Source organism: Pseudomonadota bacterium (assembly GCA_018823285.1).
In the GTDB taxonomy this organism is placed as follows: domain Bacteria; phylum Desulfobacterota; class Desulfobulbia; order Desulfobulbales; family JAGXFP01; genus JAHJIQ01.
This window is the reverse complement of record JAHJIQ010000057.1, coordinates 1-57,671: the sequence shown is the minus strand read 5'-3', so window position 1 is coordinate 57,671 and position 57,671 is coordinate 1. Positions and strand designations below refer to the sequence as shown.

At 52.3% G+C, this 57,671-nt stretch carries 45 protein-coding genes and 1 tRNA gene (1 of these 46 running past the window's edge); 31 read left to right on the top strand and 15 right to left on the bottom strand.

From position 1 onward, the window contains the following. From KKG35_13340 to KKG35_13315, 6 genes are all read left to right on the top strand, one after another. Positions 1-853, top strand: the 3' portion of a protein-coding gene (locus KKG35_13340) for a MotA/TolQ/ExbB proton channel family protein (protein MBU1739110.1). It extends 2 nt beyond the left edge of the window; the window shows 853 of its 855 coding nt (coding positions 3-855); the start codon is cut by the window's left edge — 1 of its three bases falls inside, at position 1; its stop codon occupies positions 851-853. A gap of 614 nt (positions 854-1,467) precedes the next feature. Continuing rightward, on the top strand, positions 1,468-1,875 hold the full coding sequence (locus tag KKG35_13335) for a rhodanese-like domain-containing protein (protein MBU1739109.1): 408 nt from the start codon (positions 1,468-1,470) through the stop codon (positions 1,873-1,875). 13 nt (positions 1,876-1,888) lie between these two features. Continuing rightward, entirely contained in the window at positions 1,889-3,022 is a 1,134-nt protein-coding gene (locus KKG35_13330; protein MBU1739108.1) for a sensor histidine kinase, read from the top strand. A 17-nt stretch (positions 3,023-3,039) separates the two neighbouring features. Next, positions 3,040-4,392, top strand: a complete 1,353-nt coding sequence (locus KKG35_13325) for a sigma-54 dependent transcriptional regulator (protein ID MBU1739107.1) — start codon at positions 3,040-3,042, stop codon at positions 4,390-4,392. Between the two features lie 26 nt (positions 4,393-4,418). After that, the gene (locus KKG35_13320; GenBank protein MBU1739106.1) at positions 4,419-4,856 is read left to right on the top strand and encodes a hypothetical protein; all 438 of its coding nucleotides are present in this window, start codon (positions 4,419-4,421) and stop codon (positions 4,854-4,856) included. A 75-nt stretch (positions 4,857-4,931) separates the two neighbouring features. Next, positions 4,932-5,159 carry a hypothetical protein gene (locus KKG35_13315; GenBank protein ID MBU1739105.1) on the top strand — a complete coding sequence of 76 codons (228 nt, stop codon included), beginning with the start codon at positions 4,932-4,934 and terminating at the stop codon, positions 5,157-5,159. A 58-nt stretch (positions 5,160-5,217) separates the two neighbouring features. Here KKG35_13315 and KKG35_13310 read toward each other — a convergent pair whose 3' ends face one another. The 4 genes from KKG35_13310 to KKG35_13295 form a co-directional block, all read right to left on the bottom strand. Next, the gene (locus KKG35_13310; protein ID MBU1739104.1) at positions 5,218-7,446 is read right to left on the bottom strand and encodes a PAS domain S-box protein; all 2,229 of its coding nucleotides are present in this window, start codon (positions 7,444-7,446) and stop codon (positions 5,218-5,220) included. Further along, positions 7,443-8,558: a hypothetical protein gene (locus KKG35_13305; GenBank protein MBU1739103.1), complete on the bottom strand. Its 1,116-nt coding sequence runs from the start codon at positions 8,556-8,558 to the stop codon at positions 7,443-7,445. Before KKG35_13305 ends, KKG35_13310 begins: the two co-directional genes overlap by 4 nt. A 14-nt stretch (positions 8,559-8,572) precedes the next feature. Next, positions 8,573-9,682 (bottom strand): hypothetical protein, encoded by a 1,110-nt coding sequence (locus KKG35_13300; protein ID MBU1739102.1) that lies wholly within the window; start codon positions 9,680-9,682, stop codon positions 8,573-8,575. Positions 9,683-9,878: 196 nt separating this feature from the next. After that, on the bottom strand, positions 9,879-10,862 hold the full coding sequence (locus tag KKG35_13295; GenBank protein ID MBU1739101.1) for a bifunctional riboflavin kinase/FAD synthetase: 984 nt from the start codon (positions 10,860-10,862) through the stop codon (positions 9,879-9,881). A gap of 215 nt (positions 10,863-11,077) precedes the next feature. Between KKG35_13295 and KKG35_13290 the strand changes: the two genes are divergently transcribed. The 4 genes from KKG35_13290 to hflC all read left to right on the top strand — a co-directional run bounded on the left by KKG35_13290 (position 11,078) and on the right by hflC (position 14,436). Beyond that, a tRNA-Leu gene (locus KKG35_13290) sits at positions 11,078-11,164 on the top strand. A 125-nt stretch (positions 11,165-11,289) separates the two neighbouring features. Then, positions 11,290-12,216 (top strand): rhomboid family intramembrane serine protease, encoded by a 927-nt coding sequence (locus KKG35_13285; GenBank protein MBU1739100.1) that lies wholly within the window; start codon positions 11,290-11,292, stop codon positions 12,214-12,216. 164 nt (positions 12,217-12,380) lie between these two features. Beyond that, on the top strand, positions 12,381-13,472 hold the full coding sequence (hflK, locus tag KKG35_13280) for an FtsH protease activity modulator HflK (GenBank protein MBU1739099.1): 1,092 nt from the start codon (positions 12,381-12,383) through the stop codon (positions 13,470-13,472). Continuing rightward, entirely contained in the window at positions 13,402-14,436 is a 1,035-nt protein-coding gene (gene hflC, locus KKG35_13275) for a protease modulator HflC (protein MBU1739098.1), read from the top strand. Before hflK ends, hflC begins: the two co-directional genes overlap by 71 nt. A 79-nt stretch (positions 14,437-14,515) precedes the next feature. Here the strand turns inward: hflC and KKG35_13270 are convergent, their stop codons facing one another. Then, positions 14,516-15,193 (bottom strand): hypothetical protein, encoded by a 678-nt coding sequence (locus KKG35_13270; GenBank protein MBU1739097.1) that lies wholly within the window; start codon positions 15,191-15,193, stop codon positions 14,516-14,518. Beyond that, the gene (thiE, locus tag KKG35_13265) at positions 15,190-15,882 is read right to left on the bottom strand and encodes a thiamine phosphate synthase (GenBank protein MBU1739096.1); all 693 of its coding nucleotides are present in this window, start codon (positions 15,880-15,882) and stop codon (positions 15,190-15,192) included. The genes KKG35_13270 and thiE overlap by 4 nt, the downstream gene beginning before the upstream one ends. Before the next feature lie 229 nt (positions 15,883-16,111). Here thiE and KKG35_13260 point away from each other — a divergent pair, with 229 nt between their 5' ends. The 3 genes from KKG35_13260 (at position 16,112) to KKG35_13250 (ending at position 20,380) form a co-directional block, all read left to right on the top strand. Then, the gene (locus tag KKG35_13260; protein MBU1739095.1) at positions 16,112-17,428 is read left to right on the top strand and encodes a citrate synthase; all 1,317 of its coding nucleotides are present in this window, start codon (positions 16,112-16,114) and stop codon (positions 17,426-17,428) included. 251 nt (positions 17,429-17,679) lie between these two features. Further along, the gene (locus tag KKG35_13255) at positions 17,680-18,486 is read left to right on the top strand and encodes a hypothetical protein (protein ID MBU1739094.1); all 807 of its coding nucleotides are present in this window, start codon (positions 17,680-17,682) and stop codon (positions 18,484-18,486) included. Positions 18,487-19,072: 586 nt separating this feature from the next. Continuing rightward, positions 19,073-20,380 carry a pyridoxal phosphate-dependent aminotransferase gene (locus KKG35_13250; GenBank protein ID MBU1739093.1) on the top strand — a complete coding sequence of 436 codons (1,308 nt, stop codon included), beginning with the start codon at positions 19,073-19,075 and terminating at the stop codon, positions 20,378-20,380. Positions 20,381-20,442: 62 nt separating this feature from the next. Here the strand turns inward: KKG35_13250 and KKG35_13245 are convergent, their stop codons facing one another. Continuing rightward, positions 20,443-21,126: a hypothetical protein gene (locus tag KKG35_13245; GenBank protein MBU1739092.1), complete on the bottom strand. Its 684-nt coding sequence runs from the start codon at positions 21,124-21,126 to the stop codon at positions 20,443-20,445. A 300-nt stretch (positions 21,127-21,426) separates the two neighbouring features. On the opposite strand from KKG35_13245, the gene grpE reads away from it, so the two are divergent. The 4 genes from grpE (at position 21,427) to KKG35_13225 (ending at position 25,684) form a co-directional block, all read left to right on the top strand. Next, the gene (gene grpE, locus KKG35_13240) at positions 21,427-21,999 is read left to right on the top strand and encodes a nucleotide exchange factor GrpE (GenBank protein ID MBU1739091.1); all 573 of its coding nucleotides are present in this window, start codon (positions 21,427-21,429) and stop codon (positions 21,997-21,999) included. 74 nt (positions 22,000-22,073) lie between these two features. Next, complete coding sequence (gene dnaK / locus KKG35_13235) at positions 22,074-23,987, top strand: molecular chaperone DnaK (GenBank protein MBU1739090.1); 1,914 nt, start codon at positions 22,074-22,076, stop codon at positions 23,985-23,987. A gap of 233 nt (positions 23,988-24,220) precedes the next feature. Next, complete coding sequence (trpS, locus tag KKG35_13230; GenBank protein ID MBU1739089.1) at positions 24,221-25,192, top strand: tryptophan--tRNA ligase; 972 nt, start codon at positions 24,221-24,223, stop codon at positions 25,190-25,192. Positions 25,193-25,351: 159 nt separating this feature from the next. Beyond that, complete coding sequence (locus KKG35_13225; GenBank protein MBU1739088.1) at positions 25,352-25,684, top strand: hypothetical protein; 333 nt, start codon at positions 25,352-25,354, stop codon at positions 25,682-25,684. Between the two features lie 443 nt (positions 25,685-26,127). On the opposite strand, the gene KKG35_13220 is transcribed toward KKG35_13225, so the two are convergent. Together KKG35_13220 and dinB are read right to left on the bottom strand one after the other, a co-directional pair. After that, complete coding sequence (locus tag KKG35_13220; protein MBU1739087.1) at positions 26,128-27,498, bottom strand: IS110 family transposase; 1,371 nt, start codon at positions 27,496-27,498, stop codon at positions 26,128-26,130. 376 nt (positions 27,499-27,874) lie between these two features. Then, entirely contained in the window at positions 27,875-29,125 is a 1,251-nt protein-coding gene (gene dinB / locus KKG35_13215) for a DNA polymerase IV (GenBank protein MBU1739086.1), read from the bottom strand. A 250-nt stretch (positions 29,126-29,375) separates the two neighbouring features. On the opposite strand from dinB, the gene KKG35_13210 reads away from it, so the two are divergent. Continuing rightward, positions 29,376-29,684 carry a hypothetical protein gene (locus tag KKG35_13210; protein MBU1739085.1) on the top strand — a complete coding sequence of 103 codons (309 nt, stop codon included), beginning with the start codon at positions 29,376-29,378 and terminating at the stop codon, positions 29,682-29,684. A gap of 150 nt (positions 29,685-29,834) precedes the next feature. On the opposite strand, the gene KKG35_13205 is transcribed toward KKG35_13210, so the two are convergent. The 3 genes from KKG35_13205 to KKG35_13195 are packed head-to-tail and all read right to left on the bottom strand — an operon-like array spanning position 29,835 to position 37,203. Then, on the bottom strand, positions 29,835-31,889 hold the full coding sequence (locus KKG35_13205; GenBank protein ID MBU1739084.1) for a hypothetical protein: 2,055 nt from the start codon (positions 31,887-31,889) through the stop codon (positions 29,835-29,837). Beyond that, the gene (locus KKG35_13200) at positions 31,858-36,291 is read right to left on the bottom strand and encodes a hypothetical protein (protein ID MBU1739083.1); all 4,434 of its coding nucleotides are present in this window, start codon (positions 36,289-36,291) and stop codon (positions 31,858-31,860) included. The genes KKG35_13205 and KKG35_13200 overlap by 32 nt, the downstream gene beginning before the upstream one ends. Before the next feature lie 15 nt (positions 36,292-36,306). After that, positions 36,307-37,203: an Abi family protein gene (locus tag KKG35_13195; GenBank protein MBU1739082.1), complete on the bottom strand. Its 897-nt coding sequence runs from the start codon at positions 37,201-37,203 to the stop codon at positions 36,307-36,309. Between the two features lie 474 nt (positions 37,204-37,677). On the opposite strand from KKG35_13195, the gene KKG35_13190 reads away from it, so the two are divergent. The 4 genes from KKG35_13190 to KKG35_13175 all read left to right on the top strand — a co-directional run bounded on the left by KKG35_13190 (position 37,678) and on the right by KKG35_13175 (position 41,033). Beyond that, positions 37,678-38,628 carry a lytic murein transglycosylase gene (locus KKG35_13190; protein ID MBU1739081.1) on the top strand — a complete coding sequence of 317 codons (951 nt, stop codon included), beginning with the start codon at positions 37,678-37,680 and terminating at the stop codon, positions 38,626-38,628. 1 nt (position 38,629) lies between these two features. Next, complete coding sequence (locus KKG35_13185; protein MBU1739080.1) at positions 38,630-39,403, top strand: hypothetical protein; 774 nt, start codon at positions 38,630-38,632, stop codon at positions 39,401-39,403. A 445-nt stretch (positions 39,404-39,848) separates the two neighbouring features. Beyond that, positions 39,849-40,469 carry a hypothetical protein gene (locus tag KKG35_13180; protein ID MBU1739079.1) on the top strand — a complete coding sequence of 207 codons (621 nt, stop codon included), beginning with the start codon at positions 39,849-39,851 and terminating at the stop codon, positions 40,467-40,469. Further along, positions 40,470-41,033 carry a Slp family lipoprotein gene (locus KKG35_13175; protein ID MBU1739078.1) on the top strand — a complete coding sequence of 188 codons (564 nt, stop codon included), beginning with the start codon at positions 40,470-40,472 and terminating at the stop codon, positions 41,031-41,033. A 33-nt stretch (positions 41,034-41,066) separates the two neighbouring features. Here the strand turns inward: KKG35_13175 and yedF are convergent, their stop codons facing one another. Then, positions 41,067-41,426, bottom strand: coding sequence for a sulfurtransferase-like selenium metabolism protein YedF (gene yedF / locus KKG35_13170; protein ID MBU1739077.1), 360 nt, complete (start codon positions 41,424-41,426; stop codon positions 41,067-41,069). 293 nt (positions 41,427-41,719) lie between these two features. Between yedF and sbtA the strand changes: the two genes are divergently transcribed. Both sbtA and sbtM read left to right on the top strand, forming a co-directional pair. Beyond that, positions 41,720-41,839 (top strand): selenobiotic family radical SAM modification target peptide, encoded by a 120-nt coding sequence (sbtA, locus tag KKG35_13165; GenBank protein ID MBU1739076.1) that lies wholly within the window; start codon positions 41,720-41,722, stop codon positions 41,837-41,839. A 396-nt stretch (positions 41,840-42,235) separates the two neighbouring features. Continuing rightward, positions 42,236-43,828, top strand: coding sequence for a selenobiotic family peptide radical SAM maturase (sbtM, locus tag KKG35_13160; GenBank protein MBU1739075.1), 1,593 nt, complete (start codon positions 42,236-42,238; stop codon positions 43,826-43,828). Positions 43,829-43,846: 18 nt separating this feature from the next. On the opposite strand, the gene KKG35_13155 is transcribed toward sbtM, so the two are convergent. Beyond that, positions 43,847-44,980, bottom strand: coding sequence for a HAMP domain-containing histidine kinase (locus KKG35_13155; GenBank protein MBU1739074.1), 1,134 nt, complete (start codon positions 44,978-44,980; stop codon positions 43,847-43,849). Between the two features lie 420 nt (positions 44,981-45,400). On the opposite strand from KKG35_13155, the gene KKG35_13150 reads away from it, so the two are divergent. The 7 genes from KKG35_13150 (at position 45,401) to KKG35_13120 (ending at position 57,376) form a co-directional block, all read left to right on the top strand. Beyond that, a complete protein-coding gene (locus KKG35_13150; protein ID MBU1739073.1) occupies positions 45,401-50,995 on the top strand; it encodes a hypothetical protein in 5,595 nt (1,864 codons plus the stop codon). A 183-nt stretch (positions 50,996-51,178) separates the two neighbouring features. After that, complete coding sequence (locus KKG35_13145; protein MBU1739072.1) at positions 51,179-52,360, top strand: 3-phosphoglycerate dehydrogenase; 1,182 nt, start codon at positions 51,179-51,181, stop codon at positions 52,358-52,360. A 42-nt stretch (positions 52,361-52,402) separates the two neighbouring features. Further along, positions 52,403-52,876 (top strand): hypothetical protein, encoded by a 474-nt coding sequence (locus tag KKG35_13140; GenBank protein MBU1739071.1) that lies wholly within the window; start codon positions 52,403-52,405, stop codon positions 52,874-52,876. A gap of 344 nt (positions 52,877-53,220) precedes the next feature. Then, on the top strand, positions 53,221-53,916 hold the full coding sequence (creB, locus tag KKG35_13135; protein ID MBU1739070.1) for a two-component system response regulator CreB: 696 nt from the start codon (positions 53,221-53,223) through the stop codon (positions 53,914-53,916). Then, positions 53,913-55,349 carry a two-component system sensor histidine kinase CreC gene (gene creC / locus KKG35_13130; GenBank protein MBU1739069.1) on the top strand — a complete coding sequence of 479 codons (1,437 nt, stop codon included), beginning with the start codon at positions 53,913-53,915 and terminating at the stop codon, positions 55,347-55,349. Before creB ends, creC begins: the two co-directional genes overlap by 4 nt. Before the next feature lie 174 nt (positions 55,350-55,523). Next, on the top strand, positions 55,524-56,894 hold the full coding sequence (creD, locus tag KKG35_13125) for a cell envelope integrity protein CreD (GenBank protein ID MBU1739068.1): 1,371 nt from the start codon (positions 55,524-55,526) through the stop codon (positions 56,892-56,894). Between the two features lie 92 nt (positions 56,895-56,986). Beyond that, complete coding sequence (locus KKG35_13120; protein ID MBU1739067.1) at positions 56,987-57,376, top strand: VanZ family protein; 390 nt, start codon at positions 56,987-56,989, stop codon at positions 57,374-57,376. A gap of 150 nt (positions 57,377-57,526) precedes the next feature. Here the strand turns inward: KKG35_13120 and KKG35_13115 are convergent. Then, positions 57,527-57,671 (bottom strand): sigma-54-dependent Fis family transcriptional regulator (locus KKG35_13115; GenBank protein ID MBU1739066.1); only part of this gene is annotated, 145 nt, incomplete at its 5' end.

Here is a 57,671-nt window from a genome sequence, read left to right as displayed (position 1 = left end):
GGACTTCAGGACCATCTTCGGATTGATATTCAGTGTCGCCTTGTTTGCCTCGGGTTTTGTTTTGCATGGCAATATCGGCCTGTTTTTCAATCTATCCGGGCTTCTGATCGTAGTCGGCGGCACGCTCGGCGCCACCCTGATCTGTTATCCGGCCAGCAGGCTGCAGATTGTCTACCGAGTGCTCCGCTACTCCTTCCGGCAGCCCGGCAAGCGGGCCTCGGATATTGTCGGGATCATGGTCGATCTTTCGGTGAAATCCAGATTCAAGGGGCTCCTTTCCCTGCAGGAGGATGAGGAGGAGACCTCGCTGATGGCATTGCGGACAGCCCTCGGGTACCTGGTTGATGGATACAGTGAGCAGCAGATTCGTGATCTTCTGAATACCGAAATGTATTTTTTCAGGATGCGGCGGGACGACAGCGAGCGGGTGCTGCGGACCATGGCGGATCTTTTTCCGTCATTCGGGATCATCGGCAGCGTGGTGGGATTGATCGGGATGATCGCCGGGGTCGGCGATACTGCGGTGATTCTGAAAACCGTTCCCATCGCGCTTACCTCAACCTTGTATGGAATAGTCTTTTCAAATTTTTTCTTTGTGCCCTTTGCCGCAAGACTGCATGAGCGGACCAACCAGGAACTTCTTCTGCAGAAAATTGTGATGGAAGGAGTTGCGGCGATCAGCAGTGAGGTCAACCCGAGATTGCTGGAAGTGAAGCTCAAGTCCTTCCTGACCCCGGCCTCCCGTGCCGGTAAACTTGTGTCGTTGCGGCGGATCCAGAAGCGGTTTCATATCAAAAAGGAAAACGAGTCCGCACAGGACGCGGCGGTTGAGCAGGCTCCGGTTGCGACCTGAGTGAACATGCATAGCGAAACGCATTCCCTGCAGCTTGTCGCGGGGTTAGTGAGCGAATCTGATGTAAGTAACCTTCCATACGGAGATTCCCCGTGGCTTGCCGCGGGGAGCTTCAATTGTCTCCGGAGCCCACCTGTTTTCAGCCGTTGAAACTTTTACAAGCCAACTCTTTGACAGGCTTGCCCTTCGGCAGACTCACCCTTCGACAAGCTCAGGATGAGCGGATTCGCGGTTACCCAACGCATTCCAACCCTGTCCAACCCGCTCACCCGGAGCCTGTCGAGGGGTCATCCCAACCCTGTTCAATCCGCCCATCCCGAGCCTGTCGAGGGGGAATCCCGACCCTGTTCAATCCGCTCATCCCGAGCCGGTCGAGGGATCATCCCAACCTTGTTCAACCCGCTCATCCCGAGCTTGTCGAGGGATCATCCTGAGCCTGTCGAAGGATGGGTCGCGCCATTTCCGCACCACGCATATGCAATTAAATATAAATATATCAGCTGGTTATCGTCTAATCAGGAAAGCGGAAGGAGGGCCAGCGGGAATCGGGACATCTGATGTTCAGGTCAAGATTGTTGTCCCCGGACTGTTTCTTTGCCCCGGGAGTTACTATAATGGCCTCTATGATCCATAATCTGTCGATGATAAACAGATGTTTTCTGTTGCTTGGATTGTTGCTGCTCCATGGGTGTGCTGTACAGGTGAGCAGGGAGGCTTTCTCCGCCAGTCGTGGGGGTAGATCTGATCCTGTCATTATTGATGTGCGGACTAGAGGTGAATATGACAGGGGGCATATACCCGGTGCCGTGCATATCCCGGTTCTGTCCCTGCCGTTTCATCTGGACCGGGTGCCTGTTTCGAGCAGGAACCAGGAAGTAGTGGTATACTGTGCCCATGGTCCCAGGGCTGTTCTGGCCGCTTTTTTTCTGAAAGTGGCTGGGTTCAGCAATCTGCGCCATCTGCAGGGTAATTTCGTGGGCTGGGAAAAAGCCGGTTATCCGGTTGAAAAGAGTGAGTATTGATCACATGATACAGTTGTCGCGTAAAATAATGTTCGGCAGTCTGCTGCTTGTCGTCATTGCGATCGGACTGCTCCATTTCTTCACCCCGGGAGAACTCGGGGTCTACCACGGGACCTACAGAAGGCTCAGCTATTTTCCGATCGTCATGGGGGGGATCTGGTTCGGGATCCGGGGCGGGCTTTTTTTCTCGGTTCTTTCGTCGGTCGCCTTCATTCCCCACCTTCTCCTCTATATCGGTGATGACCCGAGAATTTATCTGAACGAACTGCTTGAGGTTGTTCTCTATATTGCGGCCGGTACAGTAACGGGTTTTATCGCCAGTCGGGAGGCGAGGCTCAGGGTGAAGTATCAGAATCTCTCTGAAAAGCTTGAAGAATCGTACAAAAAACTGCATCGGGAAAGCGCCATGTTGCTTGAAGTTGAAGAGCAGCTCGGTGAAAGCCAGAAGTTCTCGGCCCTTGGCAAGCTGTCGGCTTCCCTTGCCCATGAGATCAAGAACCCGCTCAGTTCGATCAGGGGGACTGCCGAGATCATTCTCGATGAGTTCCCGGCGGATCATCCGAAAAGGGAATTTGGAGAGATTCTCCTGAAGGAGGTCGACCGTCTCAATGTGACGCTCAGTGAAATCCTGCAATATTCTTCGGGCAAGGCACGCCATGACCGTGAAGCGCAGGGAGAACCCCTCCACGATGTGTTGCATCGGGTGTCCAGGCTTCTGGAGACCCATCTGAAGAAAAAGAAGGTGAGTTTTGTCATCTCCTCCTGTGAGAATTGCGACACCTTTCTGGTGGACGGCAACAAAATGTCACAGGTTTTTCTGAATATTATCCTGAACGCCATAGATGTTCTGCCGGAAAAAGGTGAGATCCGGCTGGATGTCCGTTCAGAGGAGGACTGCATTGAAATTTCCATCTGCGATAACGGGCCGGGAGTTCCGCGGGAATTCAGAGAGGAGATCTTCAAGCCGTTTGTGTCCGGCAAGGATCATGGCTCCGGCCTTGGCCTGTCGATCAGCGCGAAAATAGTTGAAAGTTACGGCGGCAGGATAGTTCTGACCGAAAGCGTCAGCGGCGGGGCCTGCTTTACGGTGGTTCTGCCCTGGCCGGAAGACGATGAGCCGGGGGGCAATGCTCTGGATGATCAATAAACGAACAGGGGATATCAATGTCCGGTCGAATTTTACTGATAGATGACGATGACAGCCTGCGGCGGGTTACCGATTATAATCTGACCGCCGCAGGTTTTGAGGTCCATGCCGCAGCATCGGGGAAGGAAGGGCTGCAGCTTTTTTCCGGTATCGACCCCGATCTGGTGGTGACCGATGTGGAACTGGGCGATATGAACGGCCTGGAGATTCTGGCCAGGATCAAGAAGGATTCGCCGGACACCCCGGTGATCGTCATCACCGCTTACGGCACCATCGACATGGCGGTCAAGGCCATGGGGCAGGGCGCCTTCAATTTCATCACCAAGCCCTTTGATCGGGAAACCCTGCGGATGTCGTGCCGGAAAGCCCTGGAGATGAAAACCCTCCGTTCACAAAACCGGGTGCTTTCCGAAGAGGTTGACCGATTGACCGGCGTGGAAGGAATGGTGACCGCAAACTCCGCCATGGCTGAACTACTTGACGTTGCCCTGCGGGTGGCGGAAAGCGAGGCCACCGTCCTGATCTCCGGGGAATCCGGAACCGGCAAGGAGGTTCTGGCCCGTTTGATCCACAGCAGGAGCGCGCGGAGTCAGGGGGTGATGGTGGCGGTCAATTGCGCGGCCATCCCCGACACGTTGATTGAAAGCGAGTTGTTCGGCCATGTCAAAGGCGCATTTACCGGCGCGGTTGCCAATCGCAAAGGCCGGTTCCAGGTTGCCCGGGGAGGGACTCTGTTTCTTGATGAAATAGGGGAGATCAAGCCCGATATGCAGGCCAAACTGCTTCGCGCCATTCAGGAGCGGGAAGTTGAACCGGTGGGTTCCGACCGGGTTGAGAATATCGATGTCCGGATCATCGCCGCCACCAATCGTGATCTGAAAGCGCTCACCGCGACCGGTGAATTCCGCGAAGATCTCTATTATCGGCTGGGCGTCATCCTTCTCGATATTCCGGCATTACGGGAGCGGCCCGAGGATATCGGTCCTCTCGCGAAGCATTTCCTGAAGAAACTCAATGCCCCGGCGACTGTCGGTTTTAATCGCCAGACCCTTGATGTGATGCGTCATTACAGCTGGCCTGGCAATATCAGGGAACTGCAGAACGCGGTGGAGCGGGGATTTATCTTAAGACGCGGAGATGAGATCACGGCAGAGGTGATGGGGCTTGGCGGCGGGACACCCGGCCCTGAAAAATCCGGTGGGGTCCTGAATCTTGAAATACCTGATTCAGGGATCTCCCTTGAAGAGGTTGAAAAGGAACTGATCAGCAAGGCGCTGCAGAAAAGCGGCGGCAACCGTTCCGAGGCGGCCCGGCTACTTAAAATCCCGAGGCATGTTCTGATCTACCGGCTTGAAAAATTTGAGATGTGAAATTCCCGTTTCCGGAGGTGATTGAAATGTTGATCCTCAAGGTTCACCCGATGGTTGAGTTTGCGGCAATACTCCTGGCTTTTTATGCCGCCTGGCTTGGATTTCAGAGAACTCGAACCCTCCATTTCGGCAAAACCGTCCCTTTCAGGCGTGATCTGCACGTCATCATTGGCGCTGCCTCACTCGTCTCGATGCTGAGTGGCATCGCAGCGGCCGAGATCATTGTCTCCCGGTTTGAGGATAAAGGCATTCAGATACTCGTCGGCATGCATGGGAACATGGCAATGGCCTTGATCCCTTTCCTTCTTTTTGCGCTTTTCAGCGGGTTTTATCTGTACCTGAATCCGGCAAAGAGAATAGTTCTTCCGGCCCTTCATGCCATCAACAATCTCATAGTCCTCCTGCTCTGCCTGTACCAGATCTTTTCCGGGGTGGGAATTGTAAGATCGCTGCCGGGCGGATGATATCATGAGGAAAAGGTTCTAAATATGGGCTGCTGCCGAGGGTTGCTCGAAAAGTTGAACCCCAGGAGTCGCGGGGTGATCTGCCTGAATCTGGTTCTGCCGGTGCGGATCATCGCCTTTACGCTGATTGCCGGTAACTGGGTCTATATCATGCTCAATCTTGATTCGATTGATGTGATCACGATCTTCATTACCATGCTCAACCTTGTTCTCGCCTGCACCATGCTGAAAGAATGCGGGAGAAGTGTTTCTTATCACCGCGAGATTGACAGGTTGGAAGGAAAGAGCAACTGGAGGAAATGAGCAGCTGATGCCTCTTCCCTGAATCCGTGCCGCTCTCGAACGCTCACGAATTCAGGTTTTATTTAAGGGTGGTCTGCTTGACCGGCAGGGAGATGATAAAGGTGGCGCCCTCTCCGGGGACACCTTTTGCCTTGATCGTTCCGTTGTGGCGTTCGACGATTTTCTGGCAGACTGAAAGACCGATGCCGGTCCCGGCATATTCGTTTTTACCGTGCAGTCGCTGAAAAATGCCGAAAATCCGTTCGCTGTACTGGTTCTCAAAGCCTATCCCGTTGTCCTTGATCGTGATCTGATATATTCCATTGTTGTACTTTCCGGAGGAATTGGCGTCTTTTTCCACTGTTTGCAGGTAAGAGCCGGAGATACTTATTCTGGGAGGCACGCCTTTCCTGTTAAATTTCAGGGCGTTGGCAATCAGGTTCTGAAAGATTTGCTTAATCTGAAAGGTGTCGGCATCTATCGTTGCAAGTTCTTCTGATTCTACCCTGCCGCCACTTTCTTCGAGCCTGACCTCAAGAATTGAAAGCACTTCGGCGATGACCTGATTGAGATCTGTTTTCTGGAAGGGTTTGGCCTTGGTCGTGACCCTTGAGAAAGAAAGAAGGTCTTCGATAAACTGCTGCATTCGATAGCTTGCAATCCGCATCCGCTCCAGGTAGTCACGTCCTTTTTCATCCAGCCGTTCACCATATAGATCGTTGAGCCGTTCACCAAAACTCAATACCTTTCTGAGCGGTTCCTGCAGGTCGTGGGAGGCGATATTGGCAAACTGCTGGAGTTCGGCATTTGATCTTCCGAGTTCGCGGGTTTTCTCGGCAAGGACCTCCTCGGCAATTTTCCGCTCGGTGATGTCCTGGGCGACTAGAACCCAGCCCTGCAATTGACCATCACCGTCACGAAGGGTAGCGGAGGACAGCAGCACGGTGACTTCCGCTCCTGATTTTTTTATAAAATTGGATTCTACGCTGCTGATGGACTCGTGATCAAAGATAGTTCCCGGGGAAGTGTCGTCAACGGGCGGTTTGTATATGCGTTGAATCGATTGACCGACAAGTTCTTCCGGCGTGAACCCGAGTTGGCTGCAGGCGGTGTCATTTGCCCGGGTGATAAGTTTTCCGGGCGAAAGTACGATCAGCATATCCATCATCGATTTGATGATGTTGTCGACATAGTCTTTCGAAACCGTGGTTTTATCGAGATCGGAAGCCAGCTGGTTGAAACTGTCGACCAGAAGCTGGATTTCACCGGAGCTTCTGATATCCACCCGGGTCGTGATGTCTCCGGTGGCAAGCCGTGCAGCTGCCTTTGCCAGGAGGATGATTGGTTGTGACAGGTATCGTGACACAGCATAGATAATGAGAGTGGTGGATACAACTGATACCAATGAGACGATCAGGAGAAATTTCACAATCTTCATGATGTCTTTCATCAACAGGGCTTTCGGGATGCTGATTGCTACCCTCAACAGCGGCTGACCGGGGATGATGGCCAGGTCCTTGCAGAAAATCATGCCCTTGTCATCAAGGTTTGATTTTACCTGGCATGGTTCACTGCTTTCAAAGTAGGGGTGTGGGTCAAGTCGCGATTCGGTCCTGCTCGGTTCTACCAGGGGCTGACCGGATGGCGCAAAGCCCCAGACCGGATTGGTGCCCCGGAATTTGATACTTTGCAGTTGGCTGAAAAATTCCTCAAGGCTGTAATCAATGATGATGGCGCCGCCGAATTGACCAATATCCGGATCCGGCTTGCCGATACCTGCGGAGATATAATGTTCACCATCCATTGACCTGAAAGGACCATGGACAATTATCTCGCCCGGTGAAGCTGCTTCCAGTTCGGTGAAAATTTTTGTGCGACTTATATTGCCATATTCCCGAATCCTGCCCTTGCGGTTGACCTTGATCACTTCCGTCCCGGAGTATTCGACAAAGGTGATGCTCCGGTGGTTATTCGAATATTCAATTGACTGGAGAAATAATCTTTCAACCGCTCGGGCTTCAATCTCTTTCTCCAGCTGGGTCGCCATGAAATATGAGTCGAGGATCGGGTTGGTGCTCAGGATCTTCAGGTCCCTGGTTATTTCATCTTTGATGACCTCCTGAAACTGGTGGGTCAGGTTGGCAAAATCCTGATTGATGTTCTCCCTGGTCTGCTCGGTAATAGTGTTTTTGCTGTATCCGTAAAAGACCACAATCAGCGATACGCTGACGGAGATTACGATTGCCAGAAAGGCAAGCAGAAAACGATAGAAGATGGACAACCCCTGGATGGCCTTATCCGACATCATCGATCCTTTCGGGTGTCGGTTTTCTGAATATATTCTTCAATACCCATGCTTTCGGAAAGAGTGATGCCGAGGGTTTCCGCTCTCATCAGGTTGACGGTCAAAGGACCGCGGGTGGGGGTAACCGGAGAATAGGTTGCCGGTTTGGCGCCGTTGGCCAGAATATCATTACCGATTGCCGCAGCTCTGTATCCCTGGTTGAAACCGGAGTCGACGGCGCCGCAGAGCATACCGCCCTTGATATATTCTTCGAGGATGGATGTCTCGGGGATTTGGATATTGGAGACGTACCAGTGAAGTACATCCTCAAGCGGCACATAATTGCCGTTTTTGTCCCTGAATCCGGTCAGGTGGGTAATAAAAAAGGCATCAACCTTCGCCTGCAGTTCGAGGACCCTGTTTTTCCATACCTCAAAATCAGTGGTGGAAACGGTTTCCACCAGTTCTTCCGGGATGATGCCTTTGCGGGCCAGAACCTCAACCGCTTTATGGTGTGACCGGCCGGTAGGATTGTGAACCGACAGGATGGCAAATTTCCTGATCCCCGGGACAATTGCTTTCAATAATTGCATGCTTTCCAGATAATAACCCGATTGATAAACACCGGTCACATTGTGGCCCGGTTTGGCAATGCTATCTAGCAATCTGTATTTCAGCGGCGAATTGTTGACCCCCCAGAAGACGATCGGGATTTCCGAATCCAGAAACTGGTTGCCGATATAGTTGGCGGCATTGTCATCACCCAGAAATATCAAATCGGGTGCAAAATCATTGGCCGTTTTATAGATCCGGAGAGATATTTCGTTGATGTCGGCCGGGCTGTTTTTTCTCTTTGAATCCATCCACACTTTTTTGAAGAGAGCCTTTGAGGTGGTTACGGAATCTCCCTGGATAAAATCTGCGACCTGGTCCGCGTTATCAAAATAACCGAACTCAAGCATGGCGGCGCAGAAGCCCTTATTGGTTTCCTGTGACCAGAAATATTGGGGATGGTAGCTGTCAACAACAAGGATTTTTTTCAGCCCGGCGCTGTTCTCTGAAGCGGCTGAAGCTCCTGAAATGAGGGAGAAGGTTATGAATAAAAAATATATGAAGAATTTTCCGATGGTTTTCATTCAGATCCCCTTATTCATTGACTTGTTTTGACCGGATCAGGACCTTCAATGTATTCCTCTATACCCATCTTGTCTGTCAGGGGGATACCGAGCTTTTTCGCCCTTGTTTTATTGACCATCTGCGGACCGCGTGGCGGAACCCGGGGCGGGAAAGTGGAAGGATCGACATGGTGCGCAAGAATCTCATGACCCATAAGCCCTGCCTCATATCCCTGATTATAGCCGGAATCATCAACTGCGCAGAGCCAGCCGTGTTCCACCCGGTATCTGAAGCCTGAAGCGGCCGGGCGATTGATGTTTGCGGTATACCAGGCGGCGACATCCTCATTTGTGACAAAACTGCCGTCGTCATTCTTCAGATTTGATGAAGCGATAAAGAAAGCATCAACCTTTTCCTGCAGTTCGGTGGTGTTTTTTTTCCATACCTCATAATTGTTGGTCGCAACGGTATCGACAAGCTGGAGGGGAAGCTCCCCTTTCCGGTCCAGAAACTGGATGGCCTTGTTGTGGATCCGGCCGGTGGTGGTGTCATCGGAGAGGATGGCGAAAGTCCTGGCGGTGGGGACAATCGTCTTCAACAGTTCAAGACTCTCCTTGTAGTAGGTCGTCTGGTAGACACCCGTCACGTTGTGCCCCGGTTTTTCATAGCTGTCAACCAGCCCGTATTTTACCGGGGTATTGTTCACTCCCCAGAAAACAATGGGAATTCTGGAGTCGAGAAACTGGTTGCCGATATAGTTGGCGGCATTGTCATCACCCAGAAAAATGAGGTCCGGTCTGAATTCTTTGGTGATGGTGGTAAATTTCGCGGTAACTTCAGCAATATCCATTTTCTCTTTCTTGCGCTTGGTATCCATCCACAGTCTTTTGATGATCGCCCCGGACGATTCCGCGAAATCATCCTTGTTCAGCTGTTTCTCCTGCTTTTTGTCATCCAGATAGCCGAATTTGAGCAAAGAGGCCGACAATCCTTCGTTGCATTGTTGTGACCAGAGGTATTCCTGATGATAGCTGTCGATAATGATAATCCGCTTCTTTTCGGCGGCGAGGCATTCACCGCCCATCAAGATCGAATAAATAGCAAGTCCGATGCCTGCTGCCAGGATGAAGCTGTCTCTTTTCATGATTCCGCCCTATTTGATATTTTTAACAATGGATTCAATAATGATATGTAAAACAGGGACTTGAAAGCAAGTTAAAATACTGCAAAAATACGGTGGGAAATATTTCCGGGGCTTTCAGGGGGAACCCAGCCCTGCTGTCAACCGCTTTCAGTGGTGAACAGGGTTTTTCCCTGAGGAGGGGTGCACGGATAAAGAATTAGTAGTTGAATCGGTCCTCGCAGGACAAAAGGACTTCTTTCCGGGCATCGTCGAGAACCCGCTTCGCCTCTTCGATATCGGTGGCGATCTGTCTCGACAGCTCTGCCGGGCCGGAGAATTTCTTTTCATCTCTCAGGAATCTCAGCAGGTTGACCTTGATCGGCTGGCCGTAGATATCCTGATTGAAATCAAAGATGTGGGTTTCGGCGGAAACGGCCGGGTTATGGTCATGGTCGGCAAAGGTCGGATTGCGACCGATGTTCAGTACCCCGCCGTAGCATTTTCCGCCGTAGATGACCTGGGTTACATAGACGCCGTGCCTCGGGCAGAGGTCTTCGGGGGCGATCTGCAAGTTTGCGGTGGGAAAGCCGATCAGGCTGCCGCCGCGCTGTTTGCCGACTTTCACTTCGCCCCGGATCTGGTAGTAGCGACCCAGCAGTTTCTTTACATCCCGCATCCGCCCTTCGGTCACCAGAGCCCTGATCTTGGTGCTGCTGGCCAGCATCTCATCCACGTAATAAGCTTCGACCACCGAAACAGCAAAACCTTCCTTTTCGCCATGGGCTTTCAGAAAAGGGATGTCTCCCTGCCGACCTTTGCCGAAAGCGTAATCATACCCGACAATGAGTTCGGTGATGCCGATGGTGCTCTGCAATCGGTCGATGAACTCCGCGGCCGGTGTTGCGGCGAGTTCGCTGGTAAAGGGCAGAACAATCAGGATGTCGATATCGGCAAGCTGAATCAGTTCAACTTTCTGTTCAAAGGTGGAGATCAGCTTGATGCCGATTTCAGGACGCACAACCTGGAGAGGGTGGGGATCGAAGGTGATGGCGATGCTGGTCCCCTGGTTGCGGTATGCCTTGTTCACCACCTCGCTGAAGAGCATCTGATGACCGAGGTGTACTCCGTCAAAGTTGCCGATGGTGACATAGGGGTTTTCCGGTTTTTTTGATATTGCTTCCAGATTATGATAGACCAGCATTGCCTGTTTCCCGTGTTGGTTAAATAATAGCGTGGAGACTGGTCAAAGAGAATAAATGAAACGGCCCGGCAGGTAAATAAAAATCCTTGACAAAAGGACGGGGAAATATTTAAAGTCGGCTTCTTTAAAGCTGAGTTAAGCAGCTTGCCTGCTTGTATGAAACTTATACCCCTCAAGGGGGTACTGAAGTGAGTACCAGCAGGGTGCAAAGTGATGCCGAAGTGGCGGAATTGGTAGACGCGCTAGGTTCAGGGTCTAGTGGGGGTTCCCTCGTGAAGGTTCAAGTCCTTTCTTCGGCACCAGAAAATTCAGGGCCGTGACTGTAATGATCAGTCACGGCCCTTTTTTTTTGCTATCTCGATAGTTTTTTCAAGTTCATTTTCTTTTGCCGGTTGCCTGAATCCGCCCGAGGTCTTATTCTCTTGCCATGTCTGTTGCTGAAAACGAGAATACGGGTGCTTCCGCCGGGCAGCTTCTCTTGCTGGAAACAGGGAGCCGTTATCGGTCCGATGTCTGGTCACTGGTTCTGCTGTCGGCGGGAATCCCTCATCTGCACAGAATGAATGATGACCGTTTCCAGCTCGAGGTCGCTGAAAAAGATTATCCCCGCGCGAAGAGTGAAATAGCCCGCTTTGAAGAGGAAAATCTCAACTGGCCTCCTCCCCCTGCTTATCTGGAGGCGACCGGTTCGGTTGCCGGTCACCGAAACCCTCCCACTGCCCTGATCATGGGGGCGCTCCTGGTGTTTTATACGATCACGGGACCGTCATCCCATGGCAGCGAATGGTTCAAAATCGGTGCGGTGGATTCCCGGGCCATGATCTATGGCGGCGAATGGTGGCGGGCTTTGACCGCCCTGACCCTTCACTCCGACTCCGTGCATCTTGCCGGAAACCTTCTGATCGGCGGCCTGGTTATTCATTATCTCTGCCGAAATTTCGGGACCGGGTTCGGCTGGTTCCTGGTTATCATGTCCGGCGCGGCTGGGAACATCCTCAACGTTCTGGCCAGGGGCGCGGGCCATTTTTCGGTAGGATTTTCCACCGCTGTTTTCGGGGCGGTGGGGATCCTGTGTGGCAGCCGGGCCAGTCGTTCACGATACGGGTGGCTGAAAGGTTTTCTGCTGCCGATCGGCGCCGGTTGTGCCTTGCTCGCAATGCTCGGGTCCACCGGTCGGAGAACGGACCTCGGCGCTCATCTCTGGGGGTTGGTTTCCGGTCTGCTGCTGGGAGCGGCGGCGGGGCTGGTCCCGGTATCTTTTACCGGGGGGCAGCGGATCTACAGGCAGTCGCTTTTTTTTATTGCTGCGGTATCGTTATTGTATTTTGCCTGGCAGCAGGCAGTGATAAACTGAAGAGGTGGGATTCAGTCGTGACATCCCGCTCCTGCCGGTCATGGGTTGTCGGCAGAAAAGGTCCAAGAAATCACTTGTAATGATCCGGTAAATTTGCGATGGTTGGTGCAAACGGGAAGTTATCAATTATGATCGTCAAAAAATAAATACAAAAAGGTCTGAAAATGGGTTGGGAAGATGAACAGTCCCCTTGGGGAAAGAAAAAAGGTCCGCCGACACCGGAAGAGATAATTGCCGGTCTGATTGCCAAGATTAAGGATATGTTTGACGGAGGCGGCACCGGGAAAAGCGCAGGTGGCGACCGGGGAGATGGCACATCCTCCGGAGGCGGTCCGGGAATTGGTAAACTTGCGACGATCATTATCGTGATTCTCCTGATCAGTGTTGCCAACTCTGCATATTTCACCATCAAACCAGGCGAGCAGGGGGTGGTGTTAAGATTCGGCAAATACCTGAAGACCGCCGATCCGGGACTGAATTTCAAGATTCCGATGGTCGATCAGAATATCAAGGTCGATGTCAAGAACGTCAACAAGGAAGAGTTCGGTTTCAGGACCCTGCTGGCGGCACAGCGTACCCAGTATGACAAGCGGGGATTCGATGAGGAGTCTTTGATGCTGACCGGTGACAAGAATGTCATCGAGGTTGAGTGGATTGTCCAGTACCGGATCAAGGACCCCGTCGCGTATCTTTTCAAAGTTGGAGATGTCAAACAGGCGGTGCGGGACGTCTCGGAAACCAGTATCAGAAGAATCGTCGGCAACATGGATTTTGACTACGTTCTGGGGAACCGGGATATCCTGGCCGACTCTTCAGCCCGGGAAATGCAGAAGGAGCTTGACCGTTACGAAAGCGGGGTTGATATCGTCAAGGTTCAGCTTCAGGATGTCAACCCGCCGGAACCGGTCAGGCCGGCCTTTAACGAGGTCAACGAAGCCGACCAGGACATGAAGCGACTGGTCAACGAGGCCGAAGAAAATTACAACCGGGAGATCCCCAAGGCCCGGGGACAGGCCAAGCAGGTTTATGAAGAATCTTACGGCTACGCGGTGCAGCGGGTCAACAAGGCCAAGGGCGAAACAGCACGCTTTGTGGCAATTCTGAAAGAGTACACAAGGGCCCGGGAAGTCACCAGAAAACGGATGTATCTGGAAACCATGCAGGAGATTTTGCCCAAAGTGGAAGATGTCTACGTGGTGGACAAGGATCAGAAGTCAATCCTGCCGTTACTCGACCTTAAAAAGAAGAAAAATTAAGATCATTAACCACGAAAAAAACAGGTGTGAAACCGTGAATATTATAGTGAGAGCAATATTGATAGCAGTGGTTGTGAGTCTTGCCGCCGTGGTCTGGAGTGGCTTCTATGTGCTGCCCGAAGGGTATCAGGCCGTGATCACCGAGTTCGGCAAACCGGTCGGGCAGCCGATTACCGAGGCCGGACTCAAGTTCAAGTTGCCGGTGATCCAGGAAGTGACGTATTTTGACAAGAAAATTCTGATCTGGGACGGTGATCCGAACCAGATCCCCACCAATGACAAGACTTATGTCTTTCTGGACATCACCGCCCGCTGGAGGATTTCGGATGCGCTGGTCTTCATGCAGGCCGTAAAAACCATGGGCCGGGCGATGACCATCCTTGACGATGTTCTGGACGGTACGGTCCGTGACCTGGTCAATAAAAATGACCTGGTGGAGATCATCAGGAGTTCCGACTGGTCTCCGGAAACCATGAGCGGCGGCAATCCTGAAGGTGCCAGAGAGGAGGTCAAGCTGGGGCGTGACAAGATCGCTGTCCTGATCCACGAAAAAGCTTCGCAGATCACGCCGCAGTATGGCATTGAACTGGTCGACGTCATGTTCAAGAGAGTGAACTACATCGATACGGTGCGAATCAAGGTCTATGAGCGGATGATCTCCGAGCGCAAGAGAATCGCGGCCGAGAAGCGATCGATGGGTGAAGGTGAAAAGGCCGAGATCCTCGGCAAGGTGAACCGTGAACTGAACGAGATCACCTCCAAGGCCAATCGTGAAGCCATGGAGATCAAGGGTGCCGCTGATGCCGAGGCGGCCAAGATCTATGCCGACGCTTACAATAAGGACCCGGAGTTTTACGCTTTCTGGAAAAGCCTGGAAGCATACGCCAATGCAGTGGGCAAGAACACCACTCTGATTCTCGCTTCGGACTCGGAATTCTATAAATTCATTGAAAGTGTAAAATAGCGGGAAATCGGGTTACGGAATAGAGCAGCAAGATTGACAAGATCGGCAGTCGGGTGAATCCGGGTGCCGATCTTTTGTTTTACAGCTTCTGTCCTGCCGGCAGGGCAGGACGATGGGTGTCGGCGTCAAACGCCACTCTCCCATGATGTTCAAGCGTTTCCAGAAATTCATCAAGCTGGGCGTCGCTGGTGAAAACTTTACGCCCGGTCCTGGTGAAACGGCATGAGCAGCTGGTCAGCTGACCGTCACACCAGGGACAGATTTCCACCGGGCAGCCGAAGGTGTGGATCTCGCCATCCGAAGTTCCGCATACCGGGCAGAGTTCCGGGGATTCGTTGACCGGTTGATGGTCAGGGAAATTGTCAGGATTGCCATACTTTGCCAGAAACTCCTCCCTGGTCCGGCAGCTGAAGAAGGCCAGAGCTTCAAGATCCCAGATTCCTTCGGCGGCAACCCCCAGGAATTCCGCTCTTTCGCGGGTAACCAGATAGAGATAGTTGTCGATATATGTCCTGGCACAGAGCAGAAAAGCTCCTTCCTTGGAGGAAAGACGGTGAATTCTGGTAATGCCGTCTTCCCTCGCTTCGGGCAGAAAACTGTAAAAATGATGCAGGACCTTTAAGGCGATAATGTCCGAGGAATATTTTTCCAGAACCGTGATCAGGCTTTTCTTTTCTTCCGGAGGAGCATTGTATTCCATCAGGAGAAGAATTTCCTGAACAAGGTCGGCCATCGTTTTTTTTGCGTCCGGGGTCATTCGTTATTCCCTGTCTTCTGTGCGGCGCCGGGTGGAGTGATGATAGCTTTCACCCAGCGTCTGGTTTCTTCGGCGATATTTTCAGCCAGGGTCAGGGCGGTAACCACTGCGATTCTTCTGGCGCCAAAGTCTATCAACTCTTCGATATTGTTGTATTTTATTCCGCCCATAACGGTGAACGGCAGCCGGGACCGGGAGGAGAAGCGCCGGATTGCCCCGGGCCCCAGAAACGTGCTGAGCCCCGCCTTGGTTTCGGTGGGGAAAAGCGGCCCGATATTGTAATAGGAGGCACCCCGGGAATCGGCTGAAGCTGCCTGCTCCTCGCTGTTGGCCGAGACGCCGATGATCATTCCCGGGCAGAGGCGGCGCGCTTCATCGGCGGGGATGTCGCTGTTGCCCAGATGGATGCCGTCCGCATCACAGAGCATGGCGATATCCAGGCGGTTGTTGACGATGAACAGGGCGCCGGCCTCTCTGGTTTTTTCCCGGAAAACGACCGCTTTCCGGAAGAGGGTGAGGTCGTTGGATTCCTTGTCCCGTAGCTGTACGATTTTCGCCCCTCCGGCAAGGACCGCATCGAGCCATTTCAGATCGCTCCGCCCATTGCAGAGTTTTTCACAGGAAACCGGATAGACGGTAACCTGCTCGGTGAAAATCCGCATCCGTCTGTCATGTTCGATATGGTCCATAAAAAACGCTCGTGATCCCATCAGGGTAATGTGATTGAGTCAAACTTGATATAAAGAAGGGTTCAGGGTATATTAGCCGATTCGTTCTGAATTTTCACCCGCCTCTTTTACAGACGGCTAAGTTGGCCGGGTCCGGTCGATTCCGATGAATGTCATATTCTATGAGTCGGGTGGTTTAACGTGATTTGCCGGTTGTTCTGCAAAACCGGTCATAAAAGGAAAACAGTGTATGCTGGATGAATATCAGACAGGAGAAGAAGCCGAAGTCCGGATTGGGGATCAGGTTTTCAAATTGCCGATTATCAAAGGTTCTGAAGGCGAGTTAGCCATTGATATCCGGAAGCTCAGAGCGAAAACCGGCCTCATAACCATCGACAGCGGTTTCATGAATACCGGTTCCTGCAGCAGCAGTATTACTTTTCTTGACGGTGAGAAAAGTATCCTGAACTATCGAGGGTATTCCATTGAAGATCTTGCAGAGAAGTGCTCCTTCGTTGAGGTCGCTTATCTGCTCCTGAAAGGATCTTTGCCGACCGAGGAGCAGCTCACCCGGTTTAAAAGATTGTTGAACAAGCATTCCATGATCCACGAGGACATGGTTCATTTTTTCGACCGCTTCCCGCCGGGAGCGCCACCGATGTCGATCCTCTCCTCAATGACCAACGGTCTGTGCAATTTCTATCCGGAGATTTCCGGCAACGACCCGCTGGCCTGGGAGAGTTTTATCACCACGGCCGCCCGCCTGATTTCGAAGATCAGGACCATTGCCGCTTTTTCCTACAAGAAGAGTATGGGCTATCCGCTTGTCTACCCGCGCTACAATCTCTCTTACTGCGCCAATTTTCTGAATATGATGTTTGACTCTCCTGTCAATCCTTACCTGGTTGACGACACGGTTGTCGACGCCCTGAACAAATTGCTGATCCTCCATGGAGATCATGAGCAGAACTGCTCAACCGCCACGGTCAGGCTGGTCGGCAGTGCCCAGGTCAACCTCTATGCTTCAATCTCGGCCGGAATCAGCGCCCTGTGGGGTCCTTTGCACGGAGGGGCAAACCAGGCGGTCATGGAGATGCTTGAAGAGATCCATATGAAGGGAGGCAAGTATCTCAACTTTATCGAAAGGGCGAAAGATCCCAAGGATCCTTTCCGGCTGGTTGGTTTCGGGCACCGGGTCTACAAAAATCACGACCCGCGATCGAGGATAATCAAAAAGGCGTGCGATGATGTCCTGAGCGCCCTGAACATGGAGAATGATCCGCTTCTGGAAATTGCCAAGCAGCTGGAAGAGGTCGCCTTGAACGATGATTATTTCATTGAACGGAAGCTTTATCCGAATGTTGACTTCTACAGTGGGATAATCTATCGGGCCATCGGGATCCCGACCAATATGTTTACGGTGATGTTTGCCCTGGGCAGACTGCCCGGCTGGATCGCTCACTGGAAGGAAATGCGCGATGACCCAAATGCGAAGATCGGGCGGCCGAGACAGATCTATGTCGGCCCCAAGACCAGAAAATTCGTGCCGATTGAGGAGAGGGGCTGAAGTCCTTTCCTGATAAAATGAAAAGTGCCCAGCCGCTTTGGCCTACCAGGTCAAAGCGGTTTTTTTTGTTCTTTTCAGACCGCCGCTGCTTTTCCAGGCCTGGGGAATCATGGTTTTGAGAGAAAAATGATCATTTTTATGAAATTCTTAAAGTAAATCGATAAATGTGCCGATCAGTAAAACGGGATGTTCCGGGATTTTTTGGTGGAACGCCTCGGAAGAGTTTTTATTCTAATAGGAAACGAAAAAAGATGTCTTTCATCGGCCCGGTCAAAAAACTTTTTCACCAGATTACGATCACCCCGGGGTTCAATCTGCCAGGGTACGAGAAAGGTGCGGAACACGATCACGGGATTGAAACGCCTGAAACGGATACGTTCGAAGAGGGCGCCTGGTGGAAGAACAAGGCGGTGTCTGTCGGGGTGATCAGTGCCGGAGAGGAGAAATGCGCCTGCTCAAGGTGCTCATCCTGCGTATCGGTGCTTTATGAGATCCAGTCGACCTCTCTGACGGGGACCATATCGCCCGATAAGGCAGAAGAGAAGCCAGCTCCGGATATCAGGGACGAAGTTGAAGAAGATGCGGCGGCCCAGGGAAAGAAAGAAATGGAGATGGCCGGGGATGAAATGGCGGAAGACGGCCTGGGTCTGCAGCAGCAGATGGCGTTGTCCCGCCTGAAATCAATCGATGCCGCAGTCCGCGCCCATGAAAGGGCGCATGTTGCGGTCGGCGGCGGGTTGATCCGGGGCGGGGTTTCCTATCAGTACCGGGTCGGCCCCGACGGCAAACGTTACGCCGTGGGTGGTGATGTTGCCATCGACACCTCCGAAGGGGTAAGTCCCGAGGCAACCATCAGGAAGATGGAGGCGGTCAGGAGTGCCGCGCTGGCGCCCGCAACGCCTTCGGCTCAGGACCGACGGGTCGCGGCCCAGGCGGCTCTGGCGATCATCAAGGCAAGAATTGAACTGTTGAACCTGGCGCGGGATGAAGCAACGCAGATTGAAGAAGGTGAAGGCTCTCTCGAAACAGAAAATTCCAACATCGCTGAGTCGGCATAGAAAAGCAGCAATTGGTCAGCCTGCCGTCAGAGGTCAGATACAGCCGCACATCTGTCGGTAATTTTCACATTCGTTACGGTTTTCGAATGGGCAATGTTTTTTTCTGAACCATTGAAGCTTCGGGCACCAGTAGCGGTCTTTGAAAGGTTCGTTGCAGCCATGGCGTGAAGTTTTCTGCCGTTTTGTGTTCCCGGCATTCACCATGTCCCCCTGTATTGCAAAGCGCCAGATTTTCATATCGAACCTCCCTGAAAATAATGAGCGGATAAGTTGAGTGAACGATATCGCATAAAAAACTTATCGGCCTTCAGGCTGAAAAGTTAACCGCTTGTTGACTATCAATGGGGGCTGTGTTAGAAAATCCATTTTCCCGGATGCCACTCTGTCCGGGTTTTATCGTTTTTAACTCCGGGGCTTAAGTCTCCGGGATTTCACCATTCGGGTATACGTTTCGTACGAGCGGACAAGCTGCTCAACGCAAGCTTTTCACCCTTCGGGTACTCACTTCAGTACCCCCTTGAGGGGTGTAAGTTTCGTACGAGCAGGCAAGCGGCTTAACTTAAGCTTTATTTTTTGGGAGAAGGAAGTGCGTACTGATATTGTTCACATTGGGGCAGGCGAACTCACCTACGAAATCAGGAATATCGTCAACGTGGGAGAGAAGCTCAAGAGCCTTGGGATTGACACCTACTGGGAAAATATCGGCGACCCTGTTGCAAAGGGCGAGATCATTCCGGAATGGATGAAAAAGATTGTCGTTGACTTTGTCATGAAAGACGCGACTTACGGCTACTGTCCGACCAAGGGTATTCTTTCGACCAGAAAGTTTATTGCCGACGAGGTGAACAAACGCGGCGGGGTGCAGATCGGTCCGGAAGATATCATTTTCTTCAATGGTCTCGGCGATGCGATCAACAAAATTTTCGGATACCTGAAGAGGACCGCTCGGGTGGTCGTTCCTTCGCCCAGCTACACAACGCATTCCTCGGCAGAGGCTGCCCACGCAGGCGACCGGCCGGTTACCTATCGTCTTGATCCCGATAACCACTGGTATCCGGATCTCGATGATCTGGAGAAACGGATCAAGTACAATCCGGCGGTTGCGGGTATTCTGATCATAAACCCCGACAATCCGACAGGTGCCGTCTATCCGGAAGAGATCCTGCGGGAAATGGTCGGGCTGGCCAGGAAATATGATCTCTTTGTGATCTGTGACGAGGTGTATCAGCGGATTATCTATAACGGGACCTCTACAAAACCGCTTTCAGCCGTAATAGGTGATGTGCCTGCGATCAGCATGCGGGGGATTTCCAAAGAGATGCCCTGGCCGGGGTCACGTTGCGGCTGGATCGAGGTGTATAACGCTGCAAACAATCCCATGTTTCAGAAGTATGTGGCCTCTATCCTGAATGCCAAAATGCTGGAGGTCTGTTCGACCACCCTGCCGCAGATGGCCTTGCCGGCTCTGCTCACCCATCCTGAGTACCCGGGGTATCTTGAGGAGAGGATCAGGCGATATGAGAAATTCTCAAATATCGCTTATGATTGCCTCAAGAACATCGATGGGGTTATTGCCAATCGCACCAACGGCGCTTTCTACATGAGCGTGGCCTTTGCGGATGGTGTGTTGAACCACCGGCAGACCCTGCCGATTGATAACCCGGAAGTGCGGGCTCATGTTGAAGGGTTGGTGAATGCACCTGGAGTCGAACTGGATAAAAGGTTTGTTTATTACATGCTCGGGGCAACGGGTATTTGTGTTGTGCCGTTGTCGTCCTTTGCTACAACCATGCAGGGTTTCCGGACTACTATCCTGGAAAGAAACGAGGAGAAGTTCCGGATGATCTTCAAAAACATGGCTGATGCCATTCAGGCATATATCGCTTCCACCTGATTCTTGGATTGCCCATAAAGAGAGGGGTGGAGGTTGATTTTCTGATCCCCGGCGGTCCTCACTCAATCCCGGCCGATATTCATGCTCAGGTCGGCGGCGGTCATTCTGGCCGTTATGGGCAGGGTCCTCAGGACGGCGCTGTTCTTTTCACCATTGATATTGATGATCACCTGTCGGCCTGCCCCCCTGCCATAAAGATCACCAAAATCGAAAATGGCGCCAATGACCGTGAGTCTTCCGTTTTCCACCCGACCTGTATATCTTTTCACCGCATGATCGACCTGATGATCTACATTTGTTTCTGCGCCGGAGAGGGCCTCTTCCGGTGTCTCGTTCCGGTTGTCCTCGGCGGCGTTTCTTTCTGTGGCGGACGAGATCAGGAGGACCGGGCTGCGCAGGGTGAGAATGATGTGGTCCAGTTCCGGGAGCATGTGTTCAATGCTGCTGCCCATGGTTCGTAAGATCAGAATTCTGTCTTGAGGATCGCCATAAAGAGTGGTCGGTTGCAGCTGAGGGTCTGGTGTGGTGACCCACACCAGGTGCGGGGTGGGTCGTTTGTTCATTCCCTCGCGGTCAACGGTTTCTGCGAGGCTCTTCCCATTGGTCCGGATAATTTCCTCTAACACTTCATAGGGTGGGACTCCTGCTCTCTTTTTCAGCAACGGGAGCATTTCGGCGCCGGCGGTGGAGAATAATATTGTGCAGAGGATGAACAGGATTCCCGCCCGGAAAAAGCTTTGAGTCATAACGGTCACTTGTCAGGAGATGAAGATGCCTGCATCTTCAGGTTTATAATGGTCCCTCTTCCGTACTTCATCGACATTTCCCGGGAAATAGTTAAAGGGATAGTGTCTCGCCGGTTCATTTTTTGTCTGCATAAAAAAACGTGAAAAAAAAACTGTTGAAATTCAGCGGGTCGCTTGACACTGGTTGGGAGCATACTTATTTTTGCTGACGCCTTTAACTGACAGTATTCGGGCGGTCTTTATCCTCATGCAGCAGCGAAGCCGCCGATTTCCAGAACCAATTTATTACAGCAGGAGAAGATGGCTTTGAATGAAGAAGAGAAACCGGTTGAAGAAACTGCCGGGAACCCCCCGGAGGAGATCGCAGATTCTCATTCCGAGGTCAATGAGGAGAGCAGCGGAGAGGCATTAAGCGAACTGGAGAAGCTCCGTGAGGAGTTGAATGAAACCAGAGACAGACTCCTGCGGATGGCCGCCGATTTCGATAATCAGAAAAAAAGGCTGCAGAGGGACAAGGACCTTGCTTTAAAATATGCCGAGGAAAATCTGCTGAAAGAGATTCTGCCAAGCATTGACAATCTTGAGAGGGCCGTCAACCAGGATCAGAGCGGAGATGATTTCGGCAGCCGGTTGCTTGAGGGTGTCGTATTGACCCTGAAGGGTCTGTTGAATTCCCTGGAAAGATATGAGGTGAAACCTGTGGCCAGTGTAGGCGAGCGGTTTGACCCGAATTTCCACGAGGCGCTGGCCATGGAGGCCAGTAAAGAGGTTCCGGAACAGACTGTCCTGCAGGAATTTGAAAAGGGGTATCTGTACAAGGACAAACTGTTGAGGGCCGCCAAGGTGATCGTTTCCAAAGGGGACGTTAATTAACGCATACCTGTATTTCCGTTACGGATACAATTTTATAAGACACGCATGAACAGTGCGGGATAGGAGACAATAAGATGGGAAAAATAATCGGTATAGATCTTGGGACGACAAATTCCTGTGTTGCCATAATGGAAGGTGGAGATCCGACAGTCATCACAAATGTGGAGGGAAACCGGACAACCCCGTCGGTTGTCGCATTTTCCGACAATGGAGAGAGGTTGGTCGGCCAGATTGCCAAGCGTCAGGCGGTGACCAACCCGCACCGGACGCTTTCCGCGATCAAGAGGCTGATCGGACGGAAATTTACTGACCCCGAGGTGAAAAAGAGCGTTGGCGTCAGTCCATTCAAGATCGTTGAAGGAAAGGATGGGGATGCCGTGGTTGAGGTTGAAGGGAAATTGTATGGCGCGGCAGAAATTTCCGCCATGATCCTGACCAAAATGAAGCAAACCGCAGAACATTATCTGGGCGAGACGGTGACGGATGCCGTTATTACCGTTCCGGCCTATTTCAATGACAGCCAGCGTCAGGCGACAAAAGATGCCGGGCGGATCGCCGGGCTGAATGTCCAGAGGATTATCAACGAGCCGACCGCTGCTTCACTCGCGTACGGTCTTGACAAGAAGAGCGAGGAGAAGATCGCCGTTTTTGATCTGGGCGGAGGTACGTTTGACGTTTCAATCCTTGAGATCGGCGACGGGGTTTTTGAGGTCAAGTCAACCAACGGTGATACCTTTCTGGGTGGTGAAGATTTCGATATGCGAATCGTCAACTGGCTGGCCGACGAGTTCAAGCGTAGCCAGGGGATTGATCTGCGTAACGACCCCATGGCCCTGCAAAGGCTCAAGGAGGAAGGAGAGAAAGCGAAGATGGAGCTTTCCACCGCGATGGAAACGGATATCAATCTTCCCTTCATCACCGCCGATGCGTCCGGTCCCAAACATCTGAACATCAAGCTGAGTCGAGCCAAACTTGAAGGACTGGTTGCCGATCTGATCGACCGCACCCAGGGGCCATGTCTGACCGCGTTGAAGGATGCGGGCTTGAGCGCTTCGGATATCGACGAGGTTATTCTGGTCGGAGGCATGACCAGAATGCCCAAGGTTCAGGCAAAAGTGAAGGAGATTTTCGGCAAAGAGCCCCATAAGGGTGTGAACCCGGACGAGGTTGTGGCCATTGGCGCGGCTATTCAGGGCGGCGTTCTTCAGGGTGATGTCAAGGATGTTCTGTTGCTCGATGTCACCCCGCTCTCACTGGGAATTGAAACTCTTGGTGGAGTCTGTACCAAGCTGATTGAAAAGAACACCACCATTCCCACCAAGAAAAGCCAGACCTTCTCAACGGCGGCCGACAATCAGCCTGCTGTTTCCATCCATGTCCTGCAGGGTGAAAGAGAGATGGCCTCCGGCAATAAATCGATAGGCCGTTTTGAGCTTGCCGACATCCCGCCGGCTCCGCGCGGAGTTCCGCAGATCGAAGTTACCTTTGATCTCGATGCCAACGGGATTCTTCATGTTTCCGCCAAGGATCTTGGTACCGGCAAGGAGCAGTCGATCCGGATCACCGCGTCAAGCGGTCTCTCCGAGGACGAGATCAAGAAGATGCAGCAGGATGCAGAGGCCCACGCCGACGAAGACAAGAAGAGAAAGGAGCATGTTGAGCTGCGCAATCAGGCCGACTCGCTCATCTATGCGACCGAGAAGAGTCTCAAGGATCTTGGTGACAAGGTTGATGCGGAGACCAGGGGCAATGTCGAGAAGGAGGCTGGAAATCTTAAAAAGGTCATGGACGGTGACGACTCCGAGGCTGTCCGGAAAGGAATTGAGGCCTTGACTCAGGCTTCGCATAAGCTGGCCGAAATCATGTACTCCCAGGCCACCAAGGAAAAGGGTGGGCCGGAGAGCGGCGGCAGTCAGGAAGGTGGCTCCGGGTCTGGCAAGAAGGATGACGATGATGTTGTCGATGCCGATTACGAAGAGGTGAAATAATTCTGCGAGTGGAAACAGGCCGGTTGTTTTCGTAATCAGGCCTGTTTTCCGGCAGGAGTTATTTTTCCGGTAGCGGTGGCGACTTGCCAACGTGTACCCATGAAGATAGATCACCCGGCCGGTGCCGGGTTCCAGTCGGGGAGTGCAGAAAATAGTTGCCTGCACTCCCTTTTTTATTTAACATCCCCTCCCTGTTTACATTAAATTCACAACATATTCGACACAGGTGAAAGATGAGGATCCTTTCGGGCATCCAGCCCTCCGGTCAACTCCATATTGGCAATTACTTCGGGATGATGCTCCCCATGATCGAGAATATCGACAAGGGCGAATTGTACGCGTTCATCGTCAATCTTCACGCCCTGACCTCTGTTCAGGACCGTGATCGCCTGATCAGGGATACCTACGGTGCTGCCTGCGATTTTCTCGCCCTCGGCCTTGATCCGGAGCGCTGCATTTTCTGGGCCCAGAGTGATGTGCCGGAGGTTACCGAATTGACCTGGGTCCTTTCCACTCTCACTCCGATGGGTCTGTTGGAGCGATGTCATTCATACAAAGACAAGGTTGCCAAGAACATTCCTGCCACCCATGGCCTGTTCTCTTATCCGGTGCTGATGGCTGCCGATATTCTGCTTTTTCAGGCCGAAAAGATCCCGGTGGGCAAGGACCAGAAGCAGCATGTTGAAGTGGCCCGTGACATTGCCCTGAAATTTAACAATACCTTTGGCGAGACGTTTGTCCTGCCCGAACCCGTGATCGATGACAATATGGCGACGGTTCCAGGGCTCGATGGGCAGAAGATGTCAAAGTCCTATGGCAATACCATCGGGATCTTTCTTGGCGAGAAGGAACTCAAAAAACGGGTGATGGCCATTACTACCGATGCCACTCCGGTCGAAGATCCGAAAAATCCCGATACCTGCAACCTGTTTCAGATATTCAAGCTGTTCGCACCTGCCGACCGGATCGAAGAGGTCCGCAGCCTCTATGTGAATGGCGGTGCGATGTACGGCAAGATCAAGCTGGAACTGGTCGATCATCTCTGGGAATACTTCAGGGAGGCGAGAGAGATCAGGGCCAAACTGGAAAATGATCATGCCTATGTGAACGAGGTTCTCGCCAAAGGCGCAGCAAAGGCCCGAGAGAAGGCGATGGTCACCCTGGACAAGGTAAGAAGTCTGGTGGGTTTAAAATACCAGTCCTGATTGTTCAGATATGACCTGACACAATAATCAGGGAGCGTTTTTTGTCATTCCGGACTGCCAGAAACTCAACGAATACCATGTTGCCATTTTTCAGAGAAACCGGCATTCAAGCTTTTATTTACAGTAGCGACCGTCCCAGTCAAAGTCATCTTCTTCCGAATGGTCATCATTGTTTTGGGATTCCTCCCCGAGGAAACCTCTCAGCGCCTTGCCGAGGGGCAGAGAGTCAAGAAACTTGCAGCCGATATAGTTCTCTTTGATAAACCGGATCGCCGCTCGTTTTTCGATAAGCGTGTTTTGGGCGTCATCCAGATTGAACAAAACGAGGAGTTGGTCGCCGATTTTGAATTCGGTCGAGTCAATAACCTCAAGTCCGAAACCATGCTCGGCAAAATTGACAACCTTCAGTATGCCTCTGGTTCTTCCCTTGGGAAGGCATATATATTCCCCATTCAGATTGGTGGGTTTGCGAAAATCCCTGCGGAATTCTAATTTTACCGCAAATCTTGTTTGGCACGTACAGCGGACGAGGCAGCTGGCCCTGGCGTTCTTTTTTCTTATTACTGATGAATCAATGCGAGTTGATTTTTTTAAAGAGCACGAAGGACAAATGAAGGTCGCCACCCCTTCCTGATCCACAAAGACCTTTTGTTTTTTTTCTTTTCCAGTTTTCACCCCTCCCCCCCCGTTATCCGCTTGTCAAAACCTTTTTCCGGTTAATGTCATTTCCAGCTTTTCGGAGTAGTAGCAGCAACTCATAATTTTTTCCAGGCAATTTTTTTTAAGGAGCTTTTCACCTTTCGGGTACTCATTCCAGTACCCCCTTGAGTTATTCCGGGGAAAGTCAATTATATTTTGTGAGTATTTAAGGCCCCATTTGCAGTGCAATTGTTCTTTGACAATTCGGTAAAACTTTACAGCTTTTCGATTCTTGTTTATGAAGATTGGAGGACGGGAGTACTGATCCCGCACTCAACGCGAACTGCGTTTTGGGACAGCTCCCGCTCCTCTCTTTTCTTCCTTTGCCGCCTCGATATTGGGGCCTGCGCATCAAAGTCCTGATACCGGCGACTTTTATCTTTGCTTTCCTTTGGTAGTTGGGCAGAAGTTTTGGCCCTGTTTTCCAGGTCTATTTCAGGATTAAACGGAGTATTATTCTTCAACATGCCGTAAACAATCCTGAGTATTTTATGCATGCAAAGACCTATTGCCGCCATTTTCTCCATGCCATTAGCAACGTGTTTCTGATAAAGATCACGGATAAGATAATTCGAGCTAATAGCAGACATTGCCACCATGAAAAGGATTGCTCGGGGTTCTTTCCTGCCTTTTTTGCTTATGCGAACACCGCTGCGACCGTCTCCGCTGACCTTGTAAACCGGGTGAAGACCAAAGAATGACGCCAATTTTTTCACAGTAGTAAAACGTTCGACCGCCTGTATTTCGAGCATTAAGCCTATGGCTGAATAATCACCTATTCCCACAAAGGTTTTTAGGAGTTTCACCTCAGGGAGGTCGCATTCTGTGGCCAGAATTTTTGTCTGCTCTTTAATGGTTTTTTGGAGGTGCTGGATTTGGCCGACAGTAGCGCAGATCAGTTGTCCTGTGATAGCATCTGTAGCGGAGGCAACACTTGTCTTGGCGCCAGCCACCAGCTCTCTGGCGCGATTTGGCGATATATAAGGGATCCGGGCCACAGAGGTTGCTCTGGCTTTGCACAACTTTGAAGCTGTTGGATATTGCTTCAACAGCTTCATGATCCAGCCGGGAATCCCTTCCTGGCAGTACTTTAATATCTCGGGATTCGCACTATAAAGCAGGGATTCGAGCTGGTTAATCAGCTGGGTGCTCTGTTTGGTCAGCATTTTAATAAAGGACCACTGTTTACGAAGACTCGCCCAGTAGTCTTGTTGTTGGTAAATCACTTTTTCAGAGTGAGTTATCAAATATTCAGCAACTCCTTGGGCGCTGATCTTGTCCGTGATGATTCTTTTCAGACCCGCCTCGTTGTTCTTGCAAACACCGGCAGGGTTGAGACGAGCCGTTTTGATATTCAACGAACTCTGAAATTTACTTAGGGTATTATGCCAATTGTTTTCATAACCGCCGGTGCTTTCTAATGCGGCACAAAGTTGCGCATCAGGATGTTCTTCAAAAAAATTGAGAAGTCGATCATACAGGAGACTATGGCCGGCAATAGTGTCATCCAACTGGAAGTTTTCTTTAACCAGCCGTTTTCGGTTATCGAGAATGACAAAGTCGGAATACCCTTTGCTCACGTCACCACCTAAATAATACTGTTCCATGAAACACCTTTTTCGATAAATAGGATTGAAAAATACCAGGAATCATCAGCCTTGTGACATCCGGTGTCAAAGCACCACGATATTCCTCGACTTAAACCTGGTGGAAGGAAGACACTCAAGGACGGGCTCAAAGCCCAAGGGGTGACCCTTCTCTTCCACAAACCTGATAGTTTTACCGAATAAAGGCTACTAACAATTTGCAAAGAATAAATTTTCCCGGGGAGCCGCTTCGACTCATGCCGGAGGAAAGACACCTGCATTGGTCTCGATTTTCCCAGAATTGTTTTTGTATGGGTTGTTTATAAAAAAGACCATACAAGGGGTATAAGTCTCGATGTCTCACAAGCTCACTTATCGGTACGAGCAGACAAGCTGCTCAACTCAGCTTTTCACCCTTCGGGTATAAGTTTCGTACGAGCAGACAAGCTGCTCGACTCAGCTTTATCAGTGAGGCGGGGTTGATTTTTTCTCTGCCGAATTTCCGGTTGATCGCATCAACCGCCTTGTTCAATTCGGTTTTCCGGTTCTCGTGTTTTGCTCCGAACAGGTCCATCTGAAAGTTTTTCCCTGCCTCGGAAAGATTGCTGACACTGATGCCGAGAAGGCGCAGCGGTTTTCGTACCGCTTCGGTTTTCTCGAGCAGGATCTTTCCCGTCCGGAAAATATCGTTGCCGTCATCCGTCGATTTTTCGAGCGTCAATGATCTGCTGGCTGTTTTGAAATCATGGAATTTTACCTTGATGGTGATAGTCTTTCCTGTAAGCCCGTATCGGCGGAGTCTTTCGCCGACCCTTACCGCCAGAGAAAGTAATTCTCGATGAATGGTCTTTTTGTCGGTGATGTCTGTAGCAAAGGTGTCTTCATGGCCGACCGATTTGATCATCCGGGTCGGCACAACCTCACGAGTGTCTATGCCGTTGGCGGTGTAATAGAGATGGGTGCCGTGTTTCCCGAATTTAACCGCCAGAAAATCTTCAGAGAGTTTGGCAATATCCCCAATCGTCCTGACGTTCATCATGGCAAGGGCCTGCAAAGTCGTCTTGCCGACACCCCAGAGCCTCTTCACCGGCAGGGGAGCGAGAAACTTTTTTTCGGTGCCCGGCGGGACAATGGTCAGCCCGTCTGGTTTCTGCAGGTCGGAGGCGATCTTTGCCACCAGTTTGGAAGCGGCTACCCCGGCAGAAGCGGTCAGCCCTTCTTCTTTGTGAATCAGATCCTTGATCGTTGCGGCAATTTTTGCACCACTCCCGAACAACCTTTCCGAACCGGTCACATCAAGAAAAGCCTCATCCAGTGAAATGGCCTCGACCAGAGGAGTGAAACGGTTGAAGATCGCCATGATCCTGCCGGAAATTTCGCGGTACCGCTCCATTCTGACCGGCAGGAAAATGCCGTCCGGGCAGAGTGCCCTGGCCCTGGTGATCGGCATTGCAGAGAAAACCCCGTATTTTCTGGCCTCGTATGAGGATGCGGAAACAACCGACCGGTCGGAAAGACCACCCACAATTACCGGCTTGCCCTGCAGTTCCGGGTGGTCGAGTATTTCAACCGAAGCATAGAAAGCATCCATGTCGATATGGATAATGGTCCGTTTCTTTATGGAGGAAGTTTCCCGGGTTGTGGTCATGATCGGGAAGAATAGCTTTATTCCGAGGGTGTTGGCAACTCCGATGTCTGAAAATTTATGGTCATTATTTTGACGGCAGTGTTCGTTTTTTATCCGGTACCGGGGAAAAAAATTCCCTGGTTGTGGGCTGATCAGGTCGGAATCGGCAACGGGAAAGAAATTTTGTTTTTCCAAAAGTGCGTCTTGACAAATACAATGAAAACAGTATCTTGCGAACATCACCTTTGAATGATTCTGATCAGATTCCGAGGTGATCACCCCTGTTGGCTTTCGTGGCATAGAAAGTGCAAAAATCAAAAGCAAAGTCGGAAAAAAGGCATGCGGTCCGGCATCAGAAGTTCTGCCTAGGATGTCTAAAGGGGTTTTAAGAAAATTGGAGGATGGCATGGAGACTATCTGCTGCAGTTGCAATCGGATAAAGCTTGGTGAAATCTGGAAAAAACAGTTGCCGGGTGATCGTCATAAAGATCAAACGCACGGTTATTGTCCGAAATGTTTTGCCAAGATGATGAAGAAAATCGACTCCCGCTTTGAACGGCAGGAGATTGCCGCCGCCTGACCTCTGTACCGACAGGAAGTGAGAAAGATTGCCAAGCCCTGCGTTTTGTACGCAGGGCTTTTTTATGTGGGGGTGTTAGAACCATACCTCTTTGGGGATAAATATTTAAACTTAAGGATGTCTCCTTGCTCTCCGTTGCTTACCCCCAACTCACTCAACCCGCAAAACAGCAAGCACACCGCGCAACCTGCCTCTTATCCAGGCTGGGTACTGATGGGCATACGCCTCAACCTGTTCACGAAACTCTTGGGTAAGCACAATAAACTTTCGCTTGTGGGCACCACGAAGAAGCCTCTGTAAGCCGCTAATAGTATCGGTTACAAGACATACTTGGATACTATAATAGAAGAGCAATCGCCGTAGCTCTTCCTCTTCAGCGGCCTCACATGACTCAGCAACAAAACGGGGAAACATCGAAAGCCATTTATCGTCACCCCCAGCATGTAAAATAGCGAATGCCGATAGCAGCAGCTCCAACACTTTAATGTCGGTCTTGCCGAGGACATCGTGCCGCCAATCAGATTCCGCAATAACTTCCCAGACATCATTACCGATCTCCGGAGCGAGGTACACCATGGTTCGCAAAGCAAAGGCCACCACGATCTGATTATGAAGTGGGGTATCACCGAGGGTCCGGAGCGCATCACAGATGCCCTTCGCTGTACTCAGGTTTTGATCTTCCGCCACCAGCTCATCAAGGCCCTTTCTCTGTTCATCGGGTTGATGAGCCGACCACTTGGCAATAATATCCGTCAAGGGGTACTCAAAGGTGTAGGTCGGATCGTCCGATTCACCCACGGAAAAAGGCAACCGGTGAATCGCCTGGGCCAATAGGGCATTATGGAAACGGATCCTGACTATCTCCTCTTGCTCGTCTGGCTTGAGATCATCCAGTTTCCGGCCCATCATGGCGAGCAGCCCTACGGCCCATGGTGAAGGCAGAATCAGAGTCGCATGCCGCAGAGCCGATTTCCCAATGGACTTGGTATGAAGCCACTTGCGGGCGGAAAGTTCCAAGGCGTCTGACACCCAGTTCTTTCGATAAAATTGACTGCCTCCGGGGGTATCGGGAAAGAGCTGCGCCACCTTCCCGGCGAACCACCAGGCGAGCGAGGTGATGCTCTCCCCTTCGCTATCCGGCACATGCGCCTCAAAGTGATAGATGTAATGCCGCGCCAGAGCGCAGCGCAGAGCCCATTGCTGATCCTCGTCCGGATCATCCGCTTCCATATCCCCAGCTTTACCAACCACTCCCAAGACTTCCTGCCAGAGGATGGGATGTTTATCGGGAGGCACATATTCCGGAAACTCAACAAAAACACTGCATGCATGATAGCGCCCCACCGGACCCAACGTCGATGAGGCCCATCCCCAGATTTCTTCCCAGATATCGGTTTCGGGATTAGCCTCAATCCAACGCCGGACGACTTCAGCCAACCCATAGGGCGGCGCCAGCGGAACAAATCCAAGTCTGTCGACATAAGCGGCACAGGCCCCAGCGAGCGACTCGGAATGCTCCATGATCCCGCCAATAACAGCAGTCAAATTCGGATGATTTAGACTCGGATTAACAACTTCCAGGTTGACCGAATCAATAAGGGAGGAATTCGAAGGATGCAGAACCTTCCGGGCAAAGACATTCAGCCGGTCCTGGAGGATGTCCGGCAACTCCAGGCTCTGGCTAACACCCTGTAAAGCAAAGAGCGCATCATCGGCAAGGGCATCGGTGATTTCCACAGCAGCTTCCCGCCACGCAAGGCCATCATCCTTCACCACATTGTCCCGAAACCCTGCAAGGGTCATTTGGGTTTTTGGGGTAACGGACACTCCAGCCGCAAGGACCATCCGGTCCAGATTATCCATTGCAGCCTTGCGTACTTGAGATTTTCCGCTCAACAGGAGGATGGAAAGATCGACAATAATGTTTCTCGGCGGAATTCCTTCATCTGTATAGACCAGACTCGGCCCAGGCGACAACCTGAGCCGCCGCGGATGTTCCGGATCATTCAGCACCGCCAGATCAACCTCATCGCCAAACGGTTCCTCGGCTGTTCCCCGCCAAAGGTCAAGATACTGTAGGACCCGCAGGGTCCGCACATCGACGTGATCGAAATGCTTTAGTGCATTGTTGAGCATGCCATTAAGCATCATCCGCATCGCAATGCGCATGTCGTCAGGAGTGATGGATTTGTTTTCCGCTGACATTGAGTATTTCCGTCACTATATTGAGATATTCTTCGTCGTCCAACCCCAGGGCCGCCTTGATTGCTGTAATTGCCTCTGGGGTGCGCACGGCCTCGGTCTGGATGCTGGTGTTGGTAAGGGTATGCGACAGCACAAATAACGGTGTAATCTCTCCCAGTCGTGCCTTCATGATCCCCTTGATTGAATAAGGCGGGGATGGGAGAAGTTCCCGAACGCACCACTCGGTCAGTCTCGTGGCCACATCCTCCGGGTATGTCAAATCTTGCCAGATGGAGACAATAAAATCGGAAACCAAGTAAACCCAGGACATATAAAGCTTTGTTGCCATTGATTCCCCTTTTTTCGTCTCATCACCTGCGAATAGCCCACGGTCCCGCATGCAGTCATGGGCATATTCAGCAACCTTTTGCAAGGGACTGCCTGGAGGGTGAAAGCGGTAATTGTCGGCAATGGCCTTGAGCATGGTTGCCGTCGGCAGGATAAATCGATAGCGCCACTGCATGAGCCGCAGGATGGCTTCAGCTGCCTTGTCCGGCGCCAACCGCCCCGCAGTCGTAAGACTTGAGATGAGCTGTACGGCCCCGAAGGAAGGATATTCCGCCTCTTTTCGTTCGTTCATCACCATGGCCTGGCATACCCGGTCATCCGCCAGGAGTGGCGCTTTCGCCTTCAAAGCGACCATACACCCTAGAAAGGCAAGTATATCGGGCGATGATTGAGAGCCTTCCGGCTGCCCCATCTCATCGTACTGCGCCACGAACCGGAAGCGGGGATCATCCCGGAGTCGACTCCAGAGGGCTATATGCAGCTGCCTTGTTTCTTCCTGGAGCCGAATAGAGTTAAGTCCTTGTTGGATTCTATCTGCCGACTCCTTGGAAGTATGAACCGTGTAAAACTTTATCACGGCCTCCAAACAATCGAACTGAGCCAAGGTTGCCAGGGTCAAGTCCCCGATGAGAATATCTTGCAGTTGGCCAAGTTCCGGATGATCCTCATCCACCGCCGACTCCTTCCGGGGGAGTGACGAAATCTTCCCATAGACACAGTCACTCAAGACCCCTGCCTGATATAACGGCAGAAGCAAGTCATATATTCGATAACAATGGTCCTCTGGTTCACTGTACTCATCAACAAACACCATGGTTGGCTCAGCCAGACGCGTTTCATCCAGTACGGTAATGTTCCTACTTTCCAACTGCTGCCAAATCTTTTCCCCGTTAATCCGCCTGGTTCTCTGCGAGAGGACCATTTTGCGACTATCTTCCAATACGTGAGGTAGATATCCTTCTGGGACAAGAACCTCTCCGAAATAGTTGGCCGTCATCTCCAGGAGCCCCAGCCGGTGCAAGGTGATCAGAGCGGACAGATCCGCCACCACCGTTGTCCCGGGTGGTGGACATTCGAGTGGCAGTAATTCCCGCTGCCCCCTCTCAGAAGGCTGCGGGTGGAAAAAGTTTGTCGAATAGATGCTGAAATTTGCCCTGTTAATCGGAGAATCACCAAGCCATGCCGTTTCGTGAGTTCTTACCCGCCAGGCCGAATAGATGGCGATGCCGGATTCCTGGTCCGCCCAGACCCAGGGCATCCGTCCATGCAGCATCTCCCCATGGAGTTTTTCATTCCACTGCCCGCTTGCCTCTACTTGGTTCTTCAGCAATGCCAGCCCTTCTTCCTGGGGTACCATCCGGAAGGGCTGTTCGACTCCTTCTGTTGCTCCCTGAAGACCTTGCAGATCTTTTAATACATTGTCCGCAACAGCCTCATCACCTGCCTCATAAGCAACATTCATCAAGGTAATGAGAAATTCAATATCGCTGCTGAACCGGATGCGATTGTCCAAAAACGACGAAAGAGCCGCGTCAGGTTTACCGATTCCGCGCAAAACCGAGACGCGCCCCAGGACAGCCTGAATTGACGGGTTATCCATGCGACATGCTTCATCGTATAAGGCCAGGCTTTCCTGTGGCCGGAAGAGTTGAGAGAGGCAAGCGGCAAGATTGACAGTATGTCTTACATCTTCCGGCTCGGCTGCATGTAGGACTCGGAGATGCTCTACTGCCTTGGCAAGGTCACGTAAGTGTTGTGCGTGGAGGTAGGCCAGTTTTCCGTGGGCATCCAATTTAACGTCTGGCGCAAGTTGATCCTCGAAAAGCCTCAAAACACGTTCATAATGGTTTGCGGCAATGGCATATTCTTTTTCGTGATATGCGACAGTCGCGGTCTGTAACAGGATAAAAGGATTCGGGCTTTTTTTAGCCAGGGCTATCAGATCCTTAAGCGCCTCTTTTCCTCGCCGGAGTTGCAACAGGGCATTCGCTCGAAGCTGGAGCCAGATGTGATTATTTTCATCTTTTACCCGAGCAAGTGCCCGCAGTACGGATTTAGGGTCATTTGCATGGAGTGCCTTGGTCGCCTTAAACAAAGCCCGGAGTTGAAGATCACGCTCTGACAGCGATTCCAGAATTTTTTCGCTCTCTTCCTTCTTCGCTCCAGACAGGTCCTGCCAGAGCTGGAGGAGCAGCAGCGAAATATCTTTCTCCTGTGGCGACGGCGGGGCAAGTTCGAGGCATTTCACTATCTGGGCAAGAGCCTCTTCATGTCTGTTAAAACTGTTTGTCAGCACCACAGCAGCCATGAAATTGGCTTCAATATCACCTGGATGTTCATCACGAAGCCGATCGGCAAGATCCGGTGGCGCCTCGACAATATGACTGATCACAAACTGCGCCGCCTCTATTGCGACAGGAACCCATCGATATATGAGCTGGAACAGCTCACCCGTTTTGGTTTGTTCCCCCAGAAGATAACTCGCCCGTATGGCAATACATACAGCCACAAGAGAAAGCTTGGATTCGATCTGTCCTGATTTAACAATTGGCTCCAGGACCGGTTGGATCGTTTCCAGGGCTGCACCGAGATTTTTCCGTTCTTCTGACGTCAAATCTCCTGGGTGAATGATCGCCCCCTTCACCCGTCCTGCTAAAGCCCTTTCGAACAGTGCCCCGGCATAACTGACAATACATTGTACATATTTGGCCTTGTTTGAGAGCTGGGCCGCAAACTGCAGCAACGATTCGGCATCTTTCAACCGTCCGGTGAGGATAAAGGCCTTAATAGCCAAATCGCACCAGATTTCTTCAGGAGGTTGATTTTCAACCAGATCGATAGCCTGTTCATATTTCTGTTGGTTGATAAGGATCGCCACCTGGATGCGGATGGCATAAGGTGTAGTTTTCCCGGCAAGGCCGATCAAGGCCTGTTCCGGCCCTAATTCCTGATAGACAATGGATTGTTCGAGAGCGGCAATGTCGGCTACAAGAGCGGGGTTGATTGAGTCCGGTGGAGATGAGTGTATTTGGTTGAGGATTGTTTCGGCCTTGTCGAGATGCTTTCGTCGGTTTGGGGGGTTGACTTCCGCGCAAACGAGATGGACCCTGGACAAGAGGAAAAGTTGCTCTTGGCTGAGCAAAGAGAGATTAGCTTCTTCTCCTACAATTTCTCGCTCCATCTGATCTGCATAGGTAAGAGCATTGGCATAGTTCCATAAAGACAACTCCTCGTTGATCAAGTCCTTATAACAGAACTTTTCATTCTTTAATTTGCTGTCTCGTCTTGTTTCATCAGTACTATATAAAGGGAAAGCGTGTTGTTCGAATGATTCGATGCGGAAATTTTTTGGGGGTTGATTGCTGGTGAATACAGCAGAGATAAGGGAAGTTGGGGTAAAGACCACATTCATCCCCAATTTGCCGCACAATTTGTCAATTTCAGGATTTAGCGTGTTATCCCATAGGCCAATTTCATCTTTGGAGTGGACAATTGCTATTTCACTTGAGGCAGAACGAACGATCTCAACTTGGGGTTTATCAAAATGACGTTTGAGCAGATTTTGTAACACAGCACGGGTAATCTGGTCTTTATAAGGTTGTTTTAAAAGCTCATCTAATCTTTTCCGGATTTCTTCAGGGTCAGAAATCGCTTCTGAAAACCGAATCGGCAGACTGGATTTATGACCATCTAAAAAGGTTTCGATTATCTCAAGAAATTTTTCATCCGGGAATTTGATTGAAATTTTCCCTAACTCTAACTCACCTTGCGGAGCTCTTTGAACAAGTGCAAACACCATCGGAGAAGCCGAGGTAAACATGAGTTCGGCATCGTTACGATCAATTTTGACAAATTGAGAATTTTTATGGGTAGATCGAACAGAGACATTTAGTGTACTGCCAGGCATTTCGTATGTAACAGTGCCGAGTTGTTTTCCCCTTATTTGGCAAACATAGTCAATTCCATTATCAGGAGACAGTTTTGTGGGATGCCAATGCATTTTCGTGGCCCAGGATTCAAAATCCTTTTCGCCAATGTTTCCGTCCTCTTGGTTTTTAGTGATTTTCTTGGGCACTTTGCGCTCCCGGCTTCATACTTGCCCCCTCCAGATCGACCGCTCCCGCCAATCAATGGGGAAACCCATATTGGTTTCGCGCACCTCGGGATGTTTGGCCAGTAGCGCTCCCAAACGCTTCTTCCAGCTATGGGGGTTGATCCGGTCCAGGAGATGGGCCAGCATGACCAGTGTGTTGTAAAGCCTTTTGCCATCTGTGGTATTGAAATTCTCCGCCAGGCCCGCCGGTTTCACCTGGGGCAGTTTCCAGGAGAAGGTGAACTCCCTGTTCCAGAGGCGGGAATGATGGGCGCAGAGGTTTCGGACGATGCTCAAGTGGTGCAGGAAGGAGGTCAGGTTGACTTCGTCGAGTCCGTATGCGCCGGCGATGGCGTTGCGGTCCCGGCCATGGCGCAGATTGGCGTACCACTTTGAAAGCTGACCTAGGGTCATAATTTCGCAGACGGCCCACAAAGGCGGCAACTCTTCATCATAGGTGTAAAAATGGCGGATGAAGACCTCTGAACTGGCTCGGACCACATCCTTCAAATTTTGCACATTGTCCGGGTGTGACCAGCGGCCCTTTTTGAAGATGCCGCCGTCAAGATGGGCGTGGGGGCCGTAGGAATGGGAAAGATGATAGGCCCAGCGGGTGCGCAAGGAGACCTCTAGCCGCTCGATGGCATCCATAACCAGCAATCGCAGTTCCCTATCGAAAATATAGTGTTCGAGAACGGTATTGAAGCTGGTGCCGGGCCGGAAACGATGGGTGGGATGGTCTTGCTCGTAGGGTAGCCAGTAGGCCGCAAGGCGGTAATAGTTCAGGTGGGAAAGGTAGCGCTCGGCACGTAATGGATCTTCAATCTCCATCCCGCGAGTGACGAGAAGTTCCACCTGTTCAGCAAAGGTCTTCGGGGGTTTATTAAAACGCATTCTTTACCCCCTGAAAAAAAGTAACCCCCCATGGTGCGCAGAGCTTACGGGATGCGTGGGGGGTGTTGTTCGAGTATTGGTGCGTGACTTGGAATACAGTAAATACATTTGTCCATAAATGCAAGGAGTTATTGCAACCGCAGCATATGCCTCTTTGGCGCTGTGCTTTTCCCCGACCGATTTTTTGTGTTTGGATCATAACCATTTGTTATCCTGAATATTTTTTCTTGCCAAGCGTTATTTAAATGTAGGCGATAATTTCCCTTCGATTACTATTTAAGGGGAGGAGGCATTTTTTTTCCTCTTCGGATAGCATGTGTCAATACATCTGGTATATGATAGGGATTAATTGTGAAGTCAACGCAAAACAGGCTGGGAATTATGACTGGAGTTTGTTGTTTTATAGCTGGGTTGGGTGGCTCGGCTGCTCGTGTGAAACTTATGCCCGAATGGTGCGGGAAGTCCGTTTTGGCCATGCTGGTTGTTCTGTGTCTGTTCCATCCGGGGTCGGCAATGGTGGCCCTTGATTTCGCTACCTGGCTGGAGGAATTGCAACGCGAGGCCCAGCAGGAGGGGATTTCCGCTGCGACTTTGGAGACGGCTTTATCTGGGGTTGCCCTCTCGGAGAAAGTGATCGCCCTTGATCGGAATCAGCCCGAGTTTACCTTGGACCTTGAATCGTATCTGGCCCGCACCGTCTCGGAGGCAAGAGTTGCGAAAGGCAGGGAACTGCTCGAAAATCATCGGCAGATTCTGGCCGAAATTGCGAAGAAGTATGGCGTGCAGCCGAGATTTCTGGTGGCGTTCTGGGGGATCGAGACCGATTTCGGGCGGATATTCGGAGATTTTCCGGTTATCGGCTCGCTGGCGACTCTTGCCTTTGATGAAAGGCGCGGCAGGTATTTTCGTAAAGAGCTTCTCCATGCCCTGCATATTCTCGATGACGGTCTCATCAGCCGGGAACTGATGATCGGTTCATGGGCCGGCGCGATGGGCGGCCTGCAGTTCATGCCTTCGGTGTTTCGGGAATATGCGGTCGATCATGATGGTGATGGCCGGGTGGATCTGTGGCGGAATCCTGGCGATCTGTTTGCCTCCGGGGGGAACTATCTCGGTTCCTCCGGCTGGCAGGATGACCAGACCTGGGGACGGGAGGTAAAACTGCCTGCCGGTTTTGACCGCTCTCTTACCGGGCACGACCGGGTCATGACCATCAGTGAATGGCGGGAACTCGGGGCTCGCAGGATCGATGGTTCGCCCCTCCCGAGGCGGGATCTTGCCGCCTCGCTGATCATCCCCGATGAGAACGGGCAGCGCGTGTTTCTGGCCTATGATAATTATCGGGTTATTTTAAAATGGAATCGGTCTGATTACTTTGCCGTTGCCGTAGGGACTCTTGCCGACCGTCTGGGAAAAGGGGAGTGAAATGTTCAAAGCTGTCCGCATTGGAGTTCTGCTGGTAATCCTGGTGATTGTTGCCGGGAATGCCTGGCTCACCAAGCAGAGGAGTGCTTCCTGGGATATTCCCCTGGAGGTTGTGATTTACCCGGTCAATGGTGACAACAGCCAGGCGGCTGATGACTACATCTCAGGCCTTGACCCCGATGTTTTTCAGCCGGTTGAACGCTACATGGCCGATGAGGGAAAAAGGTTCGGGATCACTCTCGACAGACCGGTGACCGTCGAGATCGCACCCCGGGTGGATTCTCTGCCGCCTGCGGCCCCGTTTGGGGGAAATGTCCTGCAGATCATCCTCTGGAGTTTGAAAACCAGATGGTGGGCCTGGCGTGCCGACACCTACGACGGGCCGGGGAATATCAAGGTCTTTGTTCTCTACCACGATTCCGAGAACATCAAAGAACTTGATCACTCGGTAGGCATTGAGCAGGGTCAGGTCTGTATTGTTAAAGCCTTTGCCGACCGGCGTCTGGCATCACGGAACAATGTGATCATTGTCCATGAGATGCTGCACACCCTCGGCGCCAGAGACAAATATGACGCCGGAACCGGTCTGCCGTTTTATCCGGCAGGTTATGCCGACCCGGATCTTTCTCCCCTGTATCCCCAGAAACTGGCTGAGATCATGGGTGGGACCATTCCTCTTTCTGAAAATGAAGCAACGATGCCGGAAGGTCTTGCCAGGACAATTGTCGGTCCGCTGACTGCCGGCGAGATAGGATGGGCCGGGAAATCCGATTGATGGTTAGCCCGGAGCGTGAACGTCCCAAGCGACAGGTTTGCCCTCCTCAAGGGGGTGCAGGCGCCCGGATGGGACCATTTCCCGTCGCTTGAAGTCTCACTGTTTGTTATCCGCCGCGGCGTGTCTTCGATACGTTCCGAGTCGTTCTATGTTTCTCAATTATTTCACCCTTCGGGTATAAGTTTCGTTTGAGCAGACGATCTGCTCAACTCAGCTTTTCACCCTTCGGGTATAAGTTTCGTTTGAGCAGACGATCTGCTCAACTCAGCTTTATCTTGACTGTGCGGTCAGGTGCTGTGATACAATGTGGGTTCCTGGTTCAGGGATGGATGTTTTACCGGTAGTCGGATGTTCATGGATATCCGGAGAGGGTGTGATGGAAAGGTTTTCGCTAAAAGCACAGGTTGTCAGTGTGAGTTCCGCAGAGTCAGCCAGGATCCTGATATTGCTCAGCAGTATCAGCCGCAATATCTCTTTGCAGCTGGTCTCTGAAGGATCCCTGGAAGATCTGGCTGATGCCCGTTTTCCGGGGCAGGAATTTGACATTCTGATTTTCGACGTGAAAAGTGCGAGAGAGAGCAAAGAGATCAGGCAGGTGATCGGTGATATTGCGCAGAAGATCATCTTTCTGACCGATGACGATAGCTATCTATCGAAAATCAAAGATTTCCCATCCGGCCAGGCAGCGCTTGTGCGAAAGCCGCTGACCTATCATAAATTTGCCGAAGGATTGGGGCTGATTGGTATCCATCTGCGGAAATTAAACTGCTGGGAATATCATCAGTGCGGCCGAGGGCCAGGCCAGGTGGAGGTGTCGGGGCTTGCAGGGTGCCCTGTCGGGTCAGAAACTTCTACCAATGCCATGAATGAAGGAACCATGGGTGGCAGAGTTTGCTGGGCGATCGGCGGCTCATTCTGTTCGGGAGAAAAACAGGGGACTTTTGCCAGCAAGATCATAAATTGTCAGGACTGTGATTTCTATAAACTTGTCCACGAGGAACAGGGGCAGTATTCCGAGAGTATCAACAGTATCCTTGGCAGAATGAGAAGGAAGAACAAGATTTAAATGCCTGGGAAAATCGTCATGATTCCAGATTCGTCTGTGATGAACAAGTCGACTGATACTTCATTGCGCTGTAAGCGGAATCTCTGCAGAAGTGTGGCGGTAGTCCTGATGCTTCTGGCAGGCTGTGCGGTGACGGGCCCGCTGGATACCAGCATGGTCGACAGTGATGTTCTACCCGTTCAGGCAATTGACGGCTATCAGGGGCTGCGGGGCAGGACCGTCCAGTGGGGAGGGCTTATCGTAGAGATTACCAATGGGGAGAAAGTGACCCGGATCCAGGTCCTCTCCTATCCTTTAGGGTCAGATGGTAATCCGGATGAGTATCAGTCGCCGACCGGACGGTTCATGATCGAGTATCCGGAATTTCTTGAACCCCTTGACTATGCCCCTGGGCGATACCTGACTGCAGTCGGCATCATCGAATCACTGGCCGCGGAAAAAATCGGTGAAAGTCGCCGGAAGTTGCCGGTCCTGAAATCGGGGCAGGTTCATCTCTGGCCCAAACACCGCTATCGCAATCAGCCCCAGACGCGGGTTGGATTCGGATTCCGCATAGGTTTATAGAAAAATCCAGAACCGCAAAAGATTTTTCCATCCTCACGGGCTTAACACTTTCCCTGCTTTTTTCAGTGTGTCGACGATCGTGACCATGTTTGAAACCTCGCCCGCTTCCAGGCGGTCTTTGATCCCATAGAATTTCAGGCATGTTCCGCAGGAGAGAATCCTGACCCCGACCTCGGCAAAGGCCTTCAGGTCATCGGCAACAGGAGACCCTTTGCAGGCAAGTTTTACTCCCGAGTTGATCAGGATAATGTGAGATATCTCGTTGATCGAATGGCTCAGGGTTTCCATATAGGCACCCATCAGGGTTTTCCCCAGGCCGGAATCTCCCGACCCGATGGATTCGGAATTGATATAGATGACCAGGCAGGCGTTTGTTTTCAGTTGTTCAGTCATTTGATCCTCCACAATATTTTCAATTCATGATTCTCCCAACTTACCCTTCCCGAAGAGGTGTGAAAAGATAAATCATTCTCAATGATATCTTTATGTTGACTTAATATTGTTGAGAGGGTGATCTGTCAGGAACTGTTCTTATTGACAGGATCATGAAGGAATTGATAGTGTGAGTGGACATGGCCTGGGTTTCAGGGTAGAGCGCTCTTCCCTCCGGCCTTGTCTGGCGCTGCATTTCCTGACCGGGAAGGAAGGCAGAGTAGTTTCCTGTTAACATGTAATAGGAGATAAGTATGGATCGTAAAGACCTGAAAAAGATGCTTGCCGGGCTCAGCCTGGTGGCACTCATGGGTGGGGCCGGACTTGCACTTTCCGGCTGTGCCAAAACGACTGGCGGCAGCGCCAGCGGCTGAACCGACACCAAGTCCAGTGCAGGTGGCACTGACGCGGCCAAAGTTCCCCCGCCGGCTCCAAAGCCAAGCGGGTGAACGAATCCCAAGTAACCCGGTACGGGTTGCATGGGAATGAGTGCAGTTTGCACTCAACGTTTGAAGTAAGCACCATTCCGGCGGAGGTTTTCCTGCCGGATCTCGGGACATGAAGAGTTGATTGGATCGATGGCTGCTGAATGTGGTTTTCTCTAATCCTGATCCCGGTGAAGGAGTTAAAGCTGAGTCGAGCAGATCGTCTGCTCATACCGATTAGTTACGTTAAGCAGCGTGCCTGCTTCTACGAAACTTATGCCCCCTGGGCGAAAGCGAGCCTGCGAGACATCGAGACTTATACCCGAAGGGTGAAAGTATTTCCATATGCAGACGATGACCATCGAAACGATCCGCAAACACTGCCCCTCCTGCTGCCGGTTTCTGGACAAGAAATTGCCGGAGCCGGCGGCGGGGAGCTTTTCCGAAATCCCAGACAGCAACAACCTCCCCGACTTCTTTGCTTCCCTGGCTGAAAAATCAGTTGTTCCTCCTTTCGTTGCTGATCTCTGCCGGTTGGAACTGGCGCTGAAAGGGGTTGGCGAGACTGATTTTGACCTGACGCCGCCTGCAGATGGTTTTCAGATCAATCCGTCGCTGACTGTTCTCGAGCTGTCCTGGCAGGGTTTGCCGGACCTGATTTTACCAAAGGACGGTGTGCCGGAGGAAGGTCGGCAGGTGGTGATGGTCTGGAAGAAATCCGGTCAGGATGAACCCTGCTGCAAGGTTGCCACAGATGAAGATCTGCTGGTGCTTAAACTGGTTCTGGAAAACATATCGCCGGCAGATGCCGCCCTGGCGGGCGGACTGCCGATAGGCGCCATTGATCTGGCTATTGCCGGAGGCGTGGAAAGTGAAACGGTGCTGTCACCGCCCTCGGCAATAAAAAGAGGTGATGGTTTTTTCCCGGAAGGATGTCTTGCCGAAAAGGAGAAGTATTCGACCATCGACGCCTTCACTCTCCAGTGGCATCTGACCCAGGCCTGCGATCTTCACTGCCGTCATTGTTATGACCGGTCACGCCGGGACACTCTTGATCTGGAACAGGGGATAGCGGTGCTCGATGATTTCCGGGAGTTCTGCCGGAACCGTCATGTGGACGGGCAGGTTTCATTTTCAGGCGGGAATCCCCTGCTGTATCCTTATTTTAAAGACCTGTACCGGGCAGCCGCCGACCGTGGGCTGGCGATCGGGATTCTCGGCAATCCCGCAAAAAAAGAGATTCTGGAGGAATTGATCGGAATCCAGCACCCTGCTTTTTTTCAGGTGAGCCTTGAAGGGCTCGCCGAGCACAATGATTATATCCGGGGGGAGGGCCATTTTGAACGGATCATGGCGTTTCTGGAAATACTCAAGGAGCTTGGGATCTATTCAATGGTCATGCTGACTCTGACCAGGGACAATCAGGAGCAGGTGATTCCCCTGGGTGAGATGTTGAAGGGGCGGGTTGATTCATTCACCTTCAACCGGTTGGCGATGGTCGGTGAGGGGGCGAGTCTCTACTCCTGTGACCCGGATGGGTTTCGTGATTTTCTCGCCAGGTATCAGGGTGCAGCGATGAAGAATCCGGTCATGCGGTTGAAAGACAATCTGTTCAACCTGCTCAGAATGGAAGAGGGGAAAAAACCTATCGGCGGCTGCACCGGATATGGTTGCGGGGCGGCGTTTAATTTTATCACCCTGTTGCCCGATGGTGAGGTCCATGCCTGCCGGAAGCTTCCTTCCCTGGTCGGCAATATTCTGGAGCAGAGTCTGGGCGAGATCTTTGATTCCGAAGCCGCTGAACGCTACCGGCAGGGCAGCAGGTCATGCGACGGCTGCCGGATCAGGCCGGTCTGCGGCGGCTGTCAGGCGGTGGGCTATGGATTCGGCCTCGATATCGGAAAAGATCGTGATCCCTATTGTTTTCTGAAAGAGTGATCTTCCCTTTCGCGCCAACTAGCTCTTTGGCAAAGCCAGTCTGAAGGTGGTTCCATTCTCGTTCGACGTGGAAAAGGTGACTTTGCCGCGCAGGTATTTTTCCCCGAACAGCTTCATCGAGTAAGTGCCTATCCCCCGGCCGTTTCCCGATTTGGTACTGAAATGCCGTTGAAAAATCCGGCAGGTGATATTCTCCGGAATCGTCTGCCGGTTGTTGACCGAAAAGGTCGCGTGATCATCGCCCATTTCAAAGCCGAGGGTAATGGTATCGCCTTCTTTGGATGCCTCCATGGCGTTGACCAGCATGTTGGTCAGGATTCTGAGGAGCAGGCAGTAATCCGTTTTGATGGTGTCAACCGGATATTTTTCCGGCAGAAGCAGCGTGATGTCTTTCGAGGCGGGGTGGCTGGTGAAGAACTGGCCGAGTTCGGTGAAGAGCTGGCGGATGGATATCCCCTGCAGGGAAACACGGTAGTTTCTGCCGCCGGAGCTCTTCGCCAGGACTCCCTGGATGGCAACTTCCTTGGCCAGCCGCAGAGAAAGCATCCGGATCTGCCCGGCCATGCCGGGGTCGAGGTTGCCGTCCTGCAGTTCAAGCATTGCGGCGTTTCCGGCGAGGCTGGTGACGATGTTGTTGATGTCGTGGAAAAAAGTCCTTTCCAGAGCGGCCCATTCCTCCTGGGAGGTGATGTCTTGCAGGAAGAGGAGGATGAAGAGATTGTCGTCGATGTGTAGGGGGGAGGCCCTGACCTTGAAACAGATTTCAGCAATCTCGTCATTCTTTGCAACGGTGGCGGCGCAGGTTTTCTCCATGGTTTCGTTGGAAGAGAGCGCTGAAACAATGGAAATCGCCGCCCCGCATGAAGAACAGTGCTGGCTGGTGCCGCAGCCGCCGGGCATTTCGTGGGCATGAATGCAGTTGATTGCCTCACCGGGTCTGAGACCAAGAATTGTATCGGCATTTTCAAAGCCAAGCATTTTCAGCAGGGTGTCGTTCACCGCCAGAATCTGCCGGTGCTGGTTTAGTACGGCAAGCAGGCCGCCGACGCTCTGCATCAGGCCATCAATGACCGGGTTCCGGTTGATGCTGAGGACCATTTGTTCAAGCTCGGAAGCATCGGCTCTTTCCGGACTGGCGAAGTGTGTTTCCATTTCTCTCTCTCATATCTGAATGACGCATTCCCCTATCAATATGATGAATGAGTGATTTTCGAAAGTCAACAGGCTATCCGGTTATTTTCTTCCTTCGGGTACTCACTCCAGTACCGCCTTGAGGGGGATAAGTCTCGATGTCTCGCAATCTCGCTTTCGCCCAGGGGGCATAAGTTTCGTATAAGCAGGCACGCTGCTCAACTTAAGCTTTATGCTTTTCTCCTGGCTTCTGACTCCTGGCTTCTGGCTTCTTGTCGAACACATGCAAGAAAAAATCGCCGAAACCCCTTTATTATCGGGAGATTAGCCAAACTCGGAAAGGTGTATTTGTTCCTTATTCGTATTGACAGAATATTGGTGAACTGTCACTATCTGACATGAGAGAGGTGAGCCAGAAAAATCCATCCCAAGGAAATGAATATGAGAAAGTTAACCGAGATCTCTGTGGCCGTGTCCCTGTTTTTACTCCTGAGCCCGATAGCCGGCAGATCTGAATCTACTGTCGACGGCACAATCAACAACACCCTTGAAGCGAGCAAGTCGGCGAATGTTTCCGTCGGTAAAGACACCAAGGCCCGAATGGGGTCGGTGGCGGTCAAGGACAGCAAATACACGGGTACGGTCACGAACACCCTGAAGGGAGAGACCCTGACCAATGTTGCGGTCGGCAACAAGACCGACGCGAATCTGGTCGCCACCAGTCTCGACAACACGAAGATGCGTGGTGACATCACCAATGCCATTGAAGGCAAGACCATTACCAACGTTGCGGTGGGCAACGAAAGCAAGGCCAATACCGCTTCAACCGGGATCAAGGACAGCACGGTCCTCGGTAATTTCACCACCAAGGCCACCGGCAAGACCATCACCAACGTGGCGGTCGGCAACAAAACGGATGCCAACCTTGCCTCGACCAATGTTTCTGGGAGTATCTTTGTCGGCAAGGTCAACAACAATCTGGAAGGCGACACCCTCACCAATGTTGCGGTCGGCAACGAAACCAGGGCCAATATGGCCTCGACAAATGTGAAAGACGGCAAGGTGGTCGGCCTGTTCGACAACACGGTCAAGGGCAAGACCGTCACCAATGTCGCGGTCGGCAATAAAACGAGCGCCAATATGGGGTCTTCCACTGTGGAGGGCAGCCTTTTTGTCGGCAAGGCGGCAAATACTCTGGAAGGCAAAACGGTAACCAATGTTGCGGTCGGCAATGAGACCAATGCCGACCTGGCCTCCATCGGGGTGAAAGACAGTAAAGTCGTCGGAGTTTTGACCAATAACGTCAAGAGCGAGACGATCACCAATGTTGCGGTCGGCAATAAAAGCAATGCCAACCTCGGTTCAACAAAGGTGAAAGACAGTGTCGTTGTCGGCGCTGCGGTCAATACCCTGGAAGGGAAAACCATCACCAATGTCGCGGTGGGCAACCGGGCGAACGCCAACCTGGCCTCAACCAATGTCGACGGCAGTGTGATGGTTGGCGCTGCAGTCAATAATCTGAAAGGCGAGACCGTCACCAATGTTGCGGTAGGAAACAAGGTCAATGCCAATATGGCTTCGACCAATATGAAAGACAGCGTTTTTGTGGGTGGTGCCGTCAATAAAGTGGAAGGGAAAACCCTGACCAATGTCGCCGTCGGCAACGAAACCGATGCCAACATGGCCTCAACCAATACCAAAGGCAGTGTCTTTGTCGGCGCCTCGGTCAATACCCTGCAGGCTGATACCATTACCAATGTTGCGGTGGGGAACAAGACCCGGGCCGAGATGGCCGCAACCCGCGCCGAGGACAGCAAGTTCCTTGGGGCCACGGTCAATACTCTGAAGGGTAAAACCCTCACCAACGTGGCGGTTGGGAACCAGACTGAGGCCAATCTTGCTGCAACGAGCATGGAAGGCAGCCAGATGATTGGCGCTGCGGTCAATACCGTCTCCGGTGACACGACCACCAATGTGGCGGTCGGCAACCGGACCCGGGCCAATATGGGTGCGACCAACCTCAAAGACAGCCAGGCGATCGGCGCCTTTGTCAATACGGTGCAAGGAAAAACCTTGACCAATGTGGCGGTGGGCAATGAAGCGGACGCCAACATGGCGGCAACCCGGATGGAGGGAAGTCAGTTTATTGGCGCCGCGGTCAATACCGTTTCCGGGGATACGGTGACGAACGTCTCCGTGGGCAACAAGGTCAAGGCTGATATGGCGGCCACCAGTATGAAAGACAGCAAACTCATCGGGGTTGCAGTCAATACGGTGGCCGGCAAGACCCTGACCAACGTGGCGGTCGGCAACCGGACCGAGGCCAACATGGCCTCGACCAGCATTGAAGGCAGCAGAGGAGTCGGGGTGATGGTCAATACCGCGGCCTCGGACACCCTGACCAATGTGGCGGTAGGAAACCGCACCGAAGCGAACATGGCGGCAACCAAGGTGAAAGACAGTGAACTGCTGGGCGTGCTGGTCAATACCGCGGCAGGGAAAACCGTCACCAACGTGGGAGTTGGTAACGAGACCAAGGCAAATATGGCAACAACCGAGGTCGAGGGAAGCAAGCTGCTCGGCGTTGTGGTCAATACTGCAGGTGGTCAGACCATGACCAACGTCGGAGTCGGCAACCGGACCGAAGCGAATATGGCCGCAACCAAGCTGAAAGACAGCAGGATGCTCGGGGTTGCGGTGAACACCGCCGCCGGGCAGACGGTGACCAATGTGGCGGTGGGCAACGAGACCGAGGCCAACATGGCCGCCACCAAGGCTGAAGGAAGCGACGTGCTGGGGGTTGTGGTCAATACCGCCGGTGGCCAGACCATGACCAACGTAGGTCTCGGCAATAAAGCCAAAGCGAATATGGCGGCAACGACGATCAAGGACAGCCAGCTCCTTGGGGTGAACGTCAATACCGCGGCGGGGCAGACCGTGACCAATGTCGCACTCGGCAACGAGACCGAGGCGAACATGGCCGCGATGGATATGAAGGACAGCAAGCTTCTCGGGGTTGTGGTGAATACCGCCGCCGGCCAGGCGGTAACCAACGTCGCGCTCGGCAACAAGAGCGAAGCGAACATGGCTTCGATCAATATGGAAAAGGACAGCAAGCTGATGGGGATCAACGTCAACACCGTCGGCGGTCAGGCGATGACCAATGTCGCTTTGGGGAATGAAGCCAAGGCGAACATGGCTTCCATGGGTATGAAGGGCAGTGAATTCATCGGTGCCGCGGTCAATACCGCAGCCGGTCAGGCGGTCACCAATGTTTCTCTCGGCAATAAAACTGATGCCAACATGGCCGCGGTCAACATGGAAGGCAGCAAGGCAGGAGCGCTGCTGGTGAACACCGTCGGCGGCCAGGTCATGACCAATGTGGCGCTTGGTAACGAAACAAAAGCCAATATGGCCTCAGTGAACATGAAAGACAGCAAACTGATCGGCGCTGCGGTGAACACCGCTGCCGGGCAGGTGGTGACCAACGTCGGTCTCGGCAACCGGACCGAGGCGAACATGGCGTCGGTCAATCTGGCCAAGGGCAGTGATGTGAAAGGGCTGATGGTCAATACCGCCGGGGGCCAGGTGGTGACCAACGTGGCGCTGGGCAATGAGACTACGGCCAATATGTCATCGGTCAATATGAAGGACAGCAAGCTGATCGGCGCGGCGATCAATACCTCGGGCGGCCAGGTGGTGACCAATGTCGCGCTCGGCAACCGGACCGAGGCGAATATGGCGGCTACCAATATGGAAAAGGGAAGCCAGCTTGTCGGGGCCAATATCAACACCGCCGGGGGCTGGATTATGACCAACGTCGGGGTCGGCAACGAGACCAGGGCCAATATGGCGGCGACCAATATGGAGAGCAGCAGGTTGACCGGTGCGGCGATCAACACCGCAGCCGGTGCCGTTGTGGTGAATGTCGGGGTCGGCAACAAGGTCGATGCCAGTCAGGCTTCCATCAATATGCGTGGCAGCCAGCTTACCGGCGCCGCCATCAACACGGCGGCAGGGGCAGGCCCAATCAATGTCGGAGTAGGGAACCAGGTTGCCGCCAGCCAGGCCGCTCTCAATATGAAGGAAAGTAATTTAACCGGCGCCGCGATCAATACCGTGGCCGGAGGCGGGATGATCAACGTTGGTGTGGGCAATCGGGTCGAAGCCAACATGGCCGCCATCAAGATGGAAAACAGCAGGCTGACCGGCGCGGCCATCAACACCGTGGCCGGGGACAGTGCAATGAACGTCGGGGTCGGCAATGAGGTGGAGGCGAATCAGGCGGCCTTGAAGATGAAGAACAGCCAGCTCACCGGGGCTGCGGTGAACACGGTCATCGCCGCCGGCGGTGCCAATAATATCGCCGTGGGCAACCGGGCGGAGGCGAATATGGCCGCCACCAAAATGGAAAACAGCAAACTGGTGGGAGCGGCAATCAATACCGTGGCCGGGGCCAACCTGAATGTCGCGGTCGGTAACCGGGTGGAGGCGAACCAGGCGGCGGTGAAGATGGAGAACAGCAAGCTGACCGGTGCCGCAGTGAACACGGTTGCCGGGGCCAATCTGAACGTGGCGGTCGGCAACCGGGCCGAGGCAAACCAGGCGGCAGTGAAGATGAAGAACAGTACCCTGACCGGAGCGGCAGTGAATACCGTGGCCGGGGCGAACCTGAACGTGGCGGTCGGCAACCGGGTGGAGGCGAACCAGGGTGCTTTGCAGATGGAGAATAGTACCTTAAAGGGTGCGGCGGTAAACACCGTGGCCGGTGGAGCCTTGAACGTTGCGGTGGGCAACCGGGCCGAGGCCAATCAGGCGGCGACTAAACTGAAAGACAGTACGCTGAGCGGGGCCGCGGTCAATACGGTGGCGGGGGCTGCCCTGAACGTCGGGGTCGGGAATCGGGTGGAAGCGAATCAGGCGGCGGTCAAGCTTGAAGGGAGCAATTTCAAGGGCGCTGCGGTAAATACCGTTGCGGGCGCGGCTTTAAACGTGGGTGTCGGCAATCAGGTGGAGGCTAATCAGGCAACCCTGAAGATGAAGAATAGCAATTTTCAGGGCGCTGCGGTCAACACCGTGGCCGGTGCTGCTTTGAACGTCGGCGTCGGCAATCGGGCAGAAGCGAACCAGGCGGCGATCAAGCTTGAAGGGAGCAATTTCAAGGGGAATGCCGTGAATACCGCAGCCGGCGCCGCTTTGAACGTTGCGGTCGGCAACCGGGTGGAAGCAAACCAGGCGGCTTTAAAGATGCAGAACAGTAATTTTACCGGCAATGCGGTAAACACCGCCGCCGGAGCGGCCCTGAACGTCGCGGTCGGCAACCGGGCCGAGGCGAATCAGGCCGCGACCAAGATCAGTAACAGCAACGTCCGCGGCAACATCACCAACACCGCGGCCGGAGCGGCCCTGAATGTTGCGGTCGGCAACCAGGTGGAAGCCAATCAGGCAGCAACCAAAATCAGCGGCAGTAACGTTGCCGGAAACATCACCAATACCGTGGGTGGTGCTGCCTTGAACGTGGCCGTCGGCAATCGGGCCACGGCGAACCAGGCTGCCACCAATATCAGCAACAGCAATGTTCAGGGCAATATCAAGAACACCGTGGGTGGGGCTGCCCTGAATGTTGCCGTCGGCAACCGGGTCGAGGCAAATATGGGTTCAACGAATATCAGGAACAGTAATGTTGCCGGGAATGTTACCACCTCTGTAGCCGGAGGCGCTGCCAATATCGCAGTGGGGAACCGGGCCACGGCAAACATGGGTGCGGTCCAGATCGAGAACAGTAATGTTCGGGGCAACGTCTCAGCCAGGGTCAAAGGGGCGGGCGCCCTGAACGTGGCGGTTGGTTCCGGGGCCGAAGCGAATTCCGGCGCCGTCATCATCCAGAACGGCAGCAATGTGAACGGCAATGTCTCGGTTGTTTCCGGTAAAGGGATCACCGTGAATGATATCGACAGCCCCTTAAGTTTCGGTCAGAATATCAATATTTCCGCCGGCAGCGGTAAATCGAACAAGAACTCGGTGATCATGAAGTAAGCCATGGTCAGAAAATAACATGGCCGTTTTAGGGAGCCGAATGGCATAAGGAGCCGTAAGCTAAGGCAGCCTAAACAGCCATGTTATTTCTGAACGGCTCCTAAACCGCTCTCGACGAGTGGAAACCTGTGACCGTCTCCCCGCAAACTGTTCGTCGGGGAGGCTCTTTTATGGACAAGTGATATGTACAGGATACAGACCCTGAACAGGATTGCCCCGGAAGGGCTGGCTCTTTTCGGTGAAGGGTATTCGCTCAGTGAAACGGAAACGGAGCCCGACGGCATTCTGGTCCGGAGTAGTGCGTTAAATACTGCCGATTACCCGACCCTCCTGGCCGTGGCGCGGGCCGGGGCGGGGGTCAATAATATCTCGGTTGAGCAGGCGACGGAGCAGGGGGTCTGTGTCTTCAATACTCCCGGGGCCAATGCCAATGCAGTTGCCGAACTGGTCTTCATCATGCTCGGGATGAGCGCCCGAAACATCCATCAGGGGATGGATTTCTGCCAGGGTCTGGCTGGTCTGACCGAGAGTGAAATTTCCCGGGAAGTGGAAAAAAGAAAGAGCGTTTTCCGGGGTTTTGAGCTGGCGGGGAAAACCCTTGGTGTTCTCGGTCTCGGGCAGATCGGAGTCCGGGTGGCAAATCTCGGGATCAAACACCGGATGAAGGTGGTGGGGTTCGACCCTTTCCCTGCGATGGAGAATATTCACCAGCTGTCACCGGCGGCGGATCTTGCCAGGTCCCTGGATGAGGTTTTGCGGGTGGCGGATATCTTCAGTGTCCATGTCCCGCTGAATGACAAGACCCGGGGCAAGGTCAATTCCGACCTGCTTAAAAAACTTCCGGCCGGCGCGGTGCTGGTGAATTACGCCAGAGGGCCGATTGTCGACGAGTCGGCGGTTCTTGCTGCGCTGGAAACAGGGACGCTTGCCAGCTACATTACCGATTTCCCGACTCCCGCGACCGTCGGTCACCCCAAGGTGATCTGTTCGCCGCATCTCGGGGCGAGTACCGAAGAGTCCGAGGAGCAATGCGCGGTGATGGCGGTCAGGGAATTGAAAGGGTATCTGGAATACGGGACCATCTTTCACAGTGTGAATTTCCCGACCGCCGAGTCGATCCCCTCCGGCAATGTCAGGGCCCGGCTGATCATGATCAATCGTGATATTCCCGGGATGATCGGCTTTGCTTCCCAAACCATCGGCGAAAACGGGATCAATATCGCGAGCTACCTGAACGAGAGCAACGGCAAGGTCGGCTACAATATCATCGACCTGGAAAGTCCGTTGCCCGACGCGGTCAGGGTCAGGATCGAAAATCATCCCGGGGTCATCAGGACCAGAATCATCAATTTCGAGCAGGGCTGAAGTCCGGTAAGAACCGGCGGCAGCCCGGAGAAGGGAAATCCCATGGAGAAAAAACCATACCTCCTGAATGTTAAAGGTCTTCGCCAGATCCTGATCATGATTGACGACATCATGCATTTCCTGGTGGCGATCATCCTTCTGGCCTGTGCGGCTCTGATCCTGGCCAGAACCATTCCGAGCCTGTTCAACCCGGAGATCAAGGTGCTGCTCCATGTGGTGAATGACGTTCTGCTCGTCCTGATCATCATGGAGCTGATGTGGCCGATCATGCGTTTTCTGAAACGCGAAGCTTTTACCCTGAACCCGTTTCTCTACATCGGCATCATATCCAGTATCAGGCGTATCCTGATGCTGGAGGCCGAGCATTCGATCGTGGCCCAGACGGCCGGACACAAGGCGGAATGGGCCACTCTCTGGCCAGTGCTGGCCGAAATGGGTGTCTATGTGGCGATCATTTTCGTTCTGGCCGTTGCCCTGCGGATCATTTCCGGGCGAAAGGAACAAGTTGACGCCTGACCTGAACCACCACTTTACTTTCTCCACTCTTCCACCGCGAAGAAACTACAAAATCATGTTTTCTACAGAATATCAACACGGGACTACAACTTGTGTTCCTGCATTAATCTGATAACGTTCGCTCTGCAGATGGATTCTCCAGAGAGGAATACCGGGTGCAGGAAAAGTAGCTTTAGTTACTGTAACGGAGAACTCGACAAGTCTTAACCTTCCCAAAAGGGGAAAACTGTTATCTCATCACAAGGAAGGATTTTATCTCTTGACAAGGTCCTTGTAATGGACGACCTCATTTTCTTTGAAGCAATAGATGCGCCGACAGAACACAGCATGGTAAAAAGGATCCAATGACCAAGACGATTCTGGTGGTGGAAGACGAATCTTCCATTGCCGAAAACATCAGGTATGCGTTGACCACCGAAGGTTATGAACCGGTGTGGTGTGAGACCGGCCATGAGGCCTTGGCAACACTTGCCAAGAAGGAAATCTCCCTGGTTGTGCTGGATGTGGGACTTCCTGACCTGAGTGGCTTTGAGGTCTTACGGGAACTCCGCAAAATCACGGACATTCCGGTTATTTTTGTTACGGCCCGCGCCAATGAAGTGGACCGGGTGGTGGGGCTTGAGCTGGGCGCGGACGACTATGTGGTCAAACCGTTCAGCCCCCGGGAGTTAACCGCCCGAGTGCGAGCCGTATTGCGCAGGACGATGAATGGTCCGTCTGCAGCCGGCGCACTGCAAAGCCGTTCATGCAATCACTTCGAACTGGACGAAAAAAGGCATGCCATTTTCTATCATGGCAAAAATCTTGAACTGTCACGTTATGAGTTCCGACTTCTTCGAGTCCTTGTCTTAAAGCCGGGACAGGTGTTCAGCCGTGAGCAGTTGATGGACAAGGCCTGGGAAGACCCGGCCATGAGTTTTGACCGAACGGTTGACACCCACATCAAGACAATCCGCCAGAAACTTAAAACAATAAAGGACGACGTCGACCCAATCATTACCCACCGGGGGATCGGGTATTCTCTGAAGGAACCGGAATGAGAATACAAACACGTATTTTCCTGGGAATCCTGGTCGTGGTGGTTATCGGCATCTCGGTCATGGTTGTCTGGGTGAGCGATTCCCTGGAGCCGGAATATCGCAAGGCCACGGAAGAACCGCTGGTTGATGCCTCACGGGTCCTGGCCTCCCTGGCTGCCGCCTCGGCGCAGGATGGCAAGATCGACGTCGAAATGTTCCGGGCGGCGTTTAAGGATGTCCATTCCCGCAAGTTTTCCGCCCAGGTTTTTGATTTCACGAAAACTTCCGTCGACTACCGGGTCTACATGACCGACGCCTCGGGTCTGGTGATCTTCGACTCGGAGAATGGCGAATCCGTGGGGCGGGATTATTCGCAGTGGCGGGACGTTCTTCTTTCATTACAAGGTGGTTACGGGGCGCGCACTTCCCACGAAGATCACGACAATCTCTCTTTAAGCACCATGTATGTGGCTTCCCCCATTATCGTTGGAGATGAGGTCATCGGCGTTGTCTCGGTTGGCAAACCGACAAAAACCGCCAATCTTTTTACCGAGAAAATAACAGCGCGCATTGTTTGGGCCGGGGCGTTGATCGGGCTTGTTGTCATCTTTGTCGGCATGCTGCTGTCAAGAATGGTGACGGTGCCGATCCGAAAACTTATGCGATACGCCCGGGCGATTCGCGACGGCGAAAGGCCATTACGGCCTTTACTTGGCACTAGTGAAATGAACGATCTCGGCACTGCCTTTGAAGAGATGCGGGATGCCCTGGAGGGCAAGAAGTATGTGGAACAATACGTTCAGACCCTGACCCATGAAATAAAAAGTCCGGTCTCAGCCATCCGGGGCGCTGCCGAGCTATTAAGGGAAGATGTTCCGGAACCACAGCGGGCGCGCTTTCTTGACAACATCGACACCGAAACCAGCCGGATCAATACGGTGGTCGAAAAGCTGTTGCTGCTTTCCTCCCTTGAAAGCAAAAAGAATATCGATGAGGTCGAGGTGCTTGATCTTGGCACTCTATTCCATGAGGTTCAAGAGAGCATGGCCCCGCTTTTTGAGTCAAGAAAGCTGACCCTGAAGATAACCAGCGAAGATAATTGCCGAGTATTGGGCGATAAATTTCTGATTCGCCAAGCCATGGTGAATCTCATCCAGAATGCCGTAGAATTTTCAGCAAGCGGCGGCCACATTGATATCCGCATCGCTCCGTCGGCCGACGGCCTCGAGTTTACGGTGCGGGATCATGGCCCGGGAATTCCAGACTATGCCCTGCCAAAAATCTTTGACCGATTTTATTCACTCAAACGCCCCGACACCGGCCGGAAAAGCTCCGGTCTGGGACTTGCCTTGGTAAAAGAAGTGGCCCATCTCCATCATGGCGATATCCGCTTGATCAACGCCGAGACCGGCGGGGTTGAGGCCAGTCTGATCCTGCCGTCCATGCAGGACTGAAGTTTTCACCGATTTCACAAACTTTTCACCTCGTCTTCAAATTATCCTCACACGCCTTTCGTATCCTCTGGGAAAGTTCATCTGCAATCAACCGCAATTGGACGCGACACATCTTGATTGCCAACCCGCAAGGAGGAGAACATGAGTCATCTAAGCAAGGATTTATCTGAAGAAATGTCTATCGAATCAACAAAAATAGGCTCCCTGTGCAGGCTGGGCCGGGAGATGAAAAGTTCAGTGAATGTGCGCCTGTTCATCATCGGCGTATTGTGTCTTGTTTTGTTGATTCCGGCCATGATGGTCAAGTCGCTGATTACCGAACGTGAAGGGTATCGGAGCGGCGCCTCACAGGAAATCAGTTCCAAATGGGGTGAGTCGCAGGTGATTGCCGGTCCGGTGCTGACGGTCCCCTTTAAAAATTATTTTAAAGATGACAAGGGCAATACCCAGTGCACAACCCGCTATGCCCATTTCCTGCCGAACAACCTGGAAATTCAGGGCAAGGTCGACACCCAGACCCGTTACCGGGGCATCTATAAAGTTCCGCTCTACAGTGCAACAATGAGTCTTAACGGGCAATTCCCTCCACCTGATTTCAAGGGGCTTGGCGTGTCTGAAGAAAATGTGCTCTGGCAAGATGCCTTTGTGGCAATCGGCATCACCGACATGAAGGGGATTCGCTCGCCGATTTCGATCACCTGGAACGGGCAGCCATTACCGGTAAATCCCGGCATTGCCACGAACGACGTTCTGGAATCAGGGGTGAGTTCGGCCTTGGCATTGGACCAGGGAACTGAACAATACAACTTTACCGCCAACTTAGAGGTCAACGGCAGCAGTGAACTTCAATTTGTGCCGCTCGGCAAAGAAACCCATCTGGCCATGCATTCAAACTGGAGTGACCCGAGTTTCACCGGCCAATTTCTACCGAAAGAAAGACAGATCAGTAAAAATGGTTTTGATGCGGAATGGCAGGTTCTGCATTTTAACAGAAATTATCCACAGCAGTGGCTTGGCAACAAGCATTACGTGCAAGGATCCTCTTTCGGCACGAATTTTCTGCTGCCGGTCGATCATTATCAGAAAACGATGCGCACGGCAAAATATGCGGCGATGTTCATTGCCCTGACCTTTCTGGCCTTTTTTATCATCGAAATTTTGAATCATCGAATCATCCACCCGGTCCAATATATCATGATCGGCCTGGCCTTGATTATTTTTTACGCCTTACTGTTGTCGATCTCCGAACATATCTCGTTTAACGTCGCCTATCTTATCGCAAGTGTGGCGATCATCGGGATGATCACCGCCTATACCAAGGGATTTCTGGCGAACACCACCCTTGCCATGTTGATCGCGGCCAAACTCTCGGTTCTGTACAGTTTCCTCTTCGTGGTCTTACAGTTGCAGGACTACGCCTTATTGTTCGGCAGTATCGGCTTGTTTGTCGCCCTTGGTGTTGCGATGTATCTCACCAGAAATATTGACTGGTATAATGCCTTCGCCGCCGGTGTCCGGCCGGAACCCATTCCGAAACAAATGTAAGAGCTCATCTTGCCTTGTGATGGCTAAAGAAATGAGAGCCATCACAAGGCAAGAAGTCGATTCCCCAAAATTGCCGACCGTGGTGATGCATTATGGATACATTCAGCCGATTTCTTTCCGCGGTATTTTTTTGCTTCATCATTTGGATAATATACCTGGCCGATTCCGGCACGAATAGTGTGTTTTTTGGTCTGGTAAAAGCTCTGCCGCATGGCGACAAAATCGGCCATCTGATTCTTTTCGGTCTTCTTGCCCTGGGAGCGAATACCTTCTTCAAGCTTCGCCGCTTCAGGGTCGGCGGAACCGAGATGTTTGTGGGGACCTGCCTGGTCATAGGCTTTGTCACCATGGAAGAACTCAGTCAGTATTGTATCCCAAGCAGAACCTTTGACCCCTTTGACCTGCTTGCCAATATGGTAGGAATTGTTGTTTTTTCATTCATCTCAAACACCCCAAAGTTGCGATTGATTGCGAATAAATAGCAGGCCCCTTAAGAGTTTCTGGTTTGAATTTGGCCCTGAATATTTCCGGAGCTTGATATCCAGAGACGGACAAAACCGGAAAAGAAAAGCAACGGGGTCAAAGAATTGTAGTTATAAATCAGCGCAAACCCTCTTCGGAAAAAGTTTCATTTACCGATAATCCTCTTTTTTTATCCCGAGTCGTTTCATCTTGTTGAACAGGCTTCTTGAGTGAATTCCGGCTGCTCTGGCGGCATTGTTGATTCTTCCCCGGTGTTCCTTGAGGAGGCTTTTCAGGTAGAGATTTTCCACCTGA

Coding starts and splice junctions, on each gene's coding strand:
- KKG35_13335 (MBU1739109.1), top strand. CDS start 1,468: ATGGCCTCTATGATCCATAATCTGTCGATGATAAACAGATGTTTTCTG.
- KKG35_13325 (MBU1739107.1), top strand. CDS start 3,040: ATGTCCGGTCGAATTTTACTGATAGATGACGATGACAGCCTGCGGCGG.
- KKG35_13320 (MBU1739106.1), top strand. CDS start 4,419: ATGTTGATCCTCAAGGTTCACCCGATGGTTGAGTTTGCGGCAATACTC.
- KKG35_13310 (MBU1739104.1), bottom strand. CDS start 7,446: ATGATGTCGGATAAGGCCATCCAGGGGTTGTCCATCTTCTATCGTTTT.
- KKG35_13305 (MBU1739103.1), bottom strand. CDS start 8,558: ATGAAAACCATCGGAAAATTCTTCATATATTTTTTATTCATAACCTTC.
- KKG35_13300 (MBU1739102.1), bottom strand. CDS start 9,682: ATGAAAAGAGACAGCTTCATCCTGGCAGCAGGCATCGGACTTGCTATT.
- KKG35_13295 (MBU1739101.1), bottom strand. CDS start 10,862: ATGCTGGTCTATCATAATCTGGAAGCAATATCAAAAAAACCGGAAAAC.
- KKG35_13285 (MBU1739100.1), top strand. CDS start 11,290: ATGTCTGTTGCTGAAAACGAGAATACGGGTGCTTCCGCCGGGCAGCTT.
- hflK (MBU1739099.1), top strand. CDS start 12,381: ATGGGTTGGGAAGATGAACAGTCCCCTTGGGGAAAGAAAAAAGGTCCG.
- hflC (MBU1739098.1), top strand. CDS start 13,402: ATGTCTACGTGGTGGACAAGGATCAGAAGTCAATCCTGCCGTTACTCG.
- KKG35_13270 (MBU1739097.1), bottom strand. CDS start 15,193: ATGACCCCGGACGCAAAAAAAACGATGGCCGACCTTGTTCAGGAAATT.
- thiE (MBU1739096.1), bottom strand. CDS start 15,882: ATGGACCATATCGAACATGACAGACGGATGCGGATTTTCACCGAGCAG.
- KKG35_13260 (MBU1739095.1), top strand. CDS start 16,112: ATGCTGGATGAATATCAGACAGGAGAAGAAGCCGAAGTCCGGATTGGG.
- KKG35_13255 (MBU1739094.1), top strand. CDS start 17,680: ATGTCTTTCATCGGCCCGGTCAAAAAACTTTTTCACCAGATTACGATC.
- KKG35_13245 (MBU1739092.1), bottom strand. CDS start 21,126: ATGACTCAAAGCTTTTTCCGGGCGGGAATCCTGTTCATCCTCTGCACA.
- grpE (MBU1739091.1), top strand. CDS start 21,427: ATGGCTTTGAATGAAGAAGAGAAACCGGTTGAAGAAACTGCCGGGAAC.
- dnaK (MBU1739090.1), top strand. CDS start 22,074: ATGGGAAAAATAATCGGTATAGATCTTGGGACGACAAATTCCTGTGTT.
- trpS (MBU1739089.1), top strand. CDS start 24,221: ATGAGGATCCTTTCGGGCATCCAGCCCTCCGGTCAACTCCATATTGGC.
- KKG35_13225 (MBU1739088.1), top strand. CDS start 25,352: ATGGTCATCATTGTTTTGGGATTCCTCCCCGAGGAAACCTCTCAGCGC.
- KKG35_13220 (MBU1739087.1), bottom strand. CDS start 27,498: ATGGAACAGTATTATTTAGGTGGTGACGTGAGCAAAGGGTATTCCGAC.
- dinB (MBU1739086.1), bottom strand. CDS start 29,125: ATGACCACAACCCGGGAAACTTCCTCCATAAAGAAACGGACCATTATC.
- KKG35_13205 (MBU1739084.1), bottom strand. CDS start 31,889: ATGTCAGCGGAAAACAAATCCATCACTCCTGACGACATGCGCATTGCG.
- KKG35_13195 (MBU1739082.1), bottom strand. CDS start 37,203: ATGCGTTTTAATAAACCCCCGAAGACCTTTGCTGAACAGGTGGAACTT.
- KKG35_13190 (MBU1739081.1), top strand. CDS start 37,678: ATGCTGGTTGTTCTGTGTCTGTTCCATCCGGGGTCGGCAATGGTGGCC.
- KKG35_13185 (MBU1739080.1), top strand. CDS start 38,630: ATGTTCAAAGCTGTCCGCATTGGAGTTCTGCTGGTAATCCTGGTGATT.
- KKG35_13175 (MBU1739078.1), top strand. CDS start 40,470: ATGCCTGGGAAAATCGTCATGATTCCAGATTCGTCTGTGATGAACAAG.
- yedF (MBU1739077.1), bottom strand. CDS start 41,426: ATGACTGAACAACTGAAAACAAACGCCTGCCTGGTCATCTATATCAAT.
- sbtA (MBU1739076.1), top strand. CDS start 41,720: ATGGATCGTAAAGACCTGAAAAAGATGCTTGCCGGGCTCAGCCTGGTG.
- sbtM (MBU1739075.1), top strand. CDS start 42,236: ATGCAGACGATGACCATCGAAACGATCCGCAAACACTGCCCCTCCTGC.
- KKG35_13155 (MBU1739074.1), bottom strand. CDS start 44,980: ATGGAAACACACTTCGCCAGTCCGGAAAGAGCCGATGCTTCCGAGCTT.
- KKG35_13150 (MBU1739073.1), top strand. CDS start 45,401: ATGAGAAAGTTAACCGAGATCTCTGTGGCCGTGTCCCTGTTTTTACTC.
- KKG35_13145 (MBU1739072.1), top strand. CDS start 51,179: ATGTACAGGATACAGACCCTGAACAGGATTGCCCCGGAAGGGCTGGCT.
- KKG35_13140 (MBU1739071.1), top strand. CDS start 52,403: ATGGAGAAAAAACCATACCTCCTGAATGTTAAAGGTCTTCGCCAGATC.
- creB (MBU1739070.1), top strand. CDS start 53,221: ATGACCAAGACGATTCTGGTGGTGGAAGACGAATCTTCCATTGCCGAA.
- creC (MBU1739069.1), top strand. CDS start 53,913: ATGAGAATACAAACACGTATTTTCCTGGGAATCCTGGTCGTGGTGGTT.
- creD (MBU1739068.1), top strand. CDS start 55,524: ATGTCTATCGAATCAACAAAAATAGGCTCCCTGTGCAGGCTGGGCCGG.
- KKG35_13120 (MBU1739067.1), top strand. CDS start 56,987: ATGGATACATTCAGCCGATTTCTTTCCGCGGTATTTTTTTGCTTCATC.